The sequence below is a fragment of the Prauserella sp. PE36 genome, assembly GCF_003311655.1.
Classification (GTDB): domain Bacteria; phylum Actinomycetota; class Actinomycetes; order Mycobacteriales; family Pseudonocardiaceae; genus Prauserella_A; species Prauserella_A endophytica.
Window position 1 is genome coordinate 54,898 of sequence record NZ_QEQT01000088.1, and the last position, 56,754, is coordinate 111,651.

Here is a 56,754-nt window from a genome sequence, read left to right on the forward strand (position 1 = left end):
CCGAAGCCTGACCAGGCACGGCGCCGGTCACCGGCGGACCACTCCCCGTGGCCGCCGGTGCCCTCGCCTGCCGGTGAAACTCTCCGCATGCTCCCAAGTGGACAGTCGGCGTAGAATCAGTTCTCGTGGGAGGACACCGGGGTAGGCCCACGCTGGCCGTGGGCGTACTCGCCGTACTGCTGACCGCGAGCTGTGGCGCCGCGGCCGAGCGGGCCGCCCAGGCTGTCGCCGACGATTTCCTCCACGCGCTGGGCAATCCCGATCCCACTGCCGCCTGCGCACTGCTGGCCGAGCAGGTCCGCTCCGACCTGGAGTCGGCGAGCGGCCGCTCCTGCGCAGCGGCGCTGCCCGAGCTGCACCTGTCCGCCACGCCGGTGGTCTCGGTGCGCGTGTGGGGCACCGAGGCGCAGGTTCGCACCAAGGCCGACACCGTGTTCCTGCACGAGTTCGCGTCGGGCTGGCGCATCACCGGAGCCGGCTGCCATGACCAGGGTGAACGCCCCTACGACTGCGAGGTGGGCGGCCCATGAGCGCGCGGCTGATGTTCTCCCTGTACCTGGCAGTGGTGCTCGGTGGCTGCGCCTACTTCGTCGTGGTCGGGCTGCTGCGCTGGTGACGGGGAGCTGATTCGCATGCGGCGGTTCCTGCGGGACAACGGGCTCTCGGTGGTGTTCGGGCTGCTGTTCCTCGGTTCCGTCGTGGGACAGGCGTTCGCCGGGCACGCCGACTACGTCAACCGGCAGCTCGCGCGCGGCGGCGACCCGGTGAGCTTCTGGGCCTACGTCACGTCGTCGGACTTCGCCGTCGACATCGCCGAGAACTGGCAGTCGGAGTACCTGCAGTTCTTCCTGTACGTGATGGCCACGGTGTGGCTCGTCCAGCGCGGCTCGCCCGAGTCGAAGCAACTGCGCCGTATCGGCCGGGAGTCCGACGCGGACCAGCTGGTGGGCAGGCACGTCACCGAGAGCTCCCCACGCTGGGCGCGGACCGGCGGCTGGCGCACGATGCTGTTCTCGCGCTCGCTGGGACTGGTGATGGGCTTGTTGTTCCTCTCGTCCTGGCTCGCGCAGTCGATCGCGGGGATGAGCGCGTTCAACGCCGAGCAGCTCGCCGACTTCACCGATCCGCTCACCTGGCCGCAGTACGTGGCCTCCGCCGACTTCTGGAACCGCACCCTGCAGAACTGGCAGTCGGAGTTCCTCGCGATCGGTTCCATGGCGATCCTCAGCGTGTACCTGCGCGAGCGCGGCTCGCCCGAGTCGAAACCCGTGGGCGCCTCGCACACGGTGACGGATGAGTCGGGCTGAGCCTCCCGGGGTATCCGCCGCATGGGGAGCACCGACGCGGAAGGAGACTCCAGATGAAAGCCGTGACCTGGCAGGGCAAGCGGAACGTGCGGGTCGAGGAGGTGCCCGATCCGCAGGTCCGTGAGCCGACGGACGCGGTGATCAGGGTGACCTCCACCGGCATCTGCGGCTCGGACCTGCACTTGTACGAGGTGCTCGGCTCGTTCATGAGCCAGGGCGACATCCTCGGGCACGAGCCGATGGGCATCGTCGAAGAGGTCGGCAGCGCCGTGCCGAACCTGAGCAAGGGTGACCGCGTGGTGATCCCGTTCAACATCGCGTGCGGGCACTGCTGGTACTGCGACCAGAAGCTCTACTCGCAGTGCGAGACCACGCAGGTGCGCGAGCACGGCAAGGGCGCCGCGCTGTTCGGCTACACCAAGCTGTACGGGCAGGTGCCCGGCGGGCAGGCCGAGCTGCTGCGCGTGCCGCAGGCGCAGTTCGGCCCGATCAAGGTGCCGGAGGGGCCGCCGGACGAGCGGTTCCTCTATCTGTCCGATGTGGTCCCCACGGCATGGCAGGCCGTGGAGTACGCGGGCATCCCGCAGGGCGGCAGCGTGACGGTACTCGGGCTCGGGCCCATCGGGCAGATGTGCGCTCGGATCGCCAAGTTCCGTGGCGCCGCAACGGTTATCGGCGTGGACCTCGTCGACGAGCGGCTGGAGATGGCCCGACGGCACGGGGTCGACACGATCGACCTGCGCCAGCACAAGCGGCTCGCCGACTACATCCGCGGCCGCACCGACGGCAGGGGCACCGACTCGGTGATCGACGCCGTGGGCATGGAGGCGCACGGCGCGCCGTTCGGCGCGCTCGCCCAGCAGTTCGCGAGCCTGCTGCCGAACCCCGTCGCGGCGAAGGTCACCGAGAAGGCCGGTGTGGACCGGCTGAGCGCGCTGCACCTCGCGATCGACATCGTGCGCAGGGGCGGCACGATCTCACTGTCCGGTGTGTACGGCGGCATGGTCGACCCGATGCCGATGCTGACGTTGTTCGACAAGCAGATCCAGCTGCGCATGGGGCAGGCCAACGTGCACGCGTGGATCGACGACGTCATGCCGCTCGTGACCGGCGAGAGCGACCCGCTCGGCGTCGAGGACCTCGCCACGCACCAGCTGCCGCTGGACGACGCGCCGCACGCCTACGAGATCTTCCAGAAGAAGCAGGACCGCGCGATCAAGGTAGTCCTCAAGCCCTGATGGCCGACCGCAGTGAAGGCCACCTTCACTGCGTTGAACGCAGGCATGGTGGCCTTCACTGCGTTGCACGCAGGCATGGTGGCCTTCACTGCGGGTGGGTCAGGCTTTGGTCGCGAGCCACTCTGTCACCAGCTCCGCGCTCTGCGCGCGCAGGAGGGGGAACGCCTCGCGCCGGGCGTGCTCCAGCGACTCCGCGTGGTCGATGAGTGCCCGGCTGCCCGCGATGCCCGCCGCGGCCAGCTCCTCGGGTTCCAGCGCGACGCGCCCGGCGACCGCGAGCACGGCGACGTCGTGCTCGCGCGCCATCCCGGCGATTCCGGCCGGGGCCTTGCCCGCGAGGCTCTGCCGGTCGAGTGAGCCCTCGCCGGTGATCGCCAGGTCGGCGCCCGGAAGTGCGTCGGCGACGCCCGTGAGCTGCGCGACCATGGCGAAGCCCGACTCGGCCCGCGCGTCCAGCGCCGCCATGGCGCCGCCCGAGACGCCGCCGCCCGCGCCCGCGCTGGGGACGTCGCCGAGTGCGATCGTTCCCGCCCGCTCGAGTGCGTCCGCCCACGCGCGCAGGGACGTCTCCAGCACCTCGACCTCCCGCGGGCCCGCGCCCTTCTGCGGGCCGAAGACCGCCGCGGCGCCCTCGGGGCCGAGCAGCGGGTTGGTGACGTCGGTGGCCACGCGCACGTCCACGTCGCCGAGCTGCTCTCGCACGGCGGTGAGGTCCACGGTGGCGATCGCGCCGAGCGGCCCGCCACCGAACTCGAACGGCCGCTCCCGGCCGTCGAGCAGCACGGCGCCGAGCGCGCGCAGCATGCCGGAGCCGCCGTCGGTGCTGGCCGTGCCGCCGACGGTGAGCACCACGCGGCGGGCGCCGCCCGCGATCGCGTGCCCGAGGAGCTCGCCGACCCCGTAGGTGTGGGCGGCCAGCGCGACCTCAGGGGAGGGCTCGACGTACTCGATGCCGCACGCGCGCGCCGACTCCAGGTAGGCGGTGCCGTCGAGCACCACGTACCAGGCGTCGACCTGCTGCGACAGCGGACCCGTCACGCGCAGGTCCACCCGCTTGCCCCCGGCGGCGAGCAGGACGTCGAGAGTGCCCTCACCCCCGTCGGCGACCGGGCACTGCGTGATCTCGGCGTCGGGCAGTACGTCGTGCACACCCCGCGCGATGGCCTCCGCCGCCTCGACGGCCGTGAGGCTGCCCTTGAACTTGTCCGGTGCGATCACCACGCGCATCCCGTTCATCCCTTCACCGGGGTCAGCGGCTCGCCACCGGAGAGCACGGCGGCCGTGTTGCGGGCCGCGAGCACGGCCATGGCGGTACGGGTCTCGACGGTCGCCGAGCCCAGGTGCGGCGCGAGCGCGACATTGTCAAGCTCCAGCAGACCGGGGTGCACCTCGGGCTCGTTCTCGAAGACGTCGAGTCCGGCGCCGGCGATCTGGCCGTTCGCGAGGGCCTCGGCCAGCGCGGCCTCGTCGACGACGGGCCCCCTCGTGGTGTTGACGAGGTATGCCGAACGCTTCATCACCGCGAGCGCGCGGGCGTCGATGAGATGACGGGTCTCGGGCGTGAGCGGGCAGTGCAGCGACACGACGTCGGCCGTGCGCAGCAGCTCCTCCCGGTCCAGGTACGTCGCCCGCAGCTCGCGTTCGACGTCTTCGGGAGCCCGGCGCCGGCCGGAGTAGGCGATCTCCATGCCGAACGCGAGCGCCCGCCGGGCCATGGCCTGGCCGATCTGCCCGAGGCCGACGATGCCGAGTGTCTTGCCCTGCAGGCCGGAGCCCAGCATGAAGCCGAGGTGGAACGACCACGGCGTACGCGAGCGCAGCAGCCGCTCGCCCTCGCCGAGCCTGCGGGTGACCGCGAGCAACAGGCCGAACGCGAGGTCGGCGGTGGCGTCGGTGAGCACGCCGGGGGTGTTGGTGAAGACGACGCCGCGGTCGGCGAGCGCGGGCACGTCGGCGTTGTCGTAGCCGACGGCGACCGTGGAAATGACCTTCAGCCGCGGGCCCGCGGCGTCGGCGAGCGCGCCGTCGACGCGGTCCTGGAGGGTTGCGACGATCGCGTCGGCGTCGCCCACCACGCGGTGCAGCTCCTCGGCGGGCAGTGCCCGGTCCGGTTCCGGGGCCCACACCTCCCCGGCTTCCCGCAGGATTTCCATCGCCGCTTCCGGGATCTTCCTGGTCACCACGATTCGTGGCCGCGTCATCCACCACTCCTGTCCATCACTGCAGTGAAGGCCACCCTACTTGCGTCGGATCAATACAGCGGCGCGCAGCGCCTCCCTTCGGGCGGTGGCGGGAGACGGGTGGGCGCAGTGAGGGTGGTCTTCACTGCCGTTGACGAGAGCGGGCGGAGACGGATATGTTCTTATGAAGAACTTGTGTGCGTAATGCGAACAACGAGGTGTGGCAACGTGGCAGAGATCGTTTCGCTTGCCGAGGGGGTCGGCAGGCTCGTACATGACGGCGACGTGGTCGCCCTGGAAGGGTTCACGCACCTGATCCCGCACGCGGCCGGGCAGGAGATCATCCGGCAGCGCCGCAGGGACCTCACGCTCGTGCGGATGACGCCCGACATCGTCTACGACCAGCTGATCGGCGCCGGGTGCGCGCGCAAGCTGATCTTCTCGTGGGGCGGCAACCCCGGCGTCGGCTCGCTGCACCGCTTCCGCGACGCCGTGCAGAACGGCTGGCCGGTGCCGCTGGAGATCGAGGAGCACAGCCACGCCGGCATGGCCAACCGCTACGTCGCGGGCGCCTCCGGGCTGCCGTTCGCGGTGCTGCGGGGCTACTCCGGCACCGACCTGCCCAAGCACACCGACACGATCAAGCAGATCACCTGCCCGTTCACCGGGGAGCAACTCGCCGCCGTGCCGGCGCTCAACCCGGACGTCTCGATCATTCACGCGCAACGGGCCGACCGCGCGGGCAACGTCCAGATCTGGGGCCTGGTCGGCGTGCAGAAGGAGGCCGTGCTCGCCGCCAAGCGCAGTCTGGTGACCGTGGAGGAGGTCGTGGACGAACTGGAGCCCGTGGCGGGCCAGACGATCCTGCCGAGCTGGGCCGTGACCTGCGTGGCCGAGGTGCCGCACGGCGCCCACCCCTCTTACGCGCAGGGCTACTACGACCGCGACAACGCCTACTACGAGCATTGGGATTCCATTGGGCGAAAGAGGGACTCGTTCGAGGACTGGCTTCGCGCCAAGGTGTTCGACATGGAGGTGACGGAGAAGTGACCGCGACGACCGAAGCGCAGCAGGCGTACACCTCCGACGAGATGATGTCCATCGCCGCGGCCAGGGTCCTCGGCAACGGGCAGCGCTGCTTCGTCGGCATCGGGCTGCCGTCCACCGCCGCGAACCTCGCGCGCCGCACGCACGCCCCCGACCTGGTGCTGATCTACGAGTCGGGCACGCTCGGGTCCAAACCGGACCGGCTGCCCGCGTCGATCGGCGACGGCATCCTCGCCGAGACCGCCGACGCCGTGATCAGCGTGCCCGAGGTGTTCAACTACTGGCTCCAGCCAGGCCGCATCGACGTCGGCTTCCTCGGCGCCGCCCAGCTCGACAAGTTCGGCAACATCAACACCACGGTGATCGGTGACGACTACGCCAACCCCAAGGTGCGCCTGCCCGGTGCGGGCGGTGCGCCGGAGATCGCCGCGTCGTGCCGCGAGGTGTTCGTGGTCGTGCGGCAGAGCAAGCGCAGCTTCGTCGACAAGGTCGACTTCGTGACCTCGGTGGGGCACGGCTCCGGCAAGGGCGACCGCGAGCGGCTGGGCCTGCGCGGAGCGGGCCCGACGCTCGTGATCACCGACCTCGGCATCCTGCGCCCCGACCCCGAGACCTCCGAGCTGGTGCTTAGCCAGCTGCACGAGGGCGTCGAGGTGGAGCAGGTGCGCGAGGCGACCGGCTGGGACCTCAAGGTCTCGCCGCAGCTGTCCCGCACCGAGGCGCCGACCGAGGCCGAGCTGGCCACGCTGCGCGCGCTGAAGGAGGCGGGCAAGTGAACGACGTCTTCGTGCTCGACGCCGTCCGCACGCCCTTCGGCCGCTACGGCGGCGCGCTGTCCGGGGTGCGGCCCGACGACCTCGCCGCGCACGTGCTGAGCGCGCTCGCGCAGCGCGTCGACCTCGACCCCTCGGCCGTCGACGAGGTACTCCTCGGCGACGCCAACGGAGCGGGCGAGGACAACCGCAACGTCGCGCGCATGGCCGCGCTGCTCGCCGGATGGCCGACGAGCGTGCCCGGGAGCACCGTGAACCGCCTCTGTGGCTCCGGTCTCGACGCCGCCATGCAGGCGAGCCGCACCATCGCGGTCGGCGACGCCTCGGTGGTGATCGCCGGTGGCGTGGAGTCGATGAGCCGGGCGCCGTGGGTGCTGCCCAAGCCGGGCAGGGCCTTCCCGAACGGCCACGAGACGATGTACTCCACCACGCTCGGCTGGCGCATGGTGAACCCGGCGATGCCGGAGCAGTGGACGGTCTCGCTCGGCGAGAGCACCGAGATCCTCGCCGAGCGCTACGGCATCGGCCGCGAGGCGCAGGACGAGTTCGCGCTGCGCAGCCACCGCAACGCCGCGAAGGCGTGGGACGCCGGGTTCTACGACGGTCACGTGGTGCCCGTGCCCGGCACGGAGCTCACCCGCGACGAGGGCGTCCGCCCGGACTCGAGCATGGAGAAGCTCGCCAAGCTCAAGCCCGCCTTCCGTCCACAGGGGACGGTGACGGCCGGGAACTCCTCGCCGCTCAACGACGGTGCGTCGGCGGTGCTGCTGGCCGACCAGGCCGGCGCCGACCGGCTCGGCGCTACGCCGCTCGCCCGCGTCGCGGGCCGCGGCGCGGCCGGGGTCGACCCGCACGTGTTCGGCATCGGCCCGGTCCGCGCGGCCGAGATCGCACTGGAGCGGGCCGGGATCGGCTGGGAGGACCTGGCGGCGGTGGAGCTGAACGAGGCGTTCGCCGCGCAGTCGCTCGCGTGCCTGGCCGACTGGCCCAAGCTGGATCCCGAGATCGTGAACGTCAACGGCGGCGCCATCGCCATCGGGCACCCGCTGGGCGCCTCCGGCGGTCGCATCCTCGGCGCGCTCGCGCACGAGCTCCGCCGCCGGGGCGGCGGCTGGGGACTCGCCGCCATCTGCATCGGCGTCGGCCAAGGGCTGGCCGTCGTCATCGAGGCGTGAACCAAGGAGGTTTCATGACCGCGTTGTCGGAGTCCGGGCTCGTGCTGCCGAGGTACCGGCGGGATCCGGAGGGGACGCACCCGCCGCTCGACTCGCCGGACTACAAGTCGACCGGGTTGCGGCACCCCAAGCAGCCGCTCGTGCTGCTGCCGCACAAGCTCACCGAGATCACCGGGCCGCTGCTCGGCCCCGGCAGGCTGGGCGAACTCGACAACGACCTCACGAAGCAGCACCCCGAGGAGCCACAGGGCCAGCGGATCATCGTGCACGGCCGCCTGCTCGACGGGGACGGGCGGCCCGTGCCCAACTCGCTCGTCGAGATCTGGCAGGCCAACGCGGGCGGCCGGTACAAGCACGTCTGGGACAACTGGCCGTGCCCGGTGGACCCCAATTTCGACGGCGTCGGCCGCACCATCACCGACAACGAGGGCCGCTACGAGTTCACCACCATCAAGCCCGGCGCCTACCCGTGGAAGAACCACGACAACGCCTGGCGGCCAGCGCACATCCACTTCTCGGTGTTCGGCACGGCGTTCACGCAGCGGCTGGTCACGCAGATGTACTTCCCGGACGATCCGCTGTTCTACCAGGACCCGATCTTCAACTCGGTGCCCGACGAGAAGGCGCGCAACCGCATGATCTCCCGCTTCGACCTGAGCCGGACCGTGCCGGAGTGGGCGCTGGCGTTCGAGTTCGACATCGTGCTGCGGGGCAGGGAAGCCACGCCCTTCGAGGACGAGGAGGACGAGTGAGCGACGATTCTGGCCCTTCCGCTCGCGGAGTCCGACCGGGTGCGGGTGTCCCGCAGAGCACAGAGGAGGAGCACTGATGAGCACGCCTTCGCAGACGGTCGGACCGTACCTCTCGCTCGGCCTGCCCTGGGCGGACGGGCCCACGGTGGTGGAGGAGGGCACGCCTGGCGCGGTGTGGATCCGCGGTGTGGTCTACGACGGCGCGGGCACGCCGGTTCCCGACGGACTGATCGAGACATGGCAGGGCGACGCGCACGGCCGGTTCGACCACCCCGACGACCCGCGCGGCGCGCAGCCGGGCTTCCGCGGCTTCGGCCGCTGCCCGACCAACGACGACGGCGAGTACGGGATCCTCACCGTGGTGCCGGGCGCGCTGCCCGGCGAGGCGCCGCACATCAACGTGTCGGTGTTCGCGCGCGGGCTGCTGCACCGCGTCGTCACCCGCGTCTACTTCCCGGAGAACACCGAGGCCAACGCGGCCGACCCCGTGCTCGCGTCCGTGCCGGAGGAGCGCAGGGGCACGCTCGTCGCCCGCAGGAGCGAGGACGGCTACACGTTCGACGTGCGTTTGCAGGGCGAGGGCGAGACAGTGTTCTTTGATGTCTGAGCTGTTCGACCCCGTCCTCGCCGCCGGCCCCGTGCGTGACGAGACCGGCGACGCCGCGTGGCTGAAGGGGATGCTGGACTTCGAGGCCGCACTGGCCTCCGCGCAGGCCGACGTCGGGCTCATCGGCCGCGAGCATGCCGACGCGATCGGTGCGGCCTGCCGTCCCGCGGACTACGACGTCGCGGAGCTGGGCAGGGCCGCCACCGGGATCGGCAACCCCGCCGGGCCGCTGGTCCGGGCGCTCACCGACCGCGTCGGCGGCGAGGCGGCCCGGCACGTGCACCGAGGGGCGACCAGCCAGGACGTGGTGGACACCGCGGCCATGCTGGTCGCCACGCGCGCGCTCGCGCCGCTGCTCGCGGACCTCGGCGCGTGCGCCGACGCCGCGGCCCGGCTGGCGGAGGAGCACGCGACGACCATCCAAGTGGGACGGACGTTGCTGCAGCACGCGACGCCGGTGACGTTCGGGCTCACCGCGGCGGGCTGGCTCACCGCCCTCGGCAACGCGGGCGAGCGGCTGGCCGCGCTGCGGCTGCCCGCCCAGCTCGGCGGCGCGACGGGCACGCTCGCCTCGCTCGGTGAGCACGGGCCGGCCGTGCTCACCGCGCTGAGCGCGCGGCTCGGCCTCGCCGAACCGGTGCTGCCGTGGCACACCGACCGCACGCCCGTCGCGGAGCTGGCCGGTGCGCTGGGGGAGACGGCCGGTGCGGTGGCTGGGATCGCGAGGGCCATCGTGCTGCTCGCGCAGACCGATGTCGGGGAGGTGCACGAGCAGGGCCCGCCCGGCAGCGGCGGCTCGTCGACCATGCCCCACAAGCGCAACCCCGTGGCGGCGGTGTCGGCGCTCGCCTCGGCCAAGCAGGCCCCGGGGCTGGTCGCCGACCTGCTCGCGGCGATGGAGCAGGAACACCAGCGCGCCGCCGGGGCGTGGCATGCCGAGTGGCGACCGCTCACGGAACTGTTGCGCACCACCGGTTCCGCGGTCCACTGGCTGCGCACGAGCCTCGGCAGGCTGCATGTCGACGCCGGGGCGATGCGGGCGAACCTGGACCGCAGCGGAGGAGTGTTGCTCGCCGAGCGTGTCACCACGGAGCTGGCCGCCGGGACAGGCCGCCTCGCCGCGCACGACGCCGTCACCGCGTGCTGCCGGCGCGCGCTCGCGGGCGAGGGCGAGCTGGCCGGCCTGCTCGCGGAGGATCCGCTGGTGGGCGGGCGGCTCTCCCGGGAACGCATCGCGGAGCTGCTCGATCCGTCGGGTTACCTTGGCAGCGCCGGAGTGTTCGTGGAGCGCGCGCTGGCCGCGCATCGGGAGCGGAAGGAGACGTCGTGAAGGTCAACCATGTGGTCGAGGGCCCGCCCGACGGCGACGTCGTGGTTCTGTCCGGTTCGATCGGCAGCAACCTCAGCATGTGGGACCCGCAGATCGGCCCGTTGACGGCGGCCGGGTACCGCGTGGTGCGCTACGACCAGCGTGGGCACGGCCGCACGCCCGTTCCGGATCACCCCGCCACGCTCGACGAGCTGGGCGGTGACGTCGTGGAGCTGCTCGACACCCTCGGCGTGGAGCGCGCGCATTTCGTGGGGCTCTCGCTCGGGGGCATGACGGGCATGTGGCTCGGCGTGCACGCGCCGGAGCGGATCGGCGGGCTCGTGCTGTGCTGCACGTCGGCCAAGCTCGGCACCCCGGAGATGTGGGAGCAGCGGGCGAAGGACGCGCGCACGCAGGGCATGGAGGCGATCGCCGACGGCAGCATCGGCCGCTGGTTCACCGCCGACTGGCTCGTCGCGCACCCCGATCTCGGCCGCGAGTACCACCACATGACCGCGGCGACCCCGGCCGCGGGCTACGCGGCGTGCTGCCACGCGATCGCTTCGATGGACCTGGTGGCCGACCTGCCGAGGATCGCGGCGCCCACGCTCGTGATCGCGGGCGCGGACGACCCGGCGACGCCGCCGCAGGAGCACGGCGCGGTGATCGCCAAGGGCATCCCCGGCGCGCGGCTGGAGGTCGTGGAGCAGGCCGCGCACCTCGGCAACGTCGAGCAGCCGGAGCGTTTCTCCGAGCTGATCACCGGGCATCTGAAGGAGGTGCGATGAGCGGCGAGGCCTACTCCGAGGGCATGAAGGTGCGCCGCGAGGTGCTCGGCGACGAGCACGTCGACCGCGCCGTGGCGAACACGACCGAGTTCACCAAGCCCTTCCAGGACTACATCACACGCGCGGCGTGGGGCTCGGTCTGGACGCGCGACGGTCTGGACCGCAAGACCCGCAGCTGCATCACCCTCGCCGTGCTCACCGCGCTGCACTGCCACGGCGAGATCGCCATGCACGTGCGGGCCGCGATCGGCAACGGGCTGACCCCGGAGGAGATCTCCGAGGTGCTGCTCCACACGGGTGTCTACGCGGGTGTGCCCGCGGCCAACGAGGCCTACCAGATCGCGTCGCGCACGCTGGCCGAGATGGGTGAGCCTTAAAGTCACGTCATGGAAGAGGAAGCCACTCGCGGCGCGCACCACGTGCAGTCGCTGGAGCGCGGGCTCGCGGTCATCAAGGCGTTCGACGCGGGCTCGCCGACACTGACGCTCAGCGACGTCGCCAAGGTCACCGGGCTCACGCGCGCGGCGGCGCGGCGATTCCTGCTGACGCTCGTGGATCTCGGCTACGTGCGCACCGACGGCAAGTACTTCTCGCTGACGGCCCGCGTGCTCGAGCTCGGCTATGCCTTCCTGTCGAGCCTGTCGCTGCCGGAGGTGGCGCGGCCTCACCTGGAACGGCTCTCCGCGGAGGTCCACGAGTCGAGCTCCGTGTCCGTGCTGGAGGGAACCGACATCGTCTACGTGACCCGCGTCGCGGTCTCGCGGATCATGGCGGTGACGATCAACGTCGGCACCCGGTTCCCCGCGCACGCGACGTCGATGGGGCACGTGCTGCTCGCCGGGCTGCCGAAGTCCGAACTGGACGAGTACCTGGAACGGGCGTCGTTCGAGCGGCTCACGTCGCACACGATCGTCTCGGCCGACGCGCTGCGGGCGGAGCTGGACACCGTGCGCGCCAACGGTTACGCGGTCGTGGACCAGGAGCTGGAGGAGGGGTTGCGCTCCGTCGCGGCGCCCATTCACGGCGCGGACGGCTCGGTGGTGGCGGCGGTCAACCTCTCCACCCACGCGAGCCGCAACACGCCCGAGTCGGTGCGCGGCGAGCTGCTGCCCGCGCTGCTCGCCGCGGCGAAGCGGATCGAGGCCGACCTGGCGATGACTTCGTCGGCGCGCGTGTCGTGAGCGTCGCGGGCGTGCTCCTCGCGGCCGGGGCCGGCAGGCGGTTCGGCAAGCCGAAGGCGCTGGCCGAACTCGAAGGCGAGGCGCTGGTGACGCGTGCCGTGCGCGTGCTCGCCGAAGGCGGCTGCGACCCCGTGCTGGTGGTGCTCGGCGCCCGGGCCGACGAGGCGCGCGCCCACGTGCCGCGGCACGTGCGCACGGTCGTCGCGACCGACTGGGCGGAGGGCATGGGTGCGTCGCTCCGTGCCGGGCTGACCGCGCTGGCCGGTCTCGACCCCACACCGGACGCGGCGCTCGTGCACCTGGTGGACCTGCCGTGGGCGGGCGCCGACGTGATCGCGAGGCTGGCCGCGCTCGGGACACCGGGGGCCGTCGCGCGAGCGGCGTACGACGGCGTGCCCGGCCACCCCGTGCTCTTCGGCAGGCGCTGGTGGGCGGACGTCGCGGCGCAGGCGAGCGGCGACCGGGGTGCCCGCGGCTGGCTTGCGGACCGCGCGGACGTGCGCCTGGTGGAGTGCGCCGATCTCGGCAGCGGAACCGACGTGGACACCCCTGGCCACGGAGTCGGTTAGCCCGGTCGCCCCTACTGCAGTGAAGGCCACCTTCACTGCGTTCAACGCAGGCAGGGTGGCCTTCACTGCGGACGCGACCCGGCCCGGGCGGCCGGTGAGTTCCGTGCATCCGGTGAGATCCATCTAGGCTCTGCAGATGTGACAGACGACAGCACGGCAGCGGTCGGCTCACCGGACGAACTGGCGAAGCTGCTCGAAGGCATCGGTTACCTCGCCGACGAGGGCGTGGCGACCGCCGCGTTCCTGGCACTGCGGATGCGCAGGCCGTTGTTCTGCGAGGGCGAGCCGGGCACCGGCAAGACGTCTCTGGCCGTCGCCCTCGCCGAGAGCCTCGGCCTGCCGCTCATCCGCCTGCAGTGCCACGAGGGCATCGACGCCGCGCAAGCGCTCTACGAATGGGACTTCCCCCGCCAGCTGCTGCACCTGCGCGCGCTGGAGGCGGCCGAGGGCGGGCGGCTCGACGTGGACGTGGCGGAGCAGTCGCTGTACACCGAGCGGTTCCTGCTGGCCAGGCCGTTGCTGCGCGCGCTGCAGTCCGCGCCGTGCGTGCTGCTCGTCGACGAGATCGACCGCGCCGACGACGAGTTCGAGGCGTTCCTGCTGCAGCTGCTCGACGAGAACACGGTGACGATCCCCGAGTACGGCGAGGTCCGCGCCGTCGTGCCGCCGCTGGTGGTGCTCACGTCGAACCGCACACGTGAGGTGCACGACGCGCTCAAGCGCCGCTGCCTCTACCACTGGCTGGAGCACCCCGGCCTTTCGCGGGAGATCGCGATCCTGCGCAGCCGCATCCCCGGCATCGGCGAGCGGCTGTCCGAGCAGGTCGCCGAGGCGGTGCAACGGCTGCGCACGATGGAGCTGCTCAAGCCGCCCGGCGTGGCCGAGGCGCTCGACTGGGCCCGCGCGCTGTTGTCTCTCGACCGTGACGAGCTCGACGCCGCGTCCGCCGCCGCGACACTGGGCGCCGTGCTCAAGTACAGCGAGGACCTCGACCGCGTGCGCGCCCGTTTGGACGCATTGCTGGCGTAGGTGTCGGAATCTCGTCCTCCGCTCCGATTGATTCCCGGAAGGAACGTTCGGACACAGAGAGGACGAACCGATGCGAAGACTCTGGGGAGCGCTCGCGGCCGTGCTGGCCGTGCTGCTCGCCGTACCGGCGACCACGGCCGCGAGTGAACAGCCGCACCGCAGCCACCACGGCTGGATCAACGGGGCGGAGTACCGCGTCGAGGTGCCGCACCGCTGGAACGGCACGCTCGTGCTGTACAGCCACGGCTACCTGCCGCCCGGACTCGAACTCCCGCCCGGCGTCGCGCTGTCGGCCGTGCCCGCGACCGAGCAGTGGCTGCTGGACCACGGCTACGCGCTCGCGGCGTCCGACTTCCGCGGCCGGGTCGGGTTCGCCGTCGAGGAGGCGCTGGAGGACCAGATCGCCCTGCTCGACTGGTTCGAGGCCAACGTCGGCACGCCGCGCACCACGGTGTCGAGCGGCATGTCGATGGGCGGCGGCATCGCGACGGTGCTGGCCGAGCGCAACCCGCACCGCATCGACGGCGTGCTGAGCCAGTGTGCCGAGTACGACTTCACGGGCACCTGGAACACCGCGCTCGACATCGGCTTCGTCGTGCGGGAGCTGCTCGCGCCCGACGCGGGCATCGAACTGGTGGAGGCCGCCGACCCGCAGCGCAGCACGGACCTGCTCATCGCCACCGTCAACGACGCGCTCACCACGCCGGAGGGCCGCGCGAAGCTCGCGCTCGCCGGCGCGCTGGGCAACATCCCGCCGTGGTACTCCTCGCACGACCCCGAGCCCGCTGAGCTCGTCGAGCGGATCACCCAGCAGGCCGGCTGGACCAGGGACGCGTACTCCTGGGGCATCGGGCCGAACGGCCGCGCCGACCTGGAGCCCCGCGCTGGCGGCAACCCGTCGTGGAACACCGGCATCGACTACTCGCGCCAGTTCGCCCGCTCCGCCTACGCCGACCTGGCCAGGAAGGCATACCGGGCCGCGGGGCTCGATCTCCGTGCCGACCTCGCCCGACTCGACGCGGCCCCGCGCATCGCGGCGGATCCTGGCGCCCGTGCGTGGCTGACCGGCCTCAACCCGAAGGGCACCACCCCGGCACCCGTGCTCACCACGCACACCATCGGTGACGGCGGCGCGATCACCGATCAGGCACGCTGGTACGCCGAGCAGGTGCGCCGCTTCGGCGACCCCGGAGACCTGCGCCAGCTCTATCTCGACCGGGGCGGGCACTGCTCCTTCAGCGCCGCCGACGAGATCGTGGCCCTGCGGTCGCTGTTGCGCCGCGTCGAGTCCGGGCACTGGCCGAACCTGCGGCCGCGGGAGCTGAACCGCGCGGTCGCCGGGTTCCCCGCCGAGCCGTACCAGCAGGTGTTCGACCTGGTCAGCCAGGAGGCACGGGTGATGCCGCCCGGATTCGCGCACTTCCTGCCGCCCCGGTTCCTGCGGCCCTCGGCCTGACGACCTGGAGCGGAATCCAGGGCACAATGGCGGGTATGGGCACACCGGTGACCGTTGACCCGCTGCCCGGCCTCGTCGGCTTCGCCGCCGTGTTGCGCGAGGCCGGGCTGCCCTGCGACGCCCACCGGGTCCAGGCATATCTCTCCGCCGTCGAACGCCTCGACGCGAGCGATGCGGCGCAGGTCTACTGGGCGGGCAGGCTCACACTGTGCGCCGATCCCGACGACCTGCCGCGCTACGACGAGGCGTTCGACGCGTGGTTCAACGCCGCGCCGCCGCTGCGCGAGCGGGCGTCCGTGCCGCGGCCGCAGCGGGCGACCATCGCCGCGCTGGTCGCCCGCGAGCAGGGCGACGGCGAGGGCGGCGAGGTGGGCGAGCAGCTGGCCGTGGCCGCCAGCGACGCCGAGGTGCTGCGCGAACGCGACCTGGGCGAGCTGACGGCGGCCGAGCGCAGGCACCTACGGGAGCTGATGGGCACGCTGCGGCCCGTGCTGCCGTCCCGGTCGTCGCTGCGTTACCGGCCCGCCCGCCGGGGACGGCTCGACCCCGGCCGCACGCTGCGCGCGATGCTCGCCGACGGCGGCGAGACCGGCAGGCTCGCCTACGCGCGGCACGGTCCGCGCCCGCGCAGGCTGGTCCTGCTGATCGACGTGTCGGGCTCGATGAAGCCCTACGCCGACTCGCTGTTGCGCTTCGCCCACGTCGTGGTGCGCGCCGCGCCCGCGCGCGTCGAGGTGTTCACGCTGGGCACGCGACTGACGCGGGTGTCGCGGCAGCTGCGCCAGCGCGATCCCGAGCGGGCGATGCTCTCGGCGGCACAGGCCGTCGCCGACTTCGCGGGCGGCACGAGGCTCGGCGAGACCCTGCGCGGCTTCCTCGACCGCTGGGGCCAGCGAGGGCTCGCCCGGCGGGCCGTGGTGGTGCTGTTCTCCGACGGCTGGGAACGCGGCGACGTGTCGCTGCTGGGGGAGCAGGCCGCGCGGCTGCGCAGGCTCGCCCACCGGGTGTTCTGGGTGAACCCGCACGCGGGTCACGAGGGTTACGCTCCGGTGCAGTCTGGGATCGCCGCCGCGCTCCCGCACGTGGACCGGTTGCTGGCAGGCCACAGCCTCGCCACGTTGGAACGACTTCTCCGGGAGATCCGAGATGCATGACGTGCTGGACGAGCTCCACCGCCGCTGGTCGGCGGGCGAGACGGTGGGTGTGGGAACCGTGGTGGCCACGTTCTCGTCGGCGCCGAGGGCGCCCGGCGCGGCGATGCTGGTGGCCGCCGACGGCTCCGCCGTCGGCAGCGTGTCGGGCGGCTGCGTCGAGGGCGCCGTCTACGAGCTGGCGCAGCAGGTGGTGGAGGACGGCGCGCCGGTGCTGCAGCGCTACGGCGTGAGCGACGACGACGCGTTCGCCGTGGGGCTGACCTGCGGCGGGATCATCGACATCTTCGTGGAGCGGGTGGACCGCGAGTCCATGCCCGAGCTGGCCGACCTGGTGACGTCGGTGCGGGAGGGCAGGCCGGTCGCGGTCGTGACCACGATCGAGCACCCCGACCCCGCGCTGCTCGGCAAGCGCATGCTCGTGTGGCCCGACCGCGCGAGCGGGGGGCTCGGCTCCGACCGCATCGACGACGCCGTGCTCGACGACGCGCGCGGGCTGCTCGCCGGCGGGCGGTCGGCGACCCTGCACTACGGCCCCGACGGGCAGCGCAGGGGCGAGGGCATGGCGGTGTTCGTCAACACCTTCGAGCCGCCGCCGAGGATGCTCGTGTTCGGCGCGATCGACTTCGCCGCCGCGATGGCCAGGATGGGCACGTTCCTCGGCTACGAGGTGACCGTGTGCGACGCGCGGCCCGTGTTCGCGACCAAGACCCGGTTCCCCGAGGCGCACGACGTGGTCGTCGACTGGCCGCACCGCTATCTCAAGGCCGAGGCGGAGGCGGGCCGGATCGACGGCAGGACCGTGATCACCGTGCTCACCCACGACCCGAAGTTCGACGTGCCGCTGCTGGAGGTCGCGCTGCGCCTCGACGTCGGCTACATCGGGGCGATGGGCTCGCGGCGTACCCACGACGACCGCATCTCGAGGCTGCGTGAAGCCGGGATCACCGACGCCGAGCTGAAACGGCTTGCCTCGCCGATCGGTCTCGATCTCGGCGCGCGCACCCCGGAGGAGACCGCCGTGTCGATCGGCGCGGAGATCATCGCGCTGCGGTGGGGCGGCGGCGGGCGGCGGCTGTCCGATCTCGACGGCCGCATTCACGGCGAGCAGGAACGCTAGCGTCCTGCGCCGGAGGTTCGGCGCAGGACACCAGGCGTCCAATTCCACGCCGATTTGGCGTGCGTCTGGAAACTTGGTGACCGATCGGGGGACACGTTCCGCGAATCGGGAATGATCAACGTCGTCGTGCCGCAGGTGCGGATCGAGCCGGGTTTCCTCTCCAGACGGGGGGTTGTCCCATTGGGCCGAAAGTAGCAGGCTCGCCCTGTGAGGCCGATCACCGGCGACGGTGCTCGGCTCAGGCCGTTCCACAGCGGCCCGCCTGGCGGGCCGAGCCACCACAGGAGGCCCAATGCGCATCACCGTCACAGTTGACGGCACCAGCTACACCGACGACGTCGAGCCTCGCACGCTGCTCGTGCACTACCTGCGCGAACGGCTTGGGAAGGTCGGCACGGTGGTTGGTTGCGACACCAGTAACTGCGGAGCCTGTACCGTGCATCTCGACGGGCACAGCGTCAAGTCCTGTTCCGTGCTGGCCGTGCAGGCCGACGGCAGTGAGGTCACCACCATCGAGGGCCTCGCCCGCGACGGTCAGCTCCACCCCGTGCAGCAGGCGTTCCACGACAACCACGCGTTGCAGTGCGGGTTCTGCACCCCAGGCATGATCATGCAGTCGATCGACCTGCTCTCCGACAACCCCGACCCCGACGAGCACGCGGTCAGGGAGGGCCTCGAGGGCAACCTGTGCCGGTGCACCGGCTACCAGAACATCGTGAAGGCGGTGCGCGACGCGGCACACCACATGCGGCCAGGCGCGGGCCCGGAGGCCGAGCGCGTGACCGGTGCCGATACCGGCAGCAGGACCGCGTCGAGCGTCGGAGGGGGTGGCGAGTAGATGACCGCCACCATCGAACCGGAGGTCGGCAAGGGCCGGCTCCGCAAGGAGGACGAGCGGCTCATCACCGGCCGCACGCGCTGGACCGACAACCTGACGCTGCCCGGCCTGGTTCACCTCGCGGTGCTGCGCAGCACCGTGGCCCACGCCAAGATCGTCAGCATCGACACCTCCGCCGCCAAGGAGATGCCGGGTGTGCTCGCCGTCTTCACCGGCGACGACCTCGACCCCGAGGGCAAGATCGGCATGCCGTGCGCGTGGCCGATCACGCCGGACATGAAGTCGCCGCGCAGGCCGGTTCTCGCGCAGGGCACGGTGAACTTCGCCGGTGAGGGCGTCGCCGTGGTCGTGGCCCGCAGCGCGGGCGAGGCCGAGGACGCGCTCGCCGAGATCGACGTCGAGTACGAGGACCTGCCCGTGGTGCTCGGGCTGGAGAACGCGCTCGCCGAGGACGCTCCGCTCGTGCACGAGGACCTCGGCACGAACCGCAACGCGCTCTGGGTGTTCGACTCCGGCGAGGCCGGCTCCGGCGGCAACGTGGAACAGGCGATCGCCGACGCCGAGGTGGTCGTCAAGCGACGGTTCCGCCAGCAGCGGCTCGTCCCGGCGTTCATGGAGCCCCGCGCATGCGTGGTCGACCCGACCGCAGCGCAGCTCACCATGTGGTCGGCGACCCAGATCCCGCACATCCTCAAGACGATGTCGGCGCTGACGCTCGGCCTGCCCGAGCACAAGATCCGTGTGATCGCGCCCGACGTCGGCGGCGGGTTCGGCGGCAAGATCGCCGTGCTGCCCGAGGAGATCATGTGCCTGCTGATAGCGCAAAAGCTCGGCAAGCCGGTCAAGTGGACCGAGTCGCGGTCCGAGACCATGGTCGCCGCGCACCACGGCCGTGACCAGATCCAGGACCTGACCATCGCGGCCAAGCGCGACGGCACGGTCACCGGGCTCAAGGTCGAGCTGCTCGCCGACATGGGCGCCTACCTCGGCCTCGTCGGGCCGGGCGTGCCGATCCTCGGCGCGTTCATGTTCAACGCGATCTACAAGATCCCGGCGTACCACTTCGCGTGCACCAACGTGTTCACCAACACCACGCTCACCGACGCCTACCGCGGCGCGGGCAGGCCCGAGGCCACGTTCGCGATCGAGCGGATGATGGACGAGCTCGCGGCGGAGCTCGGCATGGACCCGATGGAGCTGCGCGAGAAGAACTGGATCAAGCACGACGAGTTCCCGTACACCACGGTCTCGACGCTGACCTACGACTCGGGCAACTACGAGGCCGCCACGCAGAAGGCCATGGAGCTGTTCGGCTACGAAGCGCTGCGGCAGGAACAGCGGGAGCGCCGTGAGCGCAACGACCCCGTGCAGCTCGGCATCGGCATCTCGACGTTCACCGAGATGTGCGGTCTCGCTCCGTCGCGCGTGCTCGGCTCGCTCGACTACGGCGCAGGCGGCTGGGAGCACGCGGCGATCCGCATGCTGCCGACCGGCAAGGTCGAGGTGATCACGGGTGCCTCGGCGCACGGGCAGGGACACGAGACGGCGTGGAGCCAGATCGTGGCCGACCAGCTGGGCGTGCCGTTCGAGGACGTCGAGGTGCTGCACGGCGACACGCAGTCGTCGCACAAGGGCCTCGACACCTACGGCTCGCGTTCGCTGGCCGTCGGCGGCATCGCCGTGGTGAAGGCGACGGAGAAGGTCATCGAGAAGGCCCGCAAGGTCGCCGCGCACATGATGGAGTGCTCGGAGGACGACCTCGAGTTCAGCGGCGGCAAGTTCACGGTGAAGGGCACCGACCGCTCCACCGGCATCGGGGACATCGCGCTCGCGGTGTTCGCCGCGCACGACCTGCCGGAGGGCGTCGAGCCGACGCTCGACTCCGAGGCCGTGTACGACCCGGAGAACTTCTCCTTCCCGCACGGCACGCACCTGTGCGCCACCGAGGTGGACACCGAGACCGGACGAGTGCGCATCCGCTCGTACGTCTGCGTGGACGACGTCGGCAAGGTGGTCAACCCGATCATCGTGGAAGGCCAGATGCACGGCGGGCTCGCACAGGGCATCGCGCAGGCGCTGTACGAGGAGGCCGTGTACGACGAGAGCGGCACGCTCACGTCGGGCACGTTCGCCGACTACCTGCTGCCCTCGGCGGCCGACCTGCCGTCGTTCACGACCGACCGCACCGAGACGCCGTCGACCACCAACCCGCTCGGCGTCAAGGGCGTCGGGGAGGCGGGCACGATCGCCTCGACCCCGGCCGTGGTGAACGCCGTGGTCGACGCCGTCCGCCAGTTCGGCGTGAACGACATCGAGATGCCACTCAGCCCCATGCGGGTGTGGCAGGCGATCCGCACCGGCGAGAAGGCCGCGGGCGGACCCGGTGCCGAGGCCGGTGGCGGCCTCGGTTCGATCGACCCGGCACACGGAGGTGCTCAGTGATTCCCGCTCCGTTCGACTACGTCGCGCCGTCCACCGTGGATGACGCGGTTCGGGCGCTCGCCGACGCTGGCGAGGACGCCAAGGTCCTCGCGGGTGGGCAGAGCCTGCTTCCGGTGCTGCGCGTCCGGCTCGCCGCTCCGACGAAGATCATCGACCTCGGCAAGGTCGCTGAGCTGCGCGGCGTGCGCGAGGAGGGCGACCACCTCGTGATCGGGTCCATGACCACGCACTACGACGTGCAGCGGGACCCGCTCATCGCCGAACACGCGGCGCTGCTCGCGCGGGCGACCGACACCGTGGCCGATCCGCAGGTGCGGCACCGAGGAACGTTCGGCGGTTCCATCGCGCACGCCGACCCGGCGGGCGACCTGCTCGCCCCGGCGCTCGCGCTGGACTGCGAGATGGTCATCCGCGGCATGGACGGTCAGCGCACGGTGGCGGCCGCTGACTTCTTCGAGGACTTCTTCACGACGTCGCTGGCGCCGGACGAGATCCTCGTCGAGGTGCGGGTGCCGAAGCACACCGGCTGGCACGCGCACTACGAGAAGTTCAACCGCGTCGCGCAGGCGTGGTCAATGGTCGCCGTCGCGGCGACGGTGCGCACCGACGGTGACACCATCGCCGAGGCCCGGGTCGCGCTGACGAACATGTCGTCGGTGCCGGTGCGGGCCCGCGGCGTCGAGGAGGCGCTGGTCGGGCAGCCGGCCACCGCCGAGTCGATCCGCGCCGCCGCCGAGCACGCGGCCGAGGGCACCAACCCGACCGTCGACGGCAACGCCGACGTCGAGTACCGGCAGCACCTCGCCCGCGTCCTCACGGGCCGCGCGATCTCCGCGGCCATGGCAGGCTGAAGTTCTCCGGTCCCCAAGGCCACCTTTGTTGCACTCAACGCAACTAAGGTGGCCTTGGGGGCAGCTTTTCCGCGACTCAGGAAGGAGGTCGGCCCGTGCGGCTCGACCACGAGTTCACCGTCCCGGCGCCCATCGACGAGGTGTGGAAGGCGGTGCTGGATCCGGAACGGGTCGCGCCCTGCATGCCGGGAGCCACGCTCACGTCGGTGGAGGGCGACACGTTCAAGGGCACGGTGAAGGTCAAGCTGGGCCCGGTCTCGTTGCTCTACAAGGGTTCCGGCGAGTTCCTGGAGAAGGACGAGGGCGCCCGGCAGATCAAGATCAAGGCGTCCGGCAAGGACGCGCGCGGTGCCGGTACCGCGGCCGCCACGGTCACCGTGACGCTCGCGGCCGACGGCGACAACACCAAGGGAGCCGTCGCCACCGACCTGAACGTCACCGGCCGCCCGGCCCAGTTCGGCCGCGGCATGATCTCCGAGGTGGGCGGCAAGATCCTCGACACCTTCGCGGGCAACCTCGCCGAGGAGCTGGGCGCCAAGGGCGAGGACACCACCCCGGGCAAGGCCCCGGCGAGTGAGCAGCCCGCCGATGCCTCGTCGGCCGGTGGTGGTGCCGCCTCGGCGGCGGCGAGCGGAGCCGGTGCGGCGGCGACCGCCGCCGAGCCCGAGAAGCCGAAGCTCGAGGCCGTCAAACCGCCCAAGGAGGCCGAGGCGATCGACCTCTTCGACTACGCGGGCGCCTCGGTGGCCAAACGGCTCGCCCCGGCGCTCGCCGGCCTCGCCGCGCTGCTCGGCGTGGTCGCGATCGTGAGGGCGCTCCGCCGCCGCTGACGCCCCGGCCCGCGAGTCCCCCGCTCGGGCCCGCGAGTCCCCCGCTCGGACCCGCGAGTTCTGCACTCCTGCTCGCGAGTTGTGCGTTCGGGCTCGCGTGTTGTGCGTTCGCCAAGGAGCACAACACGCGGTCCGGCGTGCACTCGCGGTCGGGAGGCACGACTCGCCGTCGGGAGTGCAGAACTCGCGGGCTGGAGCGGGGAACTCGTGGGCTGGAGCGGGGGACTCGCGGGCTGGAGCGGGGGACTCGCGGGCTGGAGCGGGGGACTCGCGTGGGGTGGGCCACTCGCGGCGGGGGAAGGGCACGGCCGGGGCGGTGGTTGTACCCGGTATGCGGGCTGATCACGAGACGGACGTCGCCGTCATCGGTGCGGGGCAGGCCGGGCTCTCGGCCGCCTACTTCCTGCGCAAGGCCGGGCTCGCCAACGAGAGCGGGTTCGTGGTCCTCGACCACGGTAAGCGCGCGGGAGGGGCGTGGCAGTACCGCTGGCCCTCGCTGAAGCTCGACAAGGTCCACGGCATCCACGACCTGCCCGGTCTCGCGCTCGGCGACACGGCCTCCGACCGTGACAAGCCCGCCTCCGAGGTGGTGTCCGCCTACTTCGACCGGTACGAGCGCACCTTCGATCTGCCCGTCCACCGGCCCGTGGACGTGCTCTCGGTGAGCCGCACCGGCGACGGCCGGTTCCTCGTCGAGAGCGCCACCGAGTCGTGGGCCGCTCGCGGGCTGATCAACGCCACGGGCACGTGGGACCGCCCGTTCTGGCCGTACTACCCGGGCCGGGAGACCTTCCTCGGCAGGCAGCTGCACACCGCCGACTACACCGGCGCCGCCGAGTTCCGCGCCAAGCACGTCGTCGTGGTCGGCGGCGGCACCTCCGCGGTCCAGCAGCTGCTCGAGATCGCCCCGGTCGCCGCGGGCACCACGTGGGTGACCCGCAGGCCGCCCGTGTTCCACGAGCACGAGTTCACCCCCGAGTACGGCCGGTCCGTCGTCGCGCAGGTGGACGAGCGGGTCCGCGAGGGCAAGCCGCCGCGCAGCGTCGTCAGCGTCACCGGCCTGCCCCTGACAGCTGAGGTCCGGGCGGCCCGCGAGGAAGGAATCCTCGACCGCAAACCCATGTTCGAGCGCGTCACCCCGCACGGCGTGCAGTGGGCCGACGGCACCACGCAGCGAGCCGACGTGATCCTGTGGGCCACGGGCTTCCGCGCCGCACTCGACCACCTCGCGCCGCTGCGCCTGCGTACGCCGGGTGGGGGCATCCGAATAGCGCCGCAGGGTGGAGCCCTTCCGCCAGGGGTGGCGGTCGGGCCACGGGTGGGCGGCACGCGGGCGGTGGACGAGCCGCGCCTGCACCTCGTCGGCTACGGGCCCTCCGCCAGCACCGTCGGCGCCAACCGCGCCGGGCGCACCGCCGTGCGCGAGCTGCTCGACACCTTGGGCTGACGCCGGGTCACGCCTCGTGCGTCGCCGTGCCCGCGTCGAGTCGCGAGTGGTAGCGCTCGCGCGCCTCCTCCAGCAGGTCGGGGCTGATCCACGCGACCGGCTGGAGATCCACGAGCAGCGGTTCGTTGTCGGGACCGAAGTCAACCTGCTTTCCGTCGAGCACCCACGGGCGTGCGCCCTCGCGCAGCTCCCGCAGGTACTGGCAGACGCGCCGGGCGAGCCAGTCCTCCAGCGGCAGGCTCCACCACTCGGGCGCGGCGAGCGGGTTCACCGACACGCCCGGCATGAGCAGCCCGCTCTCGTGGTCGGTGCTCGGGTGCGAGGCGTCCGACTCGGGGCCGGGGGAGTAGCGCAGGTAGGGCGCCACGCCGAGCCCGACGAGCTCGCTCAGCTCCCGCAGGGTGTGCACGGTGAACATGTCCGAGGGCATGCCGCCCGATTTCCCGGCGGCGCTCCAGCCAAACCCCTCACCAGGTCGGGCACCCCGAGCGCAGTGAAGGCCACCATGCCTGCGTTGAACAAGCACAGCGGCGGGCAGCGCCTCCGTTTGGGTGGTGGGGGAGACGGGCGGGCGCAGTGAAGGTGGCCTTCACTGCGGGTGGCGGCTGCGGGTGGCGGCTACTCCCGGTCGAGTTCGTGTTCGGCGCTCGCGATCACGGCGAACTCCTCCTCGGGAGCGGCCGCGACCAGGCGGTGCCTGCTGTAGAACCAGAAGTACCCGACCGCGGCCACGAAGATGGCGGCGGTGATGGCCGCCGCCATCCTGTCCACCAGGAACGTCGCGATCACGGCGGCGACGGCGAGCACGAGCGCGATCCCGGTGGTCACGACGCCGCCCGGCGTGCGGTAGGGCCGCTCCAGGTCCGGTTCGCGCACCCGCAGCACGATGTGGGAGAGGTTCAGCAGCACGTAGGACACCGTCGCGCCGAACACGGCGATGTTGATCAGCAGCGCGCCGTCCTGGGTGGCGGCGGCCAGCACGAAGCCGATCGTGCCGGGCACGAGCAGCGCGAGGTAGGGCGTCTTGCGCCTGCCGGTGCGCGACAGCCAGCGCGGCAGGTACCCGGCCCGCGAGAGGGCGAACAGCTGCCGCGAGTAGGCGTAGATGATCGAGAAGAAGCTCGCGACGAGCCCGGCGAGACCGACGTAGTTCACCACCTGGGCCAGCGCGTTGTTCCCGCCGTACGCGGCGCGCACCGCCTCGGGCAGCGGGTTGTCGGACGTGGCGATGGTGCTCGACCCGGCCGCGCCGGGCGCGATGAGCAGGATGAGGGCCGCGAACACCACGAGCACGGCCAGGCCCGCGATGATGCCTCGCGGCATGTCCCGCTTCGGGTCGCGCGCCTCCTCGGCCGCGAGCGGGACGCCCTCGATCGCGAGGAAGAACCAGATGCCGTACACGAGTGCCGCCATCGCGCCCGCGAAGCCGAACGGCAGGAACTCGCTCGCCCCCGCCGCGGCCTCGTCGGGGACGATGTCGAACAGCTTGTCGGCGGAGAACTTCGGGATCATGCCGATGACGAACGCGGCGAGCGCGAGCACCGCCACGGCCGTGATCGCGAACATCAGCCGCAGCGCCTCGCCCACGCCGTACAGGTGGATGCCGATGAAGATCACGTAGCAGCCGAGGAAGACGGGCCAGCTGCTGGTGAGCCCGAACAGGCCGAGCGTCTCGATGTAGCCGCCGATGAACACCGCGATGGCGGCGGGCGCGATCGCGTACTCGATGAGGATCGCGACACCGGTGGCGAAGCCGCCGAGCGGGCCGAGCGCCCTGCGCGCGAAGCCGTAGCCGGCCCCGGCCACCGGCATGGCGGAAGACATCTCGGCGAGGCCGAACACCATGCAGCTGTACATCACGGCCATGAGCACGGTCGCGATGAGCAGCCCGCCCCAGCCGCCCTCGTCGAGCCCGAAGTTCCAGCCCGCGAAGTCGCCGGAGATCACGTACGACACGCCGAGGCCCGCGAGCAGCAGCCAGCCCGCGGCGCCCCGTTTGAGCTGGCGTTCCTTCAGATAGTTCTCGTCAACCTCGCTGTACTCCACGTGCTTGGCCATAACCCGGCTCCTCGGCAATGGGTACTTCGCCAGTCCTTTGAGTGTGCTGAGGGTGGTGCAGCCCGGTAGAGTTGTCAAGGGTTGACGCCCGCCTGGTAGGCGACTAGAAAAGCTTTTAATGGATCATAGTTGACCCTTTGAGTTCGCTCCGGCCGTGCGGGAAGGTATTCCGATGGGGAACAGCGACGGCATGCTCACCCTCGACACCCTCCGTGCGCTCGTTGACGCGGGCAGGGTCGACACCGTGCTCGTGGCGATGACCGACATGCAGGGCCGGTTGCAGGGCAAGCGGTGCGCCGCGCGGTACTTCCTCAACGAGGTGGTGGACCACGCCACCGAGGCGTGCAACTACCTGCTCGCCGTGGACGTCGACATGAACACCGTGGACGGCTTCGCGATCTCGTCGTGGGAGCGCGGCTACGGCGACTGCGTCCTGCGGCCCGACCTCGCGACGCTGAGGCTCGTGCCCTGGCACGAGGGCACCGCGATGGTGCTGTGCGACGTGGAGTGGGTCGAGGGCGGCGAGGTCACCGTCTCGCCGAGGCAGATCCTGCGCCGCCAGCTGGGCAGGCTCGCCGAACGCGGGCTCACCGCGTACGTCGGCACCGAGCTGGAGTTCATCGTCTTCGACGACTCCTACGAGAGCGCCTGGCAGAGCGGCTACCGCGACCTGCGGCCGGCCAACCAGTACAACGTGGACTACTCGATGCTCGGCACCGCGCGCGTGGAGCCGTTGCTGCGGCGGATCCGCAACGCCATGAGCGGAGCGGGACTGTACGTGGAGTCCGCCAAGGGCGAGTGCAACCCGGGCCAGCACGAGATCGCGTTCCGTTTCGCCGAGGCACTGTCCACGTGCGACAACCACAGCATCTACAAGACCGGCTCCAAGGAGATCGCCGCGCAGGAGGGCAAGAGCCTGACGTTCATGGCGAAGTACAACGAGCGCGAGGGCAACTCCTGCCACATCCACATCAGCCTGCGCTCGGCCGACGGCGAGCCGGCGCTGGCCGGGGACGGGCCGGGCGGCTTCTCCCCGCTGATGGAGCACTTCCTCGCCGGGCAGCTCGCGTGCCTGCGGGAGCTGACGTACTTCTTCGCGCCGAACATCAACTCCTACAAGCGGTACGTGCCCGGCAGCTTCGCGCCCACCGCCGTCGCGTGGGGCGCCGACAACCGCACGTGCGCGCTGCGCGTGGTTGGCCACGGCGACTCGCTCCGGGTGGAGAACCGGGTGCCCGGCGGGGACGTCAACCCCTACCTCGCCGTGGCCGCGCTCGTCGCGGCGGGGCTGCACGGCATGGAGAACGAGCTGCCGCTGGAGCCGGAGTTCCACGGCAACGCCTACGCGAGCGACAAGCCGACCGTGCCGACGACCCTGCGCGACGCCGCGGAGCTGCTCGGCGACAGCAAGGTCGCCCGCGCGGCGTTCGGCGACGACGTGGTGGAGCACTACCTCAACGCAGCCCGCATCGAGCAGGCCGCCTACGACGCGGCGGTGACCGACTGGGAGCGCCTCCGTGGCTTCGAGCGGCTCTGACCCCGTTATCGGCATCTCCACCTACTCCGAGCGCGCAGCGTGGGGTGTGTGGGACACCGAGGCGGCGCTGCTGCCCCGGACCTATGTGGACTGTGTGGTCAAGGCCGGTGGGGTGCCCGTTCTGCTGCCACCCGTCGGTGAGGGCCACCAACGCGCGGTGGCCGCTGTGGACGGGCTCGTGCTCGCCGGCGGCGCCGACGTGGATCCCGGCAACTACGGCGCCACGGCCCATCCGGCCACGGTCTCGCGGCCCGAGCGCGACGCCGCCGAACTGGCGATGCTGCGGGCGGCGCTGGCCCGTGGCATTCCCGTGCTCGCCGTGTGCAGGGGCATGCAGGTGCTCAACGTCGCGCTGGGCGGCACGCTCACCCAGCACCTGCCCGAGCGCACCGGCACGAGTGATCACCAGCCCGCGCCGGGGGTCTACGGCGGCACGGTCGTGAGCCTGGAGCCCGGCAGCAGGATCGCCGCGATCCTCGGCGAGGAGACCAAGTGCCACTGCTACCACCACCAGGCCGTCGACGCCCTTGCGCCTGGCCTGCGGGCCGTCGGTTGGGCGGGCGACGGCACGGTGGAGGCCGTCGAGCTGCCGGGGGAGTCCTTCGTGATCGGCGTGCAGTGGCACCCGGAACAAGATGTCAGCGAGCTGAGGCTGTTCGCGGCGCTGGTGAGGGAGGCGGCGAAGGAATGACGCAGACGTTCGAGGTGCGCAACCCCGCCACGGAGCAGGTGCTCCGTGCGGTGGAGCTGACCTCGGCCGAGCAGGCCGACGCGGCCATCGAGCGCGCGCACGCCGCCATGCCCGCCTGGCGGGCCGTGGCGCCCGGCGACCGGGCGAGGCTGCTGCGCCGCTTCGCCGACGCCGTGGACGCCGACATCGAGCACCTGGCCCGGCTCGAGGTCGCCAACTCCGGGCACACCATCGGGAACGCGCGCTGGGAGGCGGGCAACGTCCGCGACGTGCTGCACTACTACGCCGCCGCGCCCGAACGCCTGACCGGCAAGCAGATCCCCGTGCCGGGCGGCGTGAACGTCACCTTCGCCGAGCCGCTCGGCGTGGTCGGCGTGATCGTGCCGTGGAACTTCCCGATGCCGATCGCGGGCTGGGGCTTCGCGCCCGCGCTCGCGGCGGGCAACACCGTGGTGCTCAAGCCCGCGGAGCTCACCCCGCTCACGGCGCTGCGGCTGGCGGAGCTGGCCCGTGAGGCGGGAATCCCCGAGGACGTCTTCCAGGTGCTGCCCGGCAAGGGCGGCGTGGTGGGGCAGCGGTTCGTCGAGCACCCGCACGTGCGCAAGGTCGTCTTCACCGGCTCCACCGAGGTCGGCAGGCGGATCATGGCCGGCTGCGCGGCGCAGGTGAAGCGCGTGACGCTGGAGCTGGGCGGCAAGAACGCCAACATCGTCTTCGCCGACGCCGACCTGGAGCGGGCGGCGGCCACCGCGCCGTACGGCGTGTTCGACAACGCGGGCCAGGACTGCTGCGCACGCTCGCGCATCCTCGTGCAGGCGTCGGTCTACGACCGGTTCCTGGAGCTGCTCGAACCCGCCGTCAAGGGCGTCGTGGTGGGCGATCCCTCGGCGGAGACCACGGAGATGGGGCCGCTGATCTCGGCGGCGCACCGCGAGCGGGTCCGCTCGTACCTGCCCGACGACGCGCAGGTCGCGTTCCGCGGCAGCGCCCCCGATGGCGCCGGGTACTGGTTCCCGCCCACGGTCGTCACGCCGACGTCGGCGACCGACCCGCTGGTGACCGACGAGATCTTCGGCCCGGTGGTCGCCGTGGTGCCGTTCGCCGACGAGGCCGAGGCCGTCGCGATGGCCAACGACACCGCGTACGGGCTCTCCGGCTCGATCTGGACCCGCGACGTGGGGCGTGCGCTGCGTGTCTCCCGCGGAGTCGAGGCCGGCAACCTCTCGGTCAACTCGCACTCGTCGGTGCGGTACTGGACGCCGTTCGGCGGGTTCAAGCAGTCCGGCCTCGGCCGGGAGCTGGGCCCGGACGCCGTCGAGGCGTTCACCGAGGTGAAGAACGTTTTCATCAGCACGGAGGAGCGGTAGATGTCTCAGCGGCTGGAGGGCAGGGTCGCCGTGGTCACCGGTGGTGGCAGCGGGATCGGGCTCGCGTCGGCGAAGCGAATGGCCAGCGAGGGCGCGCGGATCGTCGTCGGCGACGTGGACGTGGCAGGAGGCAAGGCGGCCGCCGAGGAGGTCGGCGGCGAGTTCGTGCAGGCCGACGTCACGGTGGAGAGCGAGGTCGAGGCGCTGTTCCAGGCCGCCGCCGACCGCTTCGGCTCGGTGGACATCGCCTTCAACAACGCCGGCATCTCGCCTCCCGAGGACGACTCGATCCTCACCACGGGGCTGGAGGCGTGGCGCAAGGTCCAGGAGGTGAACCTGACCTCGGTGTACCTGTGCTGCAAGTACGCGATCCCGCACATGCAACGGGCGGGGAAGGGCTCGATCATCAACACCGCGTCGTTCGTGGCGGTGATGGGCGCGGCGACCTCCCAGATCTCCTACACCGCGTCCAAGGGCGGGGTGCTGTCGATGAGCCGCGAGCTGGGCGTGCAGTTCGCGCGCGAGGGCATCCGGGTGAACGCGCTGTGCCCGGGACCGGTCAACACGCCCCTGCTGACGGAGCTGTTCGCGAAGGATCCGGAGCGGGCCGCCCGGCGGCTCGTGCACGTGCCGATGGGCCGGTTCGCGGAGCCGGAGGAGATCGCCGCCGCGGTGGCGTTCCTCGCCAGCGACGACGCGTCCTTCATCACTGCGTCGCAGTTCCTGGTGGACGGTGGGATCTCGGGCGCGTACGTTACTCCCCTATAAGTCCATATCGAGGCTGTTCGAGCCAGGGCGGGAGAGCCCCCGTGCGACGGGGCACCGAAGGAGCAAACTCCCCACAATCTCTCAGGTACCGCTACCGCCCATGGTTAGGCCACTCTGGAAAGCAGGCTCTCGTAAGCCTCACCCAAGGTGAAAGCCGTGTTCACGCGCGGTGAAACTCTCAGGTGCCATGACAGAGGGGGAGTTCCCCAGCACGGGCGGGTATCCCAACCGTGCGCGAGACAAGGAGCTCCTCATGTCGTCGACCTTCGCCGCCCGGCACATCGGCCCCGGTGAGGCCGAGCAGGCCAAGATGCTGGCCGAATGCGGGTACGGCAGCCTCGCCGCACTCGTCGCGGCGGCCGTACCCTCGGCCATCCGCACCTCGGGAGAACTGGACCTCCCGCCCGCCGCCTCCGAGGAGGAGGCCATCGCCGAGCTGCGTGCCCTCGCGGCCCGCAACCGCCCGATGACGCAGCTCATCGGCCTCGGCTACCACGACACGATCACGCCCGCCGTCATCCGGCGCAACGTGCTGGAGAACCCGGCCTGGTACACGGCGTACACGCCCTACCAGCCGGAGATCTCGCAGGGCAGGCTCGAGGCGCTGCTCAACTTCCAGACCATGGTCGCCGACCTCACCGGCCTGACCACCGCGAACGCCTCGATGCTCGACGAGTCGACAGCCGTCGCCGAGGCGATGATGCTCATGCGCCGCGCGTCGAAGGCGAAGTCGCAGGTCATCGTGCTCGACGCCGAGTGCCTGCCGCAGACGATCGCGGTGGTGCGCACGCGTGCCGAGGCCGTCGGCATCGAGGTGGACGTCCGCGACCTGGCCCAGGGGCTGCCGGAGAACTTCTTCGGCGTGGTCGTGCAGTACCCGGGTGCCTCGGGCGTGCTGCGTGAGCCGGGCTTCTACACCGGCATCGGCGAGGCCGCGAAGGCGGCAGGCGCGCTGTACTGCGTGGCCGCCGACCTGCTGGGGCTCACCCTGCTGACCCCGCCCGGTGAGTTCGGCGCCGACCTGGCGGCGGGCAACACGCAGCGCTTCGGCGTGCCGCTCGGCTATGGCGGCCCGCACGCCGGGTACCTCGTGGTGCGCTCGGGCCTGGAGCGCTCCCTGCCAGGACGGCTCGTCGGCGTGTCGATCGACGCGGGCGGCGCGCCCGCCTACCGGCTCGCCCTGCAGACCCGCGAACAGCACATTCGTCGGGAGAAGGCCACCAGCAACATCTGCACGGCGCAGGTGCTCCTCGCCGTGATCGCCTCGATGTACGCCGTCTACCACGGCCCGGACGGCCTCAAGCGCATCGCCGAGCGCGTGCACGGCCACGCCGCCGGGCTCGCCGCCGCACTGCGCGGCGCCGGGGTGGACGTGGTGCACGAGCACTTCTTCGACACCGTGCTCGCCCGCGTCCCCGGCCGGGCCGCGTCGATCGTGGCCGCTGCCCGTGACGCCGGGATCAACCTCGGCCGGGACGGCGACGACCACGTGCGCGTGGCCGTCGACGAGACCACCACGCCCGCGGTGCTCGACAAGGTCCTGCGGGCGTTCGGCGCCGAGGGCACCGTCGAGAAGGACGGCAACGCGCTGCCCGAGGCCCTTTCGCGCACGAGCGAGTACCTCACGCACGAGGTGTTCCACACCCACCGCTCCGAGACCGCGATGCTGCGCTACCTGCGCGCGCTCGCCGACTCCGACTACGCGCTCGACCGGGGCATGATCCCGCTCGGCTCGTGCACGATGAAGCTCAACGCCACCACCGAGATGGAGCCGATCACCTGGCCGGAGTTCGCGGGCCTGCACCCGTTCGCCCCGGCCGAGGACGCCGAGGGCTACCACGAGCTCGTCGGCCAGCTCTCGCGCTGGCTGTGCGAGGTCACCGGCTACGACAGCGTCTCGCTGCAGCCCAACGCGGGCAGCCAGGGCGAGCTGGCCGGGCTGCTCGCGATCCGCGCCTATCACCGCGCGGGCGGGCAGCCCGAGCGCGACGTGTGCCTGATCCCGTCGTCGGCGCACGGCACCAACGCCGCGTCGGCCGTGCTCGCCGGGATGCGCGTGGTGGTGGTCGCCTGCACCGCGCAGGGCGACGTCGACCTCGACGACCTGCGTTCCAAAGTGGACAAGCATCGCGACACGCTCTCGGCGATCATGGTCACGTACCCGTCCACGCACGGCGTCTACGAGAGCGACATCTCCGAGCTGTCCCGCATCGTCCACGAGGCCGGCGGACAGGTGTACGTCGACGGGGCGAACCTCAACGCGCTGCTCGGCCTCGCCAAGCCCGGCGAGTTCGGCGGCGACGTCTCGCACCTGAACCTGCACAAGACGTTCTGCATCCCGCACGGCGGCGGCGGACCCGGCGTCGGCCCGGTCGCCGTGCGCGCGCACCTCGCGCCGTACCTGCCCAACCACCCGCTGCTGCCCGCCGCGGGCCCGGAGACCGGGGTGGGGCCGATCTCGGCCGCGCCGTACGGCTCCGCGTCGATACTGCCGATCTCCTGGGCCTACGTCCGCATGATGGGCGCGCAGGGGCTCACCAGCGCGACGCAGGTCGCCGTGCTCGCCGCCAACTACGTCGCCGCGCGGCTCGCCCCGCACTACCCCGTGCTCTACACGGGACAGAACGGCCTCGTCGCCCACGAGTGCATCCTCGACCTTCGCCCGCTGACCAAGCAGACCGGCGTGACCGTGGAGGACGTCGCGAAACGGCTCATCGACCACGGCTTCCACGCGCCGACGATGTCGTTCCCCGTCGCGGGCACGCTCATGGTGGAGCCGACCGAGAGCGAGGACCTCGCCGAGATCGACCGCTTCTGCGACGCGATGATCTCCATCCGCCGCGAGATCGACGACGTCGCCGCGGGCCGTTGGCCGGTGGAGCGCAGCCCGCTGCGCGGCGCGCCGCACACCGCCGAGCAACTCGCAGGGGAGTGGGACCTGCCCTACGATCGGGCGCTGGCCGTCTACCCGGGGAAGACGGCGACCAAGGGCAAGTACTGGTCGCCGGTGCGGCGCATCGAAGGCGCCTACGGCGACCGCAACCTGGTGTGCTCGTGCCCGCCGATCTCTTCCTACGAGGGCTGATACATGAAGACCGCACTGCACGAGGTCCACACCGGACTCGGCGCCTCCTTCACCGACTTCGCGGGCTGGTCGATGCCCGTCCGCTACTCAAGCGAGCTGGCCGAGCACCGCGCCGTGCGGGAGGCGGCCGGGCTGTTCGACCTCTCCCACATGGGTGAGATCGAGGTGACCGGCCCGGAGGCGGCCGACGCGCTCGACTACGCGTTCGTCGGCAAGCTCTCCGCCGTGAAGCCGGGCCGCGCCCGCTACACGATGATGTGCAACGCCGAGGGCGGGGTGCTCGACGACCTGGTTGTCTACCGGCTCGCCGACGAGCGCTATCTCGTGGTCGCCAACGCGGGCAACGCCGCGGTCGTCTCGGCCGAGCTGACCGCCAGGGCTCGCGACTTCGACGCCGAGGTGACCGACCGCTCCGCGGAGACATCGCTGATCGCCGTGCAGGGGCCCGCCGCCGCCGAGATCGTCGGCAAGCTCACCGACGCGGACCTCTCCTCGCTCAAGTACTACGCCAGCACGCCCGCCGTCGTCGGCGGGCAGGACGCGCTGCTCGCCCGCACCGGCTACACCGGCGAGGACGGCTTCGAGCTGTACGTGCCGGGCGAGCGCGCCGCCGCCGTGTGGCGGGTGCTCACCGAGGCGGGGGAGCCTCACGGGCTGCTGCCCGCGGGCCTCGCGTGCCGGGACACGCTGCGGCTGGAAGCCGGAATGCCGTTGTACGGCAACGAGTTGAGCGCCGAGCTGACCCCGTTCCACGCCGGTCTCGGCCGCGTGGTGAAGTTCGAGAAACCCGGCGACTTCGTCGGCAGGGCCGCACTCGACACGCGCCGCGACCCGGACCGCGTGCTCGTCGGCCTCAAGGGCAGCGGCCGTCGCGCGCCCCGGCACGGCTACCGCCTGCTCGCCGGCGGCGAGGACGTGGGCGAGATCACCAGCGGTGCGCTGTCGCCGACGCTGGGCTACCCCATCGCGATGGCCTACGTGCGGCCGGCACACGCCGAGCCGGGCACGGCCCTGTCCGCGGACGTGCGCGGGCGTGAAGAGCCCGTCGAGGTCGTCTCGCTGCCGTTCTACCGGCGCTCCTGAGTCCTTCACCTTCTTCGAAAGGCCGTCATGCGCATTCCCGAGAACCTGAGCTACACCAAGGAACACGAGTGGGTCCGTCTCGACGGCGACGTCGCGACCGTGGGCGTCACCGCGTTCGCCGCCGAGTCGCTCGGCGACGTCGTCTTCGTGCAGCTGCCCGAGGCGGGCGACACCGTGACCGCGGGTGAGTCCTGCGGCGAGATCGAGTCGACGAAGTCGGTCAGCGAGCTGTTCTCGCCGGTCAGCGGCGAGGTCACCGAGGTCAACCAGTCCATCGTCGACGGTCCTGAGGTCGTGAACGCCGACCCGTACGATCAGGGCTGGCTGTTCCGCGTGCGGACTGCGGACCTGCCCGAACTGCTGGACGCAGCCGCCTACGCCGCACTGACCCAGGAGGACTGAGGAAGAATGGGCTCGTTCGACGCTGACCTGTCCACTGTAGACCCGGAGGTGGCCGAGGCGGTCGCCGCCGAGCTGCACCGCCAGCAGTCGACGCTGGAGATGATCGCCTCGGAGAACTTCGCGCCCGCCGGCGTGCTGGAGGCGCAGGGCTCCGTGCTCACCAACAAGTACGCCGAGGGCTACCCCGGCAGGCGCTACTACGGCGGGTGTGAGCACGTCGACGTCGTGGAGACGCTGGCGATCGAGCGGGCCAAGGAGCTGTTCGGCGCCGAGCACGCCAACGTCCAGCCGCACTCCGGTGCGCAGGCCAACGCCGCCGCGATGGTCGCCCTGCTACAGCCCGGCGACACGATCCTCGGGCTGGATCTCGCGCACGGCGGGCACCTGACCCACGGCATGAAGCTCAACTTCTCCGGCAAGCTCTACAACGTGGTCGCCTACCATGTCGACAAGGAGACCGGCCTCGTCGACATGGCCGAGGTCGAGCGCCTCGCCGCCGAGTACAAGCCGAAGCTGATCATCGCGGGCTGGTCGGCGTACCCGAGGCAGCTCGACTTCGCCGAGTTCCGGCGCATCGCCGACTCCGTGGACGCCAAGCTGATGGTGGACATGGCCCACTTCGCGGGCCTGGTCGCCGCCGGGCTGCACCCGAGCCCGGTGCCGCACGCCGACGTGGTGACCACCACGACGCACAAGACGCTCGGCGGCCCGCGCGGCGGCATCGTACTCAGCCGTGCCGAGTACGCCAAGAAGATCAACTCGGCGGTGTTCCCGGGGCAGCAGGGCGGCCCGCTCGAGCACGTGATCGCGGGCAAGGCCGTGGCGCTGAAGATCGCCGCGAGCGAGGAGTTCCGCGAGCGGCAGCAGCGGGTGCTGGAGGGCGCGAACATTCTGGCCGAGCGACTGTCCCAGCAGGACTGTTCCGATGCGGGGGTTCGCGTGCTGACCGGCGGAACCGACGTGCACCTGGTGCTCGTCGACCTCGTCGGGTCCACATTGGATGGCAAGCAGGCCGAGGACCGGTTGCACTCCATCGGGATCACGGTGAACCGCAACGCGGTGCCGTTCGACCCGCGCCCGCCGATGGTCACCTCCGGTCTGCGGATCGGCACCCCGGCGCTCGCCACGCGCGGCTTCGGCGCCGACGATTTCACCGAGGTCGCCGACGTGATCGCGCTGGCGCTGCGCCCCGACTTCGACGAGTCGACCCAGCGGGACCTGGGGGCACGCGTGGAGGTGTTGGCGAAGAAGCACCCGCTTTACGCGAACAAGGGCTGAGTCCGCCTTACACTCGCGGGAGGAAGGACACCGCGAGGAGGCACCGTGAGCGCTCAGCCCGGCAGGGACGTCGCGCACGGTGCCGAGGGCGGGATCAGCGCGGGGGAGGCGCTGTTCCGCCCCGTGCGGGCGGGCAACGCCTTCGAGGAGACCGTGGAGCGGCTGTTGCAGGCCGTGCGGCTCGGGGTCGTGGGCGCGGGCGAGCGCCTGCCCGCCGAGCGCGAGCTGGCCGAGCGGCTCGGGATCAGCAGGGTGACCCTGCGAGAGGCGATCCGCGCGCTCGCCGACGCCGGGTACGTGGAGTCGCGGCGCGGTCGCTACGGCGGCACGTTCGTCAACGAGGTCCTGCCCGTGCCCCCGTCGCCCGCTCGCATGCGGGACCCGGGCGTGCTCGAGGACACCCTCGCGTTGCGGCACGTGCTGGAAACCGGGGCGGCGGAGCTGGCCGCGGCGCGGTCGCTCTCGCCCGCAGACCGGCGGCACCTCACGGGCACGCTCGCCGAGGCGTGCACCACCAGCGTCGACGACTACCGGCGCCGCGATTCCCGACTGCACCTGGCGATCGCGGAGGTCACCGGCTCGGCGTCGCTGACCTCCGCGGTCGCCGACGTCCGCATGCGCGTGAACCAGCTGCTCGACGAGATCCCGCTCCTCGAACCGAACCTCGAGCACTCCAACGCGCAACACGAGGCGATCGTGGACGCGATCCTGGCCGGTGACCCGGCCGCCGCGCGCGGCGCGATGGCCGAGCACGTGGAGGGCACCGCGTCGCTGCTGCGCGGCTTCCTGGAGTGACCCCGGTTCGCGAGTCCCCCGCTCCAGCCCGCGAGTCCCCCGCTCCGGATCGCGAGTTGCCCGCTCCGGCTCGCGAGTTGCCCGCTCCGGATCGCGAGTTGCCCGCTCCGGATCGCGAGTTGCCCGCTCCGGATCGCGAGGCCTGCGTTCCCGACGCCGAGTCGTGCGTTCCCGGTCGCGCTCCGATGCCGGAACGCACAACTCCGCCGTCCTGAATGGGGGACTCGCCGTCCTGAGCGGGGGACTCGCCGTCAGGAGCGGGGGACTCGCGGGGCGGAGCGGGGGACTCGCGCGGTGGTCAGCCGGTGACCAGGGCGATCGCCAGGCCGTCGTAGCCCTTGACGCCGACGGTCTGCAGGGCGGTGGCGTCCACGCGCGGCTCCGCCGCGATCAGCTCGGTCATGTGCTGCGTGCCGCGCACGGACGGGTCCTCGCTGCGCTGGTCGGCCACGGCGCCGCCGCGCACGACGTTGTCGATCACGATCACGCTGCCGGGCCTGGTCAGCTCCAGCGCCCACCGGAAGTACTCCGGATTGCTCGGCTTGTCGGCATCGACGAACACCAGGTCGAAGGGCGCCTCATCGTGCAGCTGCGGCAGGGTGTCGAGCGCGCGGCCGACCCTCAGGTCGATGACGCCGTCGAGCCCGGCGTTGGCGAAGTTGCGCCGCGCGACCTCCGCGTGCGCCGGGTCTACCTCGAGGGTGACGACCTTGCCGTCGGCTGGCAGCGCCCTGGCGAGCCAGAGCGTGCTGTAGCCGCCCAGCGTGCCGATCTCCAGTATCGAGCGGGCGCGGGCGATGCGGGCGAGGAGATGGAGGAACTTGCCCTGGTTGGGGGCGACGGCGATGGGCGGGAGGCCGGCGGCCTCACCGGCCTGCAGTGCGTCGTCGAGTACGGGGTCCGGTGGGACGAGCTGAGTCCTGAAGTAGCCGTCCACCGCGTCCCAGGTTTCCTGCGTCATGAGGCGAGCCTAGGGGATCGGGGCTCGCCTCGAGCGTCCACAGTGGAACGCGACTGGTCACTCGTCTTCGGTCTCGGGGTCCTCGCCGGAGCGCGCCACCTGGACCACCGCGTCGCGCAGTGCGGCGCGCAGGCGCCCGACGTCCAGCGGGGCGAGGACGGCGGCCTCACCCGGTGGTGCGACGAGCACCACCCGCTCGCTGCTGACGAAGACGGTCAGCTCCCTTTTCCTGCCCGCCAGATCCCGGCAGGAGATCGCCCATTCATCCCGCACCGCCACGTCGATCGCCTCTCGTCTCGTCCCGGTGTTCTTCGTGCGTGCGACTGTGCGACGGGCGTGCCCCGCGACCATGACGCGAAAAACCGCGAAACTGACATATCAGTTTTTCAGGCTCCGGCGTTACGCGCCACGGGTGTAGCGTCGAGTGGCCCACGTCACGGCTTCGTTCGGGGAGGGATCAGGGATGTCCGAGCCCAAGCGCATCGTCATCGTCGGCAGTGGACTCGCGGGTGCCACGGCGGCGGCCCGGCTGCGGGAACGCGGCTACGGGGGTGAGGTGCTCGTGCTCGGTTCGGAGTCACATCGCCCGTACGAGTTACCGCCGTTGTCCAAGGGACTCCTGCTGGGGGACACCGACGAACCCGACTGGGTGCGCGAGGAGAAATTCTACGCCGAGCACGACATCGACCTGCGCGGCGGCGTGACGGCCACCCGCGTCGACCCGGGGGAGCGCATGGTGCTCGACGCGCAGGGCGGCGAGCACCGGTACGACCGGCTGTTGCTGGCCACCGGCTCGCGCCCGCGCTCGCTGCCCGTGCCGGGCGCGGACCTGCCGGGGGTACGCACGCTGCGAACCCTCGACGACGCGCTCTCCCTGCGCTCGGCTTTCGAGGACGCCGAGCGGGTGGTGATCATCGGAGCGGGGTGGATCGGCACCGAGGCCGCTGCCGCGGCGCGCAAGCACGGTGCCGAGGTGACGGTGGTCGACCAGGTCGCTCTGCCGCTGCGCACCGTGCTGGGCGACGAGGTGGCGACCGTGTTCCGCGACCTGCACACCGAGCACGGCGTGAACTGGCGCCTCGGTGCGACGCTCGCCGAGCTGACCGGGGACGCCGGGGGTGTGCGTGGCGTCCGGCTCGGCGATGGCACGGAGCTGCCCGCGGACGTGGTGCTGCTCGCGGTGGGCGTGGCGCCCAGGGTGGAGCTGGCCGACACGGCGGGCCTCGAGCTGACCGGCGACGGCGGGGTCGCGGTGGATGCGGGGCTGCGCACGGCGGCGCCCGACATCTACGCCGCGGGCGACATCGCCTCCCATTTCCACCCGCGTTACGGCCACCGGGTCCGCGTCGAGCACTGGGCCAACGCCAAGAACCAGGGCGGGCACGTCGCCGCGAACCTGGTCGGCGAGAACGAACCGTATCTGCGCAGCCCGTACTTCTTCACCGACCAGTACGACCTCGGCTGCGAGTACCGGGGCATCGCCGACCCCGCCGCCGACGAGCTGGTGGTGCGCGGCGACCTCGCGACCCGCGAGTTCATCGCGTTCTGGCTGCGCGGGGGACAGGTGACCGCGGCGATGAACGTCAACGTGTGGGACTACGGCGACGAGCTGCAGAAGATCGTCGACGGCCGCGTGACCGTGTCGGCAGGGCAGCTACGCGACGCCGACCTCGGCGAGCTGGTCTGAGCCACGCCGCCGCGTGAGCGTGCCGACGCTGACCAGCCCGAGCCCGGCGAACGCGGCCATGAGCAGTGCCATCGGCAGCGCCGAGCCCTCACCGGCGAGCCCGGCGATGGGCGAGGTCAGCCCGCCGACGGTGAACTGGAGCACGCCAAGCAGGGCCGATGCGGACCCGGCCATCTCCGGGTGGTCGGCGAGCGCCAGTGACGTCGCGTTGGGCATCACGAGGCCGACGCTGGCGACCGCGACGAACAGCGGCGGCAACACCCCGCCCAGCCCGAGCCCGGCCAGTGAGGCGAGGACCATCGCGAGGGCTCCTGCGGTGCCCGCGACCAGCCCGGTGACGAGCAGCGTGTGCTGGCGGAACCTGGCGACGAGCCTGCCGTTGACCTGGCTCGCCAGCACGAGCCCGACGGCGCCGCCGCCGAAGACGAGGCTGTACTGCTGCGGGCTGAGGCCGTAGGTGCCCTGGAGCACGAACGACGACGCCGAGATGTAGGTGAACATCGCGGCGAAGGCAAGCCCGGCGCCGAGCGCGTAGCCGACGAAGACGCGGTCGCGCAGCAGGCTCAGGTAGCCACGGAGAACGCCCGCGGGTCGCGCGGGCCTGCGCCGGTGGGCCGGAAGCGTCTCTGGCAGGGCGAACGCGGCGACGATCAGCAGCAGCGCGCCGAACGCGGCCAGCGCGCCGAAGATGCCCCGCCACGACGTCAGTGAGAGCAGCTGCCCGCCGAGCACGGGGGCGAGGATCGGGGCGAGCCCGGTGACCAGCATGAGCATCGAGAAGAACCGGGCCATCTCGATGCCGGAGAAGAGGTCGCGCACGGCGGCGCGGGCGATCACCATGCCGGCGGAGGCGCCGAACGCCTGGAGGACCCTGGCCGCGATCAGCAGCTCCACCGTGGGGCTGAGCACGCACAGCAGGGACGCGACGACGAACAGGGCGACGCCGGCGAGCAGCGGCTTGCGCCTGCCGAAGGCGTCGGAGAGCGGGCCGAGCACGAGCTGCCCCGCGCCGACGCCGAGCACGAACGCGGCCAGCGTGAGCTGCAGCGTGGCGTCGCCGGCGTGCAGGTCCTGCGCCATCGCGGGCAGCGCGGGCAGGTACATGTCGATCGACAGCGGGCCGAAGGCGGTGAGCCCGCCGAGCACGAGCGCGTAGCGGGCGGTCCGCAGTCGTCCCGGGGAAGCCGCTGGTTGTCCGATGTCCGTGCTCGTGCTCATGGCAGAGAGAACTTGCGTAGCGGTACTAAATATTCCGGGCGAGGCACGGATGCTCCCGTGCACGCTCTTGAGAGCACGTCCAGGCCCGAGGGAGCGCGTCGAGCGAACGACCGGTGAGGAGGCGCGCGATGATCCTCGAAGAATGGGCTGACGTGCCCGTGGCCTTCTGACCGCGGCGGGGCGGCCCTCCGGCGAGGTGTCCTATCGTCGGGTGACCCGTGCGACGGACGAACCGAAGGAGCCCGCGTGGCCGATCTCGCCGAGCAGCTGGCGCGGGCCCTGGTGGTCCGGCTCGACCAGCTCGCGGACGAGCTCGTCGCGGACATCCTCGCGGAGAACCCCGGCTACCATGACGCCGCGCTGGTCACGCTGGCCGAGCTGCGCCGGTCGTGCCGCAACAACCTGGAGCGCGTGCTGCAGCTGCTCGGTGACACGGTTCCCCGCGGCGAGGACCCCTACGACGCGGCCACGGTCACCGGCTCACGGCGCGCCGAGCAGCGGGTGCCCCTGGACTCCGTGCTGCGCTCGTTCCGTCTCGGCGGCCGCGTCCTGTGGCGGGGGCTCGTGCGGATCGGCAAGGAGAGCGACGACATCGATCGCGACCGGTTGCTCGACGTCGCCACGACCGTGTGGACGGTCGTGGACGAGGCGTCGTCGGTCGTCGCGCGCGCCTACCGCGACACCGAGCTGCAGCTGCGCAGGCTCGACGACCACCGGCGTCAGTCGCTGGTCGGCGACCTGTTGCGCGGCCGGGGCCGAGAGGCCGGCTTCGCGGGGCAGGCCGCGGCCGAGCTGGGGCTCCCTCGTGAGGGCGACTACGTGGTGTTCGTGGCCGACTCCGCCGCCGATGGCACGCCCGGGCTCGCGATGCCGCAGGACACCCTCGCCGGGTACGGGATCAGGTCGGTCTGGGAACCGAGGGACCAGCACACCGTCGGTCTGGTCGCACTCGAACGCCGCGCACTGGACGGCGTGCTGGAGCTGCTGCGCGGCGGGGTGCGGGCCCGGGTGGGCGTGAGCCCGGAGGTGCGGGGGCTCGCGGAGGTCGGCGTCGCGCACGACCTCGCGCTGCTGGCGCTGCGCACGCTGCCGTCCGGGACGACCGGGCTCGCCGTGCTCGACGAGCGGCTGCCCGAGGCGCTCGTCGCCCGCTCACCCGAGCTGGCGCGGCGGCTCCGCGCCGGCGTGCTCGGCCCGCTGCTGCGGCTGCCCGAGCACGAGCGCGAGGTGCTGCTGGAGACGCTCGCGGCCTGGCTGGAGACCAACCGTTCCGCAGCGGCAACGGCCGCGCGGCTCTACTGCCACCGCAACACCGTGCTCAACCGGCTGCGCAGGCTGGAGGCCGTGTTCGGGCACTCGCTCGACGACCACCGGACCGCGCTGGCCCTGTCGCTCGCCCTGATCGCCCACCGCGACGGCGTGCGCTGACACCAGCGGCAGTGAAGGCCACCTTCACCGCGTGGAATCGGGCACAGTGGCGCGGAGCGTTTCCGTCTGGGCGGTGGTGGGAGACGGGCGGGCGCGGGCAGGGTGGCCTTCATTGCGGTTGCCGGGGCGGGTTCAGTACCAGGCGGTGCGGACGTCCACGGTGCGCACCTTCGCCGTGGCGCCCTTCCGGTTGGGCATCGTCCACACCGGCTCGGACACGTCGGGCAGGCCGTAGAGGAAGTCGGCGTGGCCGCAGCCGTACGTCGGGGGGTCGCCCTCCAACGACGGCGGGTCGCCCTTCAGGCCGATCACTCGCGCGCACTCGCGGCCGTCCGCCAGCTCGATGTACCACGGCGTCGCCTCCGGCGCGGGCGCGACCGGTGCGGCGGCGGGCGGGGCGCCGGGAGCCACGGGCGTGCGGTCCTCGATGAGGGTGAGGCGCACGGCCTCCTTGCGGGCCGGGTTCTGCAGGCACACGGCGACCTGGGGCACCCGGGGAGGGCCGAGGAAGCACGGGTCGTGCAGCACCTGCAGCTCGCTGGTGCAGCGGCGCGCGACCGGGTTCGCGACGACCACCACCGAGGGCGAGCAGATCGCCTCCACGTCCTCCAGGATCGTGACCTCCGGCGAGATCTCCCCGGTTTCGGTGAACGGGTTGGTCAAAACCGCCTGTGTGGTCGTGACGGGTGCCGTCGCGCCCTGCTGCGGCTCGTTGCCGCTGGTGCAGGCGGTCAGGACCAGCAGCAGCACCGCGAGCCCGGTTCCCCACCTCAGCGCGTTGTGCCGCACGGACTGCCGCCTCCCGTCCTCAGGCGCGCCCCGTTACGGCGCGCGATCGACGGTCCGAGCCTAGCCCGATGGGGTGCCGTCGGCCGCGCCTGCCCCGTGCCCGCTCCCGTGTTGCCGACACGCGCGCCGAAAAAGGAGCAAACTGGAGGAATCGCCGTCCGAATCCGCTCAGGGGAAGGCAGACAGATGGAGCACTCCCGCATCCTCGCCTTCTCCGCCGCCGGGCTCGGCATTCTCGCGGCCATCGTCGCCTCCGACGCGTGGTGGTTCCTCCTCGGCCTCATCGCCTTCCTGCTGCTGTTCCTCACCGGAGAGGTCTCCGGCGAATGACCACGCGGGAGGATGACCTGACGCCCACCGAGGTCGTCAGAAGGTGTCGCGACAGCTACCTCGCGCGGGAGCGCGCCACCGCGGTCGCTGATCGCCGACGACCTCGTCTTCACCAGCCCCAGCACGACCGCACCCACTCCGATCCACAGTGGACACCTCACCCGCAGAGCCGGATGACGTCGCCCAGCCGATCCTGATCGCCCGCGGGAAGGCGGCGCTCGGCGTGCAGCATCCGTGCCGCCTGCGCGAGGTGCCGCCGGTCGTCGGCTGTGCCCGTGTCGCCGTAGTAGGCGGGCAGCAGCAGGCACAGCGACCGCAGGTCCCCGCGTGCGCAGAGGTCGCGGAGCAGCGCCTCGGCGCCGGCCGAGGCGGCCGACGGTTCGACTGCGCCCGTGCCGCGCAGACCGTCGGCGATGCTGTAGCGCAGCCAGTCGCGGTAGGGCCCGGCGGGGACGTCGGCGAGGTGGTGCGCGGCGAGCCGGAAGTGCTCGCCCGCGGCCGCCGGGTCGCCGAGATCGCGGTGGCAGCGGCCGAGGTTGGCGTGCAGCGAGGCGTAGAACCCGGTCACGCGCTCGTCACCGACGCGATCGGCCAGCCGCAGGCACTCCGCGTTCCAGTGCAGGGTCAGCTCGGGCGTCGGCTGGTGCCGGGCGAGGTAGTGCGCGGCGACGCACGCCTCGTCGTCGCCGGTGGCGGCAGTCCAGGCCTTCTCGTACAGGGCGCGGGCCGCGTCGTCGTCGCCGCCCGCCTCGGCGGCCATGCCCTCGGCGCAGAGACGTACGACGGGGTTGTCGGGGTTCATGGTGTTCCTTTCAGGGAAGAGCGACGGGCATGACGAGGGTGGTGAAGCTGCCCTGGTCGGCGGAGCGCACCACCACGGGACGGTCCGGGGCGGCGATCTCGAGCAGGACGTCCGGCCCCACGCCGGCCTCCAGCGCGGCGCCGAGCACGGCCGGGTCGAACGCGACGCGCACCGGCCCAGAGCACACGGCGGGCAGCGTGACCTCGCCGAGCACCAGCTCGTCGGCGCCGATGGCGAGCACGGCGGGTGAGGCGCACGTGGCGAGCGCGTCGCGCAGGGCGACTCGGCCGGTGAGCACGCGGTGCACCGGTGCGTCGAGGCCGCGCAGCATGTCGCGGTAGGCCGGGAAGGTTCCTCCGGCCACGGGCAGTGCGTGGGTCTCGCCGCCTGCGTTCAGGCACCCCGGCTCGATGGTCACCTCGGGCTTGCGGGTGGCCCACGCCGCCGCGGTGACGAGCGCGTCGGCGGGGACCAGCAGCTCGGCCGGTCCGCCGTCGACGGCCAGCGGCCGCAGCTCCCGGACGGCGAGCCGGTAGCGGTCGGTGGCGATCAGGCGCACCTGGGTGTCCGCGAGCTCGATCAGCACGCACCGCAGCTCGGGGAACTCCCCGCCGCGGGCCGCGGCGGGCACGACCTGACGCACGGCGCTGGCCAGCTCGGGGCCGCCGACGCGGGCGCGGACCGGGCCGCACGGCGGCAGGTCGCGCAGCAGCGCGCCCAGCGCGGCGTGCGCGGCGTCGGACTCCGAGCGCAGCCTGGCCGCGTGCGCGGCCAGCACCTCCCGCGCCCTATCGGGCGAGCCGTCGAGCACCGCCGTGACGTCGGCGAGCGGGACCCCCGCGGCCCGCAGCCTGCGCAGGTGCACCGCCCGCTCCACCTGGTCGTCGCTGTAGTAGCGGTAGCCGGTGAGCGGGTCGACCCTGGCAGGGGCGAGTACGCCGCAGTCGTCGTAGAAGCGCAGGGCACTCGGGGTGAGGCCGACGCGGCGGGCGAACGCGCTGATGCTGTGCATGCCGGTGATTCTGGGCTTTCGACCGACTCGAAGGTCAACAGGCGGGTTCCGCGTAGGATCGCGCCACACGAGGACGTGGGCGATGCGGGAGGTGCACGTGGCCGAGCGGTTCGGCTTCTACCAGAACGAGATCTACCTGCAGGGCTACGGCGGGACGGCGCCCGCGTTCACGACCGACGCCACCAGGCTCGAGGACTCGGCCGCGAAGGTCATGGCACCGGAGCCGTTCTGGTACGTGGCCGGTGCCGCGGGCTCCGGCGCGACCAACCGGGCCAACCGGGAGGCGTTCGACCGCTGGAAGATCGTGCCGAGGATGCTGACGGGCGCCACCGAGCGCGACCTTTCGACCACCGTGCTCGGCACGCCGATGCCGGCGCCGGTGCTGCTCGCGCCCGTGGGCGTCCAGTCGATCGTGCATCCCGACGCGGAACGCGCCACCGCGAGGGCCGCATCCGGGCTCGGGCTGCCCGTGATCCTGTCCACGGCCTCGTCCACGAGCATCGAGGACGTCGCCGCCGCCTCCGGCGAGGGCCCGCGCTGGTTCCAGCTGTACTGGCCGGACGACCCCGAGGTGTGCGGCAGCATCCTGCGCCGTGCCAAGGAGTCCGGCTACACGGCGCTCGTCGTCACGCTCGACACGTGGACGCTCGCGTGGCGGCCGTGCGACCTCGACAGCGGCTACCTGCCGTTCCTCAAGGGCGAGGGGATGGCGGTGGCGCTCACCGACCCGGTGTTCCGCTCGCGGCTCGACCGGGCGCCCGAGGACGACCTGCCCTCCGCGGTGCTGCGCTGGATCGGCATGATCACGGGCACCGACCGCGCCTGGGACGCGCTGCCATTCCTGCGCGAGCACTGGGACGGGCCGATCGTGCTGAAGGGCATCCAGCACGTCGACGACGCCCGCCGCGCGGTGGACGCCGGGATGGACGGCGTGGTGGTGTCCAACCACGGCGGGCGCCAGGTGGACGGGGCGGTGGCCTCGCTCGACGCGCTGCCGGAGATCGTGGCCGCGGTGGGCGACCGCATCGAGGTGCTGTTCGACTCCGGCATCCGCACGGGTGCCGATGTGCTCAAGGCGCTCGCGCTCGGGGCGAGGGCGGTGTTGCTCGGCAGGCCCTACGTCTACGGGCTCGCGCACGGTGGCGAGGACGGCGTGCGGCACGTGCTGCGCAGCCTGCTCGCCGACTTCGACCTGACGATGGGGCTTTCCGGGCATCGCCGGGTCGCCGAGCTGAGCGGTTCGGTGCTGCGCAAGGCGTGAGAGCGCGGCGGGCCGGGAAGGACCCGCCGCGCGCTCACGACCTCACTCAGTCGGTGATGTCGTCGAAGCGGTGCGGCTCGAAGTTGTCCTTGCCCGGGTAGGGGTAGGTCAGCTTGCGGTGCACCGTCTCCGGCGGCGTCTGCTCGTAGGCCCAGTACTCGGTCTTGTCGTCGTTGGCCCACTTCTCGAAGATCACGACGTGCCCGGCGGCCCCACCGGTGCCCGGCCCGAGGTTGCCGATGATGTCGCCCTTCTTGAGCTCGTTCTTCTCGATCGGGTGTGACACGTCGGGCAGCGTCACGGTGCTCAGGCTGGTGTCGAGCCGCCACGCCATCGACACGTAGCCGGAGCAGTCGGTGCGGTAGCCGTCGTGGTAGTTCTCCATGCTGTACGGCACCGGGTCGTCGGACCACTTCTTCGCCCGGTCGATCACCTCGTCGCGCGTGATCGCGGCCGCCGTCCCCACGTCACCGCGCGGGGCGGCCGAGCCCCGCGCCGCCGAGCCCGCCGCGAGCGCCTTCAGCTCGTCGACGGTGCCGTTGAAGCGGTTGACATCCACCGGGCCGTCCACGCCGTCGACCGAGCCGGAGTCGCTGTACTGCCAGAACGTGTGGGCGTCCCAGCCGCCGATCGAGGACGGCTTGTCCACCCCCCATTCGGCGATCCACAGTGGATTCTCGCTGAACTCCTCGGTGTTGCCCGTGCAGTCCTTCCAGAAGCTCGGGCTGGTGTAGATGATCCCATCGCGTTTGGTCTGTTCCTTGACCTCGGCGAGGAACGCCTTGATCCAGTCGCGCATCTCGCCCGCGCTGAGCCCGTAGCAGGCCGAGCCGTCCGGGTTGGCCTCCATGTCCAGCACCGGGGGCAGGGACTTGCCGTCGGCCGAGTAGTTCACGGTCTCCAGGAACCGCTGGGCCTGGTCGGCCGCCGCGCCGCTGCCCGGCCTTGCGAAATGGTACGCGCCGCGGATCAGCCCGGCGTCGGCGGCGCCCTTGTACTGCGTGTCGAAGTCGGGGCTGGTGAACGACGTGCCGTCGGTGGCGAGCACGAACGCGAACTCCTGCCCGTCCGCCTTGACCGCCTCGAAGTCGACCGTGCCGTTGTGGTTGGACACGTCGATGCCGGGCGCGTCCTCCGCCGCCTGCGCGCCCGGCACGCCGAGCACGCCGACCAGCACGGCCGCCGCGGAGCCGAGCGCGAAGATCTGCTTCTTCCGAGCCATCAGGACCCCCAAGCGCAGTGGATGTGTGTGTCGTGGCCCGCGTCGCCCGGCCCCAGCACCTCGGTGGCGCCCAGGTCCTCGCACGCCTTCTGGAAGTCGTCGACCTTGCCGTTGCCGGAGCCGACGGCCTCGCCGTCGATGCGGTCGACGTCGAACGCGGTGCCCGCGTAGTGGTAGGAGGTGGAACTGTGGTCGCCACCCGCGATCGTGGTGACGCGGAACGAGTAGTCCCCGCCGAGCGAGACCATGCCCTCGAGCAGGTTGGTGGACAGCTCGACCTCGGTGACGCCGACGTCGCTCCACGGGCTCGTTCTGGCCGGGTTGCCCTCCGAGGTGTCGACGACGTTCTGCCTCGCGGTGGACTCCGGGTGGTCGTTGCCGCTCACATGGCTGTCCAGCAGCGTGATGCCGTCGTCGGCGAGGATGTCCTTCGCCAGGTCCTGCCGCGAGGCCGCCGCGGCAGGTTCCGCGGCCAGCAAGGGCAGCACGACGGCGGCCGTGATCGACGCCGCGGTGGTGATCGCTGTCTTGCGCACGCTTCTCTCCTTTCTCTGTCGCGGTGTGCCGGCGATCACCAGAGAAGGGGCGGGCGCTAAACGAAACCTAAAGCTTCCTTAAAGACGCTGGTCAGGCCGTTGCCGCCGCGGCGAGCGCGGAGAGGGCGTTGCGCTCGCACCGGCGGTAGCCGAGCCGGGCGAAGATGCCGGCCGCGGCGCGCAGTGCGGCGATCGCGGCGTCGCCGTCCCCGTGCCGCGCCCACAGCCTCCCGAGCCCGAGCAGGGCGTAGCCCTGCCCACGCCAGTCGTCGAGCGCCTGGAACACCTGCCTGCACGCGGCGAGGCTCAGCTCCGCGCGCTCCGGCAGCTCCTGGTCGGCGTACAGCTCGCCAAGGGAGTACAGGACGTATGCGCGGGCGTGCCGGTGTCCCAGCTCCGTGAACAGCTCGCACGCGCGCGTGAGCGAGCGTTCCGCGTCGGCGAGGCGCCCGGTGGCGCGGTCCAGCTCGCCGAGCGAGCGCAGCACGTGGGCCTCCCAGTGCACGTCGGCGTGCTCGCGGGAGATCTCCAGCGCCGTCGCCAGCCGTGCCCGTGCCTGCTCGTGCTCCCCGCGCCAGCGCAGCACGTCGGCGAGCCGCTTCTCGGCGCGCGCGACCCCGCGCAGCGAGCCGAGCGACTCGGCGACCTGACGGCTGTTGGTGAAGCAGTCCTCGGCGGCGGTGAGGTCGCCGATGTCGGCAAGCAACGAGCCGAGCTGGTCCAGCGCGTCGGCCCGGCACTGGCGGTCCCCGCACAGTTGCGCGAGCAGCAGCGCCCTGCGCAGGTCCTCACGGGCCCGGTCGAGCCTGCCGCGTTCGATGTCGACATCGGCGCGTGCGGTGAGCACCCGCGCGAGCCCTCGGTCGTCGCCGAGTTCCTCGAACGCGGCGCTCGCCAGCGCGTAGTAGCGCGCGGCGACCCCGGCGCGCCCGCTCTCCCAGCGCAGGTCGCCCAGTGCGCACAGGCTCATCGCCTCGGCCCCGCGGTCACCCGTGCGGCGTGCGGCGAGCAGTCCGAGCACGGCGACGTCGCGCACGCCCGGGTCGTCCGGGCGGCGCTCGGCCAGCCCCGCGAAGGCGTCGGCCAGCAGCCACGTGTGCCGCCACCAGCCGGTGCGGTAGGTCCAGCGGGTCAGCGCGACGAGGTTGCCGCTCTCCTCGTGCCGCCAGCCGCCCGGATCGGCCTGCACCGCTCGCTCGGTGGCCGAGCTCGCGGGAGCGGGCGGCGCGGCGGGCGGGAACCGGCTGGCCCTCAGCTTGTCGTGCGCGCGGCCCGCCAGCGCGAGGTAGCCGTGCACGAGCCGTTCCATCGCCTCGCCGATCCCGGGCTCCTCCTGCTCGGCGGCGAACGCGGCGATGAGGTCGTGCAGCCGGTAGCGCACGAGTCCGGCCGCATCGCGCCCGCAGACCTGCAGCAGCTGCGCGTCGACGAGCCCCTCGCAGACGTCCCTTGCGGTGTCGGCCGGGCAGTCGAGCAGTGTCGCGACCGTCCAGCGCGTGCAGGTCGGCAGCCCGGCGTGGCCGAGCAGGCGCAACGCCCGCCGCTGCGGTTGCGGGCACTCGGCGTAGCTCACGTCCACCGTCGCGCGCACGTCGAGGTCGCCCGCGCGCAGCTCTCCGAGCCCGCGATGCCGGTCGGCCACCCTCGCCACCAGGTCGGCGATCGGCTCGTGAGCGTGGGCGGCGAGCTTCGCGCCGACGATCCGCACGGCCAGCGGCAGGCCGCCGCAGAGCCGCACCAGCTCTCGCGCCCCGGCGGGTTCCGCGTCGAGGCGTTCCCGTCCGGCCAGCGCGGCGAGCAGGTCGAGCGCCTCGGGCTCGGTCAGCTCGGGCAGCTCAACGGTTCGCGCGCCCTCGAGCCCGAGCAGGCGCCTGCGGCTGGTCACCAGCACCGCGCAGCCGCTGCCACCGGGCAGCAGCGCGCGTACCTGCTGCTCGTCGCGCGCGCCATCGACAAGCACGAGCACCCGCGAGGACGCCGTGCGGGTGCGCCACAGGTGCTGACGGTCGAGCAGCGCCGACGGCAGTTCGTCGTCGGTGACCCCGAGCGCGTGCAGGAACTGCCCGAGCACCTCGGTCGCGCTGCCGTCACCCGCCACGAGCTGTGCGTCGGGGAACCGCTCGCGCAGCTCGTGGGCGGCGTGCACGGCGAGCGCGCTCTTGCCGAGCCCGCCCTGCCCGCACAGCACGAGCACCCTCGGCGCGCTCGCGGGTTCGGTGAGCGCGCGCTCGATCTCGGCGAGAACCTCCGCGCGGCCGGTGAAGTCGGCGATGTCGGGTGGCAGTTGTGCGGGCGCGACCCTCGGCCGTTTCGGGCTGCCCGCCGTGACCCGGGGGCGGAGCCCGGCGACGGCGTCGAACAGCCTGCGACCCGGCCGGACACCGAGCTCCGCGGCCAGCGCGGCCCGGGTCCGCTCGAACACCGCGAACGCCTCGCCCTGACGGCCGGCAGCGGCGAGCGCGGTGACGAGGTGTGCGGCGAGCGCCTCGTTGGTCGGCTCGGCGGCCACCTGCCCGCGCAGCTCCGCGATCACCTCGCGGTGCCCGCCGAGAGCGAGGTCCAGCGCGACGCGCTGCTCCAGCACGGCCGCGCGCTGCTCGTCCAGCCAGGTCGCGTGCGCGCTCACGACGGCGCCGCCGGTCACGTCCTGGAGTGCGGGGGCCCGCCACAGCTGCAGCGCCTCCCGCAGTGCGTGCGCTGCGCCCTTTGGATCGCGTTCCCCGGCGAGCCGGTGCCCGCGTTCGGCCAGCGCGAGGAAGCGGGCCTGGTCGAGTGCGTCGTCGGGCACCTCGAGCCGGTAGCCGCCCCGGTAGGTGCGCAGCACCTGGCGGGGGTCGCGAGCGGGAACGCCAGGGGCGAGGAGCTTGCGCAGCCCGGACACGCACATCTGCACCATCACGGTGGCGGAGTCGGGCGCGCAGTCCGGCCACAGCTCGTCGACGAGCGTGCTCGTGGGCACCGCCTCGTTGGCCTGGATCAGCAGGGTAGCCAGCACGGTGCGGTGCTGGCCGGGCGACACCGTCTCGCCGTCGACCGTCAGCGGCCCGAGAACGCCGTAGCGGATCACGTGGCCCCCAGCGTCGGTTTTCCGTGATCTTCCGCATCGAGCGTGTCCCAGCGGGCCGGTGCCCGCAACACTTGCCGTTAAGCTGGGACGCGGTATGTCCACACGATCCCCCCTCGATGAGCTGCGATCCCGGCTGCCCGGACTCATGCTGCGCGACGAGCACCGGCTCCGCCGCCGGATCGACGGCGCCCGCAAGGCGCGTGACCGCGACGCGGTCGCCGCGCGGATCGCCGCCGACATCGACACCGCCGAGCAGCGGATCCAGCGGCGGCGGGCGGTGGTGCCGAAGATCGAGTACCCGGCCGAGCTGCCGGTCAGCCAGCGCAAGGACGACCTCGCCGAGGTGATCCGCGACCACCAGGTGGTGATCGTCGCGGGGGAGACGGGCTCCGGCAAGACCACGCAGCTGCCCAAGGTGTGCCTCGAGCTCGGGCTCGGCGTGCGCGGGCAGATCGGGCACACCCAGCCAAGGCGCCTCGCCGCGCGCACCGTCGCCGAGCGCATCGCGAGCGAGCTGAACACCGAGCCGGGCACCGTCGTCGGCTACAAGGTGCGCTTCACCGACACCTCCGGCGACGACACGCTCGTCAAGCTGATGACCGACGGCATCCTGCTCGCCGAGATCCAGCAGGACCGGATGCTGCGGCAGTACGACACGATCATCATCGACGAGGCTCACGAGCGCAGCCTCAACATCGACTTCCTGCTCGGCTACCTCAAGCAGCTGCTGCCTCGCAGGCCCGAGCTGAAGGTGATCATCACCTCGGCCACGATCGACCCCGAGCGGTTCTCGCGCCACTTCGACGACGCGCCCGTGGTGGAGGTGTCGGGCCGGACCTATCCCGTCGAGGTGCGGTACCGGCCGGTGGTCGACCCCGACGACCCGGACGGCGACCCCGACCGCGACCAGGTGCAGGCGATCGTCGACGCGGCGCGCGAGCTGATGGCGGAGGGGCCGGGTGACATCCTCGTGTTCCTCTCCGGGGAGCGCGAGATCCGCGACACGAACGAGGCGCTCACGGCGTTGCGGCTGCCCGACACCGAGATCCTGCCGCTGTACGCCCGCCTGTCTGCCGCCGACCAGCACCGGGTGTTCCAGCGGCATCGCGGGCGCCGGATCGTGCTCGCCACGAACGTCGCCGAGACGTCGCTGACGGTGCCGGGCATCAAGTACGTGATCGACCCGGGCACCGCGCGCATCTCCCGCTACAGCCACCGCACCAAGGTGCAGCGGCTGCCGATCGAGCCGGTGTCGCAGGCCTCGGCCAACCAGCGCAAGGGCCGCTGTGGACGGACCTCCGACGGCATCTGCGTCCGGCTCTACTCCGAGGACGACTTCGAGTCGCGGCCCGAGTTCACCGATCCGGAGATCCTGCGCACCAACCTCGCGTCGGTGATCCTGCAGATGACCTCGCTCGGGCTCGGCGACATCGCGGCGTTCCCGTTCGTGGAGCCGCCGGACCGCCGTCAGGTGACCGCGGGTGTGCAGCTGCTGCAGGAGCTCGGCGCGCTCGACACGGCGGCGGGCAGGCTCACCCAGATCGGCCGCCAGCTCGCCCAGCTGCCCGTGGACCCGCGCATGGGCAGGATGATCGTGGAGGCGGCGAAGAACGGCTGCGTGCGTGAGGTCATGATCATCGCCGCCGGTCTGTCCATCCAGGACCCGAGGGAGCGGCCCGCCGAGCAGCAGCAGGCGGCGACCCAGCAGCACGCGCGCTTCGCCGACCCGAACTCGGATTTCCTGTCCTACCTCAAGCTCTGGGAGTACCTGCGCGAGCAGCAGAAGACGCTGTCCAACAACCAGTTCCGCAAGCGGTGCCGCGCCGAGTTCCTGAACTACCTGCGCGTGCGGGAGTGGCAGGACATCTACAGCCAGCTGCGCCAGCTCGCCAAGCAGCTCGACATCACGCTCAACAGCGTTCCGGGCGACCCGCAGCACATTCACACGTCGCTGCTGGCCGGGCTGCTCTCGCACGTCGGGCTCAAGGACCCGGCGAAGGGCGACTACCTCGGCGCGCGCGGCACGCGGTTCTCGGTGTTCCCCGGCTCGGCGCTGTTCAAGAAGCAGCCGCGGTGGGTGGCCTCCGCCGAGCTGGTGGAGACGTCGAAGCTGTGGGCCCGCGTCAACGCGCGGGTGGAGCCTGAGTGGATCGAGCCGCTCGCGCAGCACCTGGTGAAGCGCAACTACTCGGAGCCGCACTGGGAGCGCAAGCAGGGTGCGGTGATGGCCAACGAGCGCGTGACGCTGTACGGCATCCCGCTTGTCGCGGGCCGAAAGGTGAACTACGGCCGCATCGACCCTGAGCTGTCGCGCGAGCTGTTCATCCGGCACGCCCTCGTGGAGGGCGACTGGGACACCGACCACCGCTTCTTCCGCGACAACCTGGCCCTGCTCGACGAGGTCGAGGACCTGGAGAACCGGGCTCGGCGGCGCGACATCCTCGTCGACGACGAGACGCTGTTCGCCTTCTACGACGAGCGCGTTGGCGCCGAGGTGGTGTCGGCGCGGCACTTCGACACGTGGTGGAAGAAGACGCGCCGGGAGCAGCCGGATCTGCTCAACTTCGAGAAGGCCATGCTCATCAACGACTCCGCGGACGCGGTGAGTGAGGCCGACTACCCGGACACGTGGACTCAGGGACAGCTGAGCTTCGCGCTGACCTACCAGTTCGAGCCGGGTGCCGACGCCGACGGTGTGACCGTCCACATTCCACTCCCGGTGCTGAACCAGGTGAGCGCCGACGGTTTCGACTGGCAGGTGCCGGGGCTGCGTGAGGAGCTGGTGACCGCGCTCATCAAGTCGCTGCCGAAGGCGTTGCGGCGCAACTTCGTGCCCGCCCCGGACACGGCGCGCGCGGTGCTGTCGAGAGTGGACCCGTCTCAGGGGCCGCTGCTGGACGTGCTCGCCCGCGAGCTGGAGGCACTGCGAGGTGTGGCCGTGCCGATCGACGCGTGGCAGCCGGAGGCGATCCCGCCGCACCTGCGCATCACCTTCCGCGTCGTCGACGAGCGCAGGCGCAAGCTCGCCGAGGGCAAGGACCTGGAGGCGCTGCGCGACCGCCTCGGCGACCGGCTGCGCAAGACCATCTCCGCCGCGGCCGACAGCGTCGAGCGGTCCGGGCTCACCACCGCGAAGTTCGGTGAGCTGCCGCAGGTGTTCCAGGCGAAACGGCGCGGGCACGAGGTGAAGGCGTACCCCGCGCTGGTGGACGAGGGCGAGAGCGTCGCCGTGCGGATGCTCGACACCCCCGGCCAGCAGCGCAAGGCCATGTGGGAGGGCACGCGGCGGCTGCTGCGGCTCAACGTGCCCTCGCCGATGAAGTACCTCAACCGCAACCTGAGCAACACCGCCAAGCTCGTGCTGACGCGCAACCCGCACGGCAGTGTCGCCGCGCTGCTGGAGGACTGCGTCGACTGCGCGGTGGACAAGCTCGTCGCTGAGGGCGGCGGCCCGGCGTGGGACGAGGCGGGTTTCGCCGCGCTGCTGGAGCGGGTCCGCACGAGTCTCAACGGGACGGTGCTGACCGTGCTGCGGGAGGTGGAGAACGTGCTGCGCGCGGCACACGACGTGGAGGCCCGGCTCGCCGACACACGCGGTGACGCGCTACGCGAGTCCCTCGCGGACGTCCGCGCCCAGCTGGACTCACTGGTGCACAAGGGTTTCGTCACCGAGACCGGCTACGACCGGCTGCCCGATCTCGTGCGCTACGTGCGCGCGATCGAACGCAGGCTGGAGAAGCTGCCGAGCGATCCTGCACGCGACGTCGAGCGGCTGCGGGAGGTCGACTGGCTGAGCCAGGAGTACCAGGCGGTGCTCGACACCGTGCCCCCGCGCACGGCGGTGAGCCCCGAGCTGGCCGAGATCCGCTGGATGATCGAGGAATTGCGGGTGAGCTTCTTCGCGCAGACGCTGCGCACGGCCTACCCGGTGTCGGTCAAGCGCGTGCTGCGTGCACTCGACGACGCGGGGGCCTGAGCGGCGCACTGGCGAGCGGGATGGTCGGACGCGGCCTAGCCTGGCTCGGGGCGGAGCTTTGCCACGAGTTCGCCTCTGCTGCGGACGCCTGCCTTGGTGAAGACGGACTTGAGGTGGTCCTGGACGGTGTATGCGGAGATGGCCAGGCGGTCGGCGATGTCCGATGTGGACCTTCCGGCGATCACCTCGTGGCAGATGTCGCGTTCGCGCGCGGTGAGCCCGTACGCGGCGAGCAGCAGGCCCAGCAGTTCCGAGCCGGACGCGCGCTCCACGGTGACCACCGTGTCGGCGGTGTCCTCGCCGGAGAGCAACCTGCTGGCGCGCAAGAGGATCCAGCCCCCCGAGGCGTCGCGCACCCTGGCCCGGAACGTGCCCGTGACCGCCGCACGCGCACCCGCCGCGACGGCGCGCAGCAGCACCCCGCACCGGCCTGGCGCGACCTCGTCGAGCTCCACCCGCCAGGACCCGGCCGCGGCCGTCGCCGAGCGCGGCACACCGTCCGCACCGACAACGAAGATCGCCTGCTCGTCAGGACCACGGGAGCTTCCGGTGCGGGCCGCGACGCGCGTGGCCGTGGCCAGCGCGGGAGCCACCGAGGCCACGAACTCCACCTCGCGATCGGTGAAGTCGCCGCGCCGCACCATGCCCGCGCCACCCCAGCAGGTGCCGTCGACGCGGAACACGGCACGCAGCTCGTGGCGCAGTCCCAGCGGCCGCCACACCTCGTTGACCCTGCCGCTGCGCTCGCGGTCACGCAGCGGCAGGTCCGACAGCCTCGCCACCGGCGCGGGCCGGGCGGCCAGCTCGGTGAACGTGTGCGGCTCGGTGCCGTCGTACTCGTAGGTCGCCAGCAGCGGCTCGTACCGGCGCGGGATGAGAGCGGGACCGCTGGTCATCGAGCTGATCACCGTGGTGTCCGGGTCCATCGACGCCCAGCAGGTCAGGTCGGTCGGCACGACCCTGCCGACCAGCTCGATGGCCGCTCGGTGCAGTTCGGTGACGCCGAGCCCGGTGGTGGCCAGCGCGGCGATCTCGCGTCGCGCGCCGAGCGCCCGACCCTCCCACATGGCCGAAGTATGCGCCTCGCGCGCGCCGCGCGGCACCCCACATTTCCGGGATGGAGCCTTCCCGCCGCGGTTCCTACCGTCGGCCCATGACCACGATGTATCTCTCCGGAGCGGGCGAGGGCGCCGAGCTGGACTCACCCGACGCGACGGTGACCGTGAAGGTGGGTGCCGAGCACACCGGCGGCGCGTACGAGCTGTTCGAGATCGACGCGCCGCGCGGCCCGACGGTGCCGCCCCACCGCAC

General features: G+C 72.0%; 52 protein-coding genes and 1 riboswitch (2 of these 53 cut by a window edge). Of the genes, 38 read left to right on the plus strand and 14 right to left on the minus strand.

Annotated elements, in window-relative coordinates:
• The 4 genes from DI005_RS27160 to DI005_RS27175 all read left to right on the plus strand — a co-directional run.
• Positions 1 to 11 carry the 3' end of an iron-sulfur cluster assembly accessory protein gene (locus DI005_RS27160; protein ID WP_110342903.1) on the plus strand. The gene continues 286 nt to the left of window position 1, outside the view, so the window shows 11 of its 297 coding nt (coding positions 287-297); the start codon falls outside the window, past its left edge; it ends in the stop codon at positions 9 to 11.
• Between the two features lie 114 nt (positions 12 to 125).
• A complete protein-coding gene (locus tag DI005_RS27165; protein ID WP_146770606.1) occupies positions 126 to 530 on the plus strand; it encodes a hypothetical protein in 405 nt (134 codons plus the stop codon).
• Positions 531 to 632: 102 nt separating this feature from the next.
• Complete coding sequence (locus DI005_RS27170; protein WP_113644045.1) at positions 633 to 1,307, plus strand: DUF6766 family protein; 675 nt, start codon at positions 633 to 635, stop codon at positions 1,305 to 1,307.
• A gap of 53 nt (positions 1,308 to 1,360) precedes the next feature.
• The gene (locus tag DI005_RS27175; RefSeq protein WP_112275685.1) at positions 1,361 to 2,545 is read left to right on the plus strand and encodes a zinc-dependent alcohol dehydrogenase; all 1,185 of its coding nucleotides are present in this window, start codon (positions 1,361 to 1,363) and stop codon (positions 2,543 to 2,545) included.
• Between the two features lie 99 nt (positions 2,546 to 2,644).
• Here DI005_RS27175 and DI005_RS27180 read toward each other — a convergent pair whose 3' ends face one another.
• A complete protein-coding gene (locus tag DI005_RS27180) occupies positions 2,645 to 3,772 on the minus strand; it encodes a glycerate kinase (RefSeq protein WP_113644046.1) in 1,128 nt (375 codons plus the stop codon).
• A 5-nt stretch (positions 3,773 to 3,777) separates the two neighbouring features.
• Positions 3,778 to 4,746, minus strand: coding sequence for a D-glycerate dehydrogenase (locus tag DI005_RS27185; RefSeq protein WP_113644047.1), 969 nt, complete (start codon positions 4,744 to 4,746; stop codon positions 3,778 to 3,780).
• A 207-nt stretch (positions 4,747 to 4,953) separates the two neighbouring features.
• On the opposite strand from DI005_RS27185, the gene DI005_RS27190 reads away from it, so the two are divergent.
• The 19 genes from DI005_RS27190 to DI005_RS27280 all read left to right on the plus strand — a co-directional run bounded on the left by DI005_RS27190 (position 4,954) and on the right by DI005_RS27280 (position 24,090).
• Positions 4,954 to 5,775: a CoA transferase subunit A gene (locus tag DI005_RS27190; RefSeq protein WP_112275690.1), complete on the plus strand. Its 822-nt coding sequence runs from the start codon at positions 4,954 to 4,956 to the stop codon at positions 5,773 to 5,775.
• A 41-nt stretch (positions 5,776 to 5,816) separates the two neighbouring features.
• Positions 5,817 to 6,548 carry a CoA-transferase subunit beta gene (locus tag DI005_RS27195; RefSeq protein ID WP_112275821.1) on the plus strand — a complete coding sequence of 244 codons (732 nt, stop codon included), beginning with the start codon at positions 5,817 to 5,819 and terminating at the stop codon, positions 6,546 to 6,548.
• On the plus strand, positions 6,545 to 7,720 hold the full coding sequence (locus tag DI005_RS27200; protein ID WP_112275691.1) for a thiolase family protein: 1,176 nt from the start codon (positions 6,545 to 6,547) through the stop codon (positions 7,718 to 7,720). Before DI005_RS27195 ends, DI005_RS27200 begins: the two co-directional genes overlap by 4 nt.
• Positions 7,721 to 7,734: 14 nt before the next feature.
• Positions 7,735 to 8,472 (plus strand): protocatechuate 3,4-dioxygenase subunit beta, encoded by a 738-nt coding sequence (gene pcaH / locus DI005_RS27205; protein WP_113644048.1) that lies wholly within the window; start codon positions 7,735 to 7,737, stop codon positions 8,470 to 8,472.
• A gap of 76 nt (positions 8,473 to 8,548) precedes the next feature.
• Complete coding sequence (gene pcaG / locus DI005_RS27210) at positions 8,549 to 9,079, plus strand: protocatechuate 3,4-dioxygenase subunit alpha (RefSeq protein ID WP_113644049.1); 531 nt, start codon at positions 8,549 to 8,551, stop codon at positions 9,077 to 9,079.
• Positions 9,072 to 10,409 (plus strand): 3-carboxy-cis,cis-muconate cycloisomerase, encoded by a 1,338-nt coding sequence (gene pcaB / locus DI005_RS27215; RefSeq protein ID WP_113644050.1) that lies wholly within the window; start codon positions 9,072 to 9,074, stop codon positions 10,407 to 10,409. The genes pcaG and pcaB overlap by 8 nt, the downstream gene beginning before the upstream one ends.
• Complete coding sequence (gene pcaD / locus DI005_RS27220) at positions 10,406 to 11,176, plus strand: 3-oxoadipate enol-lactonase (RefSeq protein ID WP_112275695.1); 771 nt, start codon at positions 10,406 to 10,408, stop codon at positions 11,174 to 11,176. The genes pcaB and pcaD overlap by 4 nt, the downstream gene beginning before the upstream one ends.
• Positions 11,173 to 11,553 (plus strand): 4-carboxymuconolactone decarboxylase, encoded by a 381-nt coding sequence (gene pcaC, locus DI005_RS27225; protein WP_112275696.1) that lies wholly within the window; start codon positions 11,173 to 11,175, stop codon positions 11,551 to 11,553. The genes pcaD and pcaC overlap by 4 nt, the downstream gene beginning before the upstream one ends.
• 9 nt (positions 11,554 to 11,562) lie before the next feature.
• The gene (locus DI005_RS27230) at positions 11,563 to 12,357 is read left to right on the plus strand and encodes an IclR family transcriptional regulator C-terminal domain-containing protein (protein WP_113644051.1); all 795 of its coding nucleotides are present in this window, start codon (positions 11,563 to 11,565) and stop codon (positions 12,355 to 12,357) included.
• Positions 12,354 to 12,926: an NTP transferase domain-containing protein gene (locus DI005_RS27235; RefSeq protein WP_113644052.1), complete on the plus strand. Its 573-nt coding sequence runs from the start codon at positions 12,354 to 12,356 to the stop codon at positions 12,924 to 12,926. The genes DI005_RS27230 and DI005_RS27235 overlap by 4 nt, the downstream gene beginning before the upstream one ends.
• A 138-nt stretch (positions 12,927 to 13,064) precedes the next feature.
• Positions 13,065 to 13,955, plus strand: a complete 891-nt coding sequence (locus tag DI005_RS27240; RefSeq protein ID WP_112275699.1) for a MoxR family ATPase — start codon at positions 13,065 to 13,067, stop codon at positions 13,953 to 13,955.
• A 70-nt stretch (positions 13,956 to 14,025) separates the two neighbouring features.
• Positions 14,026 to 15,411 carry a S9 family peptidase gene (locus DI005_RS27245; protein WP_113644053.1) on the plus strand — a complete coding sequence of 462 codons (1,386 nt, stop codon included), beginning with the start codon at positions 14,026 to 14,028 and terminating at the stop codon, positions 15,409 to 15,411.
• Positions 15,412 to 15,446: 35 nt separating this feature from the next.
• The gene (locus tag DI005_RS27250) at positions 15,447 to 16,565 is read left to right on the plus strand and encodes a VWA domain-containing protein (protein WP_199543251.1); all 1,119 of its coding nucleotides are present in this window, start codon (positions 15,447 to 15,449) and stop codon (positions 16,563 to 16,565) included.
• Entirely contained in the window at positions 16,558 to 17,682 is a 1,125-nt protein-coding gene (locus DI005_RS27255; RefSeq protein WP_112275705.1) for an XdhC/CoxI family protein, read from the plus strand. The genes DI005_RS27250 and DI005_RS27255 overlap by 8 nt, the downstream gene beginning before the upstream one ends.
• A 292-nt stretch (positions 17,683 to 17,974) precedes the next feature.
• Positions 17,975 to 18,520, plus strand: coding sequence for a (2Fe-2S)-binding protein (locus DI005_RS27260; protein ID WP_112275707.1), 546 nt, complete (start codon positions 17,975 to 17,977; stop codon positions 18,518 to 18,520).
• Positions 18,521 to 20,962, plus strand: coding sequence for a xanthine dehydrogenase family protein molybdopterin-binding subunit (locus DI005_RS27265; protein ID WP_112275709.1), 2,442 nt, complete (start codon positions 18,521 to 18,523; stop codon positions 20,960 to 20,962).
• The gene (locus tag DI005_RS27270) at positions 20,959 to 21,813 is read left to right on the plus strand and encodes a xanthine dehydrogenase family protein subunit M (RefSeq protein WP_113644055.1); all 855 of its coding nucleotides are present in this window, start codon (positions 20,959 to 20,961) and stop codon (positions 21,811 to 21,813) included. The genes DI005_RS27265 and DI005_RS27270 overlap by 4 nt, the downstream gene beginning before the upstream one ends.
• Before the next feature lie 95 nt (positions 21,814 to 21,908).
• Positions 21,909 to 22,643 (plus strand): SRPBCC family protein, encoded by a 735-nt coding sequence (locus tag DI005_RS27275; RefSeq protein ID WP_112275713.1) that lies wholly within the window; start codon positions 21,909 to 21,911, stop codon positions 22,641 to 22,643.
• A 331-nt stretch (positions 22,644 to 22,974) separates the two neighbouring features.
• Entirely contained in the window at positions 22,975 to 24,090 is a 1,116-nt protein-coding gene (locus DI005_RS27280) for an NAD(P)-binding domain-containing protein (RefSeq protein WP_113644056.1), read from the plus strand.
• Between the two features lie 7 nt (positions 24,091 to 24,097).
• On the opposite strand, the gene DI005_RS27285 is transcribed toward DI005_RS27280, so the two are convergent.
• Both DI005_RS27285 and eat read right to left on the minus strand, forming a co-directional pair.
• The gene (locus DI005_RS27285; protein WP_233520327.1) at positions 24,098 to 24,520 is read right to left on the minus strand and encodes a DUF6098 family protein; all 423 of its coding nucleotides are present in this window, start codon (positions 24,518 to 24,520) and stop codon (positions 24,098 to 24,100) included.
• Between the two features lie 188 nt (positions 24,521 to 24,708).
• Positions 24,709 to 26,148 (minus strand): ethanolamine permease, encoded by a 1,440-nt coding sequence (gene eat, locus DI005_RS27290; RefSeq protein ID WP_112275717.1) that lies wholly within the window; start codon positions 26,146 to 26,148, stop codon positions 24,709 to 24,711.
• A gap of 172 nt (positions 26,149 to 26,320) precedes the next feature.
• Between eat and DI005_RS27295 the strand changes: the two genes are divergently transcribed.
• From DI005_RS27295 to DI005_RS27335, 9 genes are all read left to right on the plus strand, one after another.
• Positions 26,321 to 27,685, plus strand: a complete 1,365-nt coding sequence (locus tag DI005_RS27295; protein WP_233520328.1) for a glutamine synthetase family protein — start codon at positions 26,321 to 26,323, stop codon at positions 27,683 to 27,685.
• Complete coding sequence (locus tag DI005_RS27300; RefSeq protein WP_113644057.1) at positions 27,666 to 28,376, plus strand: gamma-glutamyl-gamma-aminobutyrate hydrolase family protein; 711 nt, start codon at positions 27,666 to 27,668, stop codon at positions 28,374 to 28,376. The genes DI005_RS27295 and DI005_RS27300 overlap by 20 nt, the downstream gene beginning before the upstream one ends.
• On the plus strand, positions 28,373 to 29,743 hold the full coding sequence (locus DI005_RS27305; protein ID WP_112275721.1) for an aldehyde dehydrogenase: 1,371 nt from the start codon (positions 28,373 to 28,375) through the stop codon (positions 29,741 to 29,743). Before DI005_RS27300 ends, DI005_RS27305 begins: the two co-directional genes overlap by 4 nt.
• Positions 29,744 to 30,511 (plus strand): 3-oxoacyl-ACP reductase, encoded by a 768-nt coding sequence (locus DI005_RS27310; RefSeq protein ID WP_112275723.1) that lies wholly within the window; start codon positions 29,744 to 29,746, stop codon positions 30,509 to 30,511.
• A 104-nt stretch (positions 30,512 to 30,615) separates the two neighbouring features.
• Positions 30,616 to 30,715: riboswitch (glycine riboswitch) on the plus strand.
• A gap of 49 nt (positions 30,716 to 30,764) precedes the next feature.
• Complete coding sequence (gene gcvP, locus DI005_RS27315; protein ID WP_113644058.1) at positions 30,765 to 33,596, plus strand: aminomethyl-transferring glycine dehydrogenase; 2,832 nt, start codon at positions 30,765 to 30,767, stop codon at positions 33,594 to 33,596.
• Between the two features lie 3 nt (positions 33,597 to 33,599).
• Positions 33,600 to 34,679, plus strand: coding sequence for a glycine cleavage system aminomethyltransferase GcvT (gene gcvT / locus DI005_RS27320; protein ID WP_112275726.1), 1,080 nt, complete (start codon positions 33,600 to 33,602; stop codon positions 34,677 to 34,679).
• Between the two features lie 27 nt (positions 34,680 to 34,706).
• Positions 34,707 to 35,081 (plus strand): glycine cleavage system protein GcvH, encoded by a 375-nt coding sequence (gcvH, locus tag DI005_RS27325; protein WP_113644059.1) that lies wholly within the window; start codon positions 34,707 to 34,709, stop codon positions 35,079 to 35,081.
• Positions 35,082 to 35,087: 6 nt separating this feature from the next.
• Positions 35,088 to 36,359 (plus strand): serine hydroxymethyltransferase, encoded by a 1,272-nt coding sequence (gene glyA, locus DI005_RS27330; RefSeq protein WP_113644060.1) that lies wholly within the window; start codon positions 35,088 to 35,090, stop codon positions 36,357 to 36,359.
• A gap of 45 nt (positions 36,360 to 36,404) precedes the next feature.
• Positions 36,405 to 37,154 carry a FadR/GntR family transcriptional regulator gene (locus DI005_RS27335; RefSeq protein ID WP_228714219.1) on the plus strand — a complete coding sequence of 250 codons (750 nt, stop codon included), beginning with the start codon at positions 36,405 to 36,407 and terminating at the stop codon, positions 37,152 to 37,154.
• Positions 37,155 to 37,452: 298 nt separating this feature from the next.
• On the opposite strand, the gene DI005_RS27340 is transcribed toward DI005_RS27335, so the two are convergent.
• Positions 37,453 to 38,115 (minus strand): O-methyltransferase, encoded by a 663-nt coding sequence (locus DI005_RS27340; RefSeq protein WP_112275732.1) that lies wholly within the window; start codon positions 38,113 to 38,115, stop codon positions 37,453 to 37,455.
• Between the two features lie 57 nt (positions 38,116 to 38,172).
• Complete coding sequence (locus DI005_RS27345) at positions 38,173 to 38,394, minus strand: hypothetical protein (RefSeq protein ID WP_112275829.1); 222 nt, start codon at positions 38,392 to 38,394, stop codon at positions 38,173 to 38,175.
• Between the two features lie 184 nt (positions 38,395 to 38,578).
• Here DI005_RS27345 and DI005_RS27350 point away from each other — a divergent pair, with 184 nt between their 5' ends.
• Positions 38,579 to 39,802, plus strand: a complete 1,224-nt coding sequence (locus DI005_RS27350) for an NAD(P)/FAD-dependent oxidoreductase (protein ID WP_113644061.1) — start codon at positions 38,579 to 38,581, stop codon at positions 39,800 to 39,802.
• Here DI005_RS27350 and DI005_RS27355 read toward each other — a convergent pair.
• Positions 39,770 to 41,020, minus strand: coding sequence for a multidrug effflux MFS transporter (locus DI005_RS27355; RefSeq protein ID WP_113644062.1), 1,251 nt, complete (start codon positions 41,018 to 41,020; stop codon positions 39,770 to 39,772). The genes DI005_RS27350 and DI005_RS27355 overlap by 33 nt on opposite strands.
• Positions 41,021 to 41,266: 246 nt before the next feature.
• Here DI005_RS27355 and DI005_RS27360 point away from each other — a divergent pair, with 246 nt between their 5' ends.
• Positions 41,267 to 42,448 carry a CdaR family transcriptional regulator gene (locus DI005_RS27360; protein WP_113644063.1) on the plus strand — a complete coding sequence of 394 codons (1,182 nt, stop codon included), beginning with the start codon at positions 41,267 to 41,269 and terminating at the stop codon, positions 42,446 to 42,448.
• A 132-nt stretch (positions 42,449 to 42,580) separates the two neighbouring features.
• Here DI005_RS27360 and DI005_RS27365 read toward each other — a convergent pair whose 3' ends face one another.
• On the minus strand, positions 42,581 to 43,237 hold the full coding sequence (locus tag DI005_RS27365) for a hypothetical protein (protein ID WP_113644064.1): 657 nt from the start codon (positions 43,235 to 43,237) through the stop codon (positions 42,581 to 42,583).
• 186 nt (positions 43,238 to 43,423) lie between these two features.
• Here DI005_RS27365 and DI005_RS38330 point away from each other — a divergent pair, with 186 nt between their 5' ends.
• Positions 43,424 to 43,567 (plus strand): hypothetical protein, encoded by a 144-nt coding sequence (locus tag DI005_RS38330; protein WP_158303197.1) that lies wholly within the window; start codon positions 43,424 to 43,426, stop codon positions 43,565 to 43,567.
• Positions 43,568 to 43,724: 157 nt separating this feature from the next.
• Here DI005_RS38330 and DI005_RS27370 read toward each other — a convergent pair whose 3' ends face one another.
• Together DI005_RS27370 and DI005_RS27375 are read right to left on the minus strand one after the other, a co-directional pair.
• Complete coding sequence (locus DI005_RS27370) at positions 43,725 to 44,369, minus strand: hypothetical protein (RefSeq protein WP_113644065.1); 645 nt, start codon at positions 44,367 to 44,369, stop codon at positions 43,725 to 43,727.
• Between the two features lie 10 nt (positions 44,370 to 44,379).
• Positions 44,380 to 45,381, minus strand: coding sequence for a MerR family transcriptional regulator (locus DI005_RS27375; protein ID WP_113644066.1), 1,002 nt, complete (start codon positions 45,379 to 45,381; stop codon positions 44,380 to 44,382).
• Between the two features lie 97 nt (positions 45,382 to 45,478).
• Here DI005_RS27375 and DI005_RS27380 point away from each other — a divergent pair, with 97 nt between their 5' ends.
• Entirely contained in the window at positions 45,479 to 46,642 is a 1,164-nt protein-coding gene (locus DI005_RS27380; protein WP_112275830.1) for a lactate 2-monooxygenase, read from the plus strand.
• 46 nt (positions 46,643 to 46,688) lie between these two features.
• Here the strand turns inward: DI005_RS27380 and DI005_RS27385 are convergent, their stop codons facing one another.
• The 3 genes from DI005_RS27385 to DI005_RS27395 all read right to left on the minus strand — a co-directional run bounded on the left by DI005_RS27385 (position 46,689) and on the right by DI005_RS27395 (position 51,467).
• The gene (locus tag DI005_RS27385) at positions 46,689 to 47,864 is read right to left on the minus strand and encodes a lysozyme (protein WP_228714220.1); all 1,176 of its coding nucleotides are present in this window, start codon (positions 47,862 to 47,864) and stop codon (positions 46,689 to 46,691) included.
• Positions 47,864 to 48,400, minus strand: coding sequence for a carboxypeptidase (locus DI005_RS27390; protein WP_199543257.1), 537 nt, complete (start codon positions 48,398 to 48,400; stop codon positions 47,864 to 47,866). Before DI005_RS27390 ends, DI005_RS27385 begins: the two co-directional genes overlap by 1 nt.
• A gap of 91 nt (positions 48,401 to 48,491) precedes the next feature.
• Positions 48,492 to 51,467 (minus strand): BTAD domain-containing putative transcriptional regulator, encoded by a 2,976-nt coding sequence (locus DI005_RS27395; RefSeq protein WP_158559908.1) that lies wholly within the window; start codon positions 51,465 to 51,467, stop codon positions 48,492 to 48,494.
• Between the two features lie 94 nt (positions 51,468 to 51,561).
• Between DI005_RS27395 and hrpA the strand changes: the two genes are divergently transcribed.
• Positions 51,562 to 55,443, plus strand: coding sequence for an ATP-dependent RNA helicase HrpA (hrpA, locus tag DI005_RS27400; protein ID WP_113644067.1), 3,882 nt, complete (start codon positions 51,562 to 51,564; stop codon positions 55,441 to 55,443).
• A 35-nt stretch (positions 55,444 to 55,478) separates the two neighbouring features.
• Here hrpA and DI005_RS27405 read toward each other — a convergent pair whose 3' ends face one another.
• Positions 55,479 to 56,510, minus strand: coding sequence for a helix-turn-helix transcriptional regulator (locus DI005_RS27405; RefSeq protein WP_113644068.1), 1,032 nt, complete (start codon positions 56,508 to 56,510; stop codon positions 55,479 to 55,481).
• Between the two features lie 86 nt (positions 56,511 to 56,596).
• Here DI005_RS27405 and DI005_RS27410 point away from each other — a divergent pair, with 86 nt between their 5' ends.
• Positions 56,597 to 56,754: the beginning of a cupin domain-containing protein gene (locus DI005_RS27410; RefSeq protein WP_112275752.1), read on the plus strand. The gene runs 298 nt beyond the window's last position; only the first 158 of its 456 coding nucleotides appear in the window; its start codon is at positions 56,597 to 56,599; its stop codon lies beyond the right edge, outside the window.

Coding starts and splice junctions, on each gene's coding strand:
- DI005_RS27170 (WP_113644045.1), top strand. CDS start 633: ATGCGGCGGTTCCTGCGGGACAACGGGCTCTCGGTGGTGTTCGGGCTG.
- DI005_RS27175 (WP_112275685.1), top strand. CDS start 1,361: ATGAAAGCCGTGACCTGGCAGGGCAAGCGGAACGTGCGGGTCGAGGAG.
- DI005_RS27180 (WP_113644046.1), bottom strand. CDS start 3,772: ATGCGCGTGGTGATCGCACCGGACAAGTTCAAGGGCAGCCTCACGGCC.
- DI005_RS27185 (WP_113644047.1), bottom strand. CDS start 4,746: ATGACGCGGCCACGAATCGTGGTGACCAGGAAGATCCCGGAAGCGGCG.
- DI005_RS27195 (WP_112275821.1), top strand. CDS start 5,817: ATGATGTCCATCGCCGCGGCCAGGGTCCTCGGCAACGGGCAGCGCTGC.
- pcaH (WP_113644048.1), top strand. CDS start 7,735: ATGACCGCGTTGTCGGAGTCCGGGCTCGTGCTGCCGAGGTACCGGCGG.
- pcaG (WP_113644049.1), top strand. CDS start 8,549: ATGAGCACGCCTTCGCAGACGGTCGGACCGTACCTCTCGCTCGGCCTG.
- pcaB (WP_113644050.1), top strand. CDS start 9,072: ATGTCTGAGCTGTTCGACCCCGTCCTCGCCGCCGGCCCCGTGCGTGAC.
- pcaC (WP_112275696.1), top strand. CDS start 11,173: ATGAGCGGCGAGGCCTACTCCGAGGGCATGAAGGTGCGCCGCGAGGTG.
- DI005_RS27230 (WP_113644051.1), top strand. CDS start 11,563: ATGGAAGAGGAAGCCACTCGCGGCGCGCACCACGTGCAGTCGCTGGAG.
- DI005_RS27245 (WP_113644053.1), top strand. CDS start 14,026: ATGCGAAGACTCTGGGGAGCGCTCGCGGCCGTGCTGGCCGTGCTGCTC.
- DI005_RS27250 (WP_199543251.1), top strand. CDS start 15,447: ATGGGCACACCGGTGACCGTTGACCCGCTGCCCGGCCTCGTCGGCTTC.
- DI005_RS27255 (WP_112275705.1), top strand. CDS start 16,558: ATGCATGACGTGCTGGACGAGCTCCACCGCCGCTGGTCGGCGGGCGAG.
- DI005_RS27260 (WP_112275707.1), top strand. CDS start 17,975: ATGCGCATCACCGTCACAGTTGACGGCACCAGCTACACCGACGACGTC.
- DI005_RS27265 (WP_112275709.1), top strand. CDS start 18,521: ATGACCGCCACCATCGAACCGGAGGTCGGCAAGGGCCGGCTCCGCAAG.
- DI005_RS27280 (WP_113644056.1), top strand. CDS start 22,975: ATGCGGGCTGATCACGAGACGGACGTCGCCGTCATCGGTGCGGGGCAG.
- DI005_RS27285 (WP_233520327.1), bottom strand. CDS start 24,520: ATGCCCTCGGACATGTTCACCGTGCACACCCTGCGGGAGCTGAGCGAG.
- eat (WP_112275717.1), bottom strand. CDS start 26,148: ATGGCCAAGCACGTGGAGTACAGCGAGGTTGACGAGAACTATCTGAAG.
- DI005_RS27295 (WP_233520328.1), top strand. CDS start 26,321: ATGGGGAACAGCGACGGCATGCTCACCCTCGACACCCTCCGTGCGCTC.
- DI005_RS27305 (WP_112275721.1), top strand. CDS start 28,373: ATGACGCAGACGTTCGAGGTGCGCAACCCCGCCACGGAGCAGGTGCTC.
- DI005_RS27310 (WP_112275723.1), top strand. CDS start 29,744: ATGTCTCAGCGGCTGGAGGGCAGGGTCGCCGTGGTCACCGGTGGTGGC.
- gcvP (WP_113644058.1), top strand. CDS start 30,765: ATGTCGTCGACCTTCGCCGCCCGGCACATCGGCCCCGGTGAGGCCGAG.
- gcvT (WP_112275726.1), top strand. CDS start 33,600: ATGAAGACCGCACTGCACGAGGTCCACACCGGACTCGGCGCCTCCTTC.
- gcvH (WP_113644059.1), top strand. CDS start 34,707: ATGCGCATTCCCGAGAACCTGAGCTACACCAAGGAACACGAGTGGGTC.
- glyA (WP_113644060.1), top strand. CDS start 35,088: ATGGGCTCGTTCGACGCTGACCTGTCCACTGTAGACCCGGAGGTGGCC.
- DI005_RS27340 (WP_112275732.1), bottom strand. CDS start 38,115: ATGACGCAGGAAACCTGGGACGCGGTGGACGGCTACTTCAGGACTCAG.
- DI005_RS27350 (WP_113644061.1), top strand. CDS start 38,579: ATGTCCGAGCCCAAGCGCATCGTCATCGTCGGCAGTGGACTCGCGGGT.
- DI005_RS27355 (WP_113644062.1), bottom strand. CDS start 41,020: ATGAGCACGAGCACGGACATCGGACAACCAGCGGCTTCCCCGGGACGA.
- DI005_RS38330 (WP_158303197.1), top strand. CDS start 43,424: ATGGAGCACTCCCGCATCCTCGCCTTCTCCGCCGCCGGGCTCGGCATT.
- DI005_RS27370 (WP_113644065.1), bottom strand. CDS start 44,369: ATGAACCCCGACAACCCCGTCGTACGTCTCTGCGCCGAGGGCATGGCC.
- DI005_RS27375 (WP_113644066.1), bottom strand. CDS start 45,381: ATGCACAGCATCAGCGCGTTCGCCCGCCGCGTCGGCCTCACCCCGAGT.
- DI005_RS27385 (WP_228714220.1), bottom strand. CDS start 47,864: ATGGCTCGGAAGAAGCAGATCTTCGCGCTCGGCTCCGCGGCGGCCGTG.
- hrpA (WP_113644067.1), top strand. CDS start 51,562: ATGTCCACACGATCCCCCCTCGATGAGCTGCGATCCCGGCTGCCCGGA.
- DI005_RS27405 (WP_113644068.1), bottom strand. CDS start 56,510: ATGTGGGAGGGTCGGGCGCTCGGCGCGCGACGCGAGATCGCCGCGCTG.